Source organism: Pseudoalteromonas luteoviolacea S2607, from assembly GCF_001625575.1.
GTDB lineage: Bacteria > Pseudomonadota > Gammaproteobacteria > Enterobacterales > Alteromonadaceae > Pseudoalteromonas > Pseudoalteromonas luteoviolacea_E.
This window is the reverse complement of sequence record NZ_AUXV01000073.1, coordinates 288,358-333,289: the sequence shown is the minus strand read 5'-3', so window position 1 is coordinate 333,289 and position 44,932 is coordinate 288,358. Positions and strand designations below refer to the sequence as shown.

The following is a 44,932-nucleotide window of genomic DNA, read 5'->3' as shown; positions in this document are numbered from 1 at the left end:
CCCTAACCTCTTCACCCTAACTTTATGATTCTTAATTAAAGAAAGTACATATGGGTAGCACTTTTAATAAAAGTAATCGACTCTATACTCCATTGTTAACTTGGCTTGCTTCTTAAATTCCCGCTTTCATAGAGTTCATTCGTTTTGGTCATGGAGCTGTCACTATACTTTAAGCCAGTTTGCATCTTGGCCTATCTATGTAGCACTATTTGTTTTACTTTTAGAGTCAATTAAATTTATAAAGTTAAAATTGGAAGTAGGAAATGCCTAACAAAGTAATCAATATGGGGTTGCGCTTCGGTTCACGTTTTAAAAAACAGTCACTCACGCCTAACGCGGCATTACATCAATAACCAACAACGAAGTTTTATGAAATATTTTAGAAAAATGATTGAGCACCATATCCCTGTCAATGACGATGAATGGGCAAGTGCTTGTGAAATATTTGACATAAAACATGTCAAAAAAGGAACTATAGTACATCGTGCTGGCGAAGTGTTTAGTGAAATATGGTTTATTAAGAGTGGCTTAGCCCGTTCATATTTTAGTGATATGAATGGCAAAGAACATACTTGGCAGCTCTATTTTCGCGGTAAAAGTAAACATGGTTTAAACCACTTTATGGACGATAGTGTCAGCTTCTACGAAAAATCAGGGTCGATGCTTCACTTTGAAACGCTTGAAGATTCCACTTTTTATGTCACCTCTTTGGACGCGCTTGATAAGTTTATATCGCGTGATAAAAAATGGGCACTTTTAGCGAGTAAATGGATACATAACACATATTATTCAGCCACATACAAACGTGTTCTTTCTCTCATGTCAGAAACTGCAGCCCAAAGATATGCCCGTTTACTTGATGAATATCCTTTAATACTTAAACAAGTTAAGTCATATCATATTGCCTCTTACCTTGGTGTCGCTCCCCAAACATTGAGTAAATTGAAAAATGAATCTAGGTGAATGAATTTACGTATTCCGTTATCTACCATGTGTTTTTTCAATGGAGACTAACTATGAAAACGTTATACAAGTTTAAACACCAACAACAACAAAATGCCCCGTTGTACTTTGATATCGTTAGAAATTTAAGTAACGCTGCTCAGCTCAGCGTTATGCACACAGGGGTAAAGCCATGATTGAACTTACCCAGATAGGTGCACAACTCATCGTTATTGGTATTGTCTTTTTCCTTGCCGGATTAATTCAAGGCGCTCTGATCCCAACTGTAAAAAATGCGCGAATGGCGCTTTCTGGTCACTTGACCGCCGTACAGTGCGCAATGGCCCTAGCCATCTTTGGTGTTATTTGGTCTCTGGTTGAGCTGCCCTTATCTTTAGAGGTTTTTGTAGCCTATGGCTGTGCATTGGGGTTCATACTGATTTGGCTGGGCATAACGATTGCTTCTGTCACAGGTGCAAGTAAAGCGTTGCCAATCGCTGGCGCTGGATTTTCAGCAAGCGACATTAGTGAATTTATGGTTAAAGTGATGGTACGTACTGGGTCCCTACTTTCACTAGCCACATGCGCTTTGTTGGCAGTTGGGTTACTGCCATTACTCTCATCGCCTTAATAGTGCACAACAAAGCTATCCATTCGCCTTGATAGGTCTCGCTTTTTGGGTTTGGCTCACATGCCTGTTTAGCCCAGAAAGCGCGCGGGCTGTGTTAATAATCGTCTGCAATTTACAGATAATTTACTGGTCAAAAGCCAAGCCTGGCTTATATGCAAACGTCAGATTTAAACCCCCTCCTTTATCTATGTATTTTCCTCATATTTACTCCCGTAGCTCATTATGTTTCTGATTTTTCTGCCAGTCTCTTTATCAATTATCCCTTGTTTAGCGACAAACATTGGATTAACTTAGATTTTTACCAGTATCTAGCACAAGGAAGATATTTATGAAGTATGGTTCCATTTTAACCTTCTTATCTTGTCTCACATTTGTATGCTCTGGCCAAAGTTACGCTATGCAGCAAAAACTGTTACCCAGCGATGGCAAAGCCGAAGACCAATTTAGTTTTAGTGTCGCGATAGATGGCACAACGGCATTGGTAGGTGCGCATAAGGCAGATATCAAAAACACTCAGGACGCAGGTGCTGCCTATGTATATTCACTAGGTTCAAATGGTTGGCAACAACAGGCAAAGCTCATCGCTACGCCCGCTTTTTCTGGTGACACACTGGGTGGCAATGTGGCACTTAAAAATAACATCGCCATGTTAGGTGTCATCAAGCGAGATGACAAAGGTGACAACGCAGGCGCTGTGTTTGCTTTTGAAAAAAATGCAAACACATGGTCACAAAAGCAAATTTTAACCGCTAAAGATGCCAAAGCGGGTGATGCTTTTGGGCAAAGTATTGCACTAACAGAGCGATTTTTAGTCATCGGCGCCCCCCACAGCGATGCACCCTATGAAGATTCGGGTTCTGCCTATGTCTTTGTACGTGAGAATAATACTTGGCAATTTCAAACTAAGCTCACAGCAAGTGATGGTGCTAAGGATGACTTATTCGGGATCAGTGCCGCTATTGAAGGAAATACAATACTCATAGGCGCTGACTTGCATGATGAAAAAGCAAAAGAAGCCGGTGCAGTTTATGCTTTTGAGTTTGATGGTAAACAATGGCAACAACAAGCTAAACTCATGGCCAATGATGGTGCAGATACCGATATTTTTGGCGTGCGTGTGGCGTTATCGGGTAATACTGCTTTGATCTCTGCGAGGCGTGATGACATCGAGGGTGTTGGCACCGATGCCGGATCTGCCTATATATTTGAGCGAAAAAACGGGAAATGGACTCAAGTGCAAAAATTAGTCGCACCTGATGGCCAAGCCGATGACAGGTTTGCGCGTGGTGTTGCGCTTAGCAAAGACACTGCTTTGGTAACGGCGATGCATCACGATGCCAAAGGCAACAATGCAGGTGCTTTGTATGTGTTTAAAAAGCATCTTGGGCAATGGCGTTTCACGTCAAAATTAATGGCCAAGGACGCACTACCTGAAGACAGGTTTGGTTGGAATATCGCCATCAGCAATCAGAAAGCAATCGTTGCATCGCCCCACCGTGATGATAATGGTAATTCGTCTGGCGCGGCTTACGTTTTAGATTTATTGAATTAAGTACAATCGTTTAAACTTGTTAGTTCAATAAAATTAGTACACAAAAAAAGAGCGCACTCTGCGCTCTTTTACCTTGCTTAACACGCTAACTTCCGTTAGCTGCCAGATCCTGAGCCACCATTCATTTGGCTCTGAATATAATTTTGTATGCCAATCAAATCGATCAAGCCTAAGTGTTGCTCTAGCCAGTAGATGTGGTCCATCTCTGTGTCATCAAGCAACGTTTCGAGCATCTCTCTCGTAACGTAGTCTTGCTCTTCTTCACACACCGCAATCACTTTTTTCAAATGATCTTTTACCACAACTTCAGCGGCTAGGTCATTTTCAAGCATTTCTTTGACGTTGCTGCCGACATTGATGGGAGCACGCGACGCTGTATCTGGCGTGCCTTCTAAAAAGAGAATCCGCTCAGTGATACGCTTTGCATGATCCAGCTCTTCTTCATATTCATGGGAAAGTTTTTCATGTAGTCGGTCCATCCCCCAATCTTCATACATTTTAGAATGTGCGAGATATTGATCCATTGAACTGAGTTCAAGCGTAAGTTGCTTGTTAAGTAGATCGATAACTTTTTGTACACCTTGCATAATTTAGTCCTCCATCTGCGATTGAAGATAGTTTTCAATGCCAGTGTTTTTGATCAAGAAGTCTTGTGTTTCTAACCAATCCACATACTCTTCTTCGTATTCTAAGATGTCTTCAAGCAGCTCTCTGCTTACATAGTCTTGCTCTTTTTCACACAAGTCTATTGCTTCTCGAAGTGCTGGTAACTGCTCATGTTCAAACGCAAGATCACAACTCAGCATTTCTTCGGTGTGCTCACCAATACGCAGTTTTTCAAGGTGTTGTAAATTAGGTAGGCCTTCAAGAAATAAAATGCGTTCGATTAAGTCATCGGCTTGCTTCATATCCTTAATCGATTTCTTGTAGGCTTTTTCGTTTAACTCTTCTAACCCCCAATTTTTATACATGCGTGCATGTAAAAAGTACTGATTGATCGACGTGAGTTCGAGTGTCAAAATTTTATTCAATGTGACGATTACTTGCTTGCTACCCTTCATAGGGCCCCCTAAGTGGCAAATTCAGTTAGACGCCATATAACAGTAGTTCAAACACAGGGCTTCGCAAGAATAAATAAAAATAACAAACAAGTTTATATATTCTTTTAAAATAAATAACTTATAAAAGAATTAAGAACAATTTTCATTGCCAATAACAGTTAAATTTCGGTCTCTATTACCACTCTAAATTGCCACTTTTGATTACCCATCTTGACTACTTAACTTTCTTGATAGTTTCGATCCCTAAGCGTTTTGCTAAACGCACTAAATTCGCGCGGTCGACGTCAAGTGCGCGGGCAGTTGCAGACCAATTTAAGTCTTCATTATTGAGTTTTTGTAAAATAAGCTGCTTTTGAAATTGCTCGGTCGCAACTTTTAACGAGTTCAACGCGGCACTTTCAGCCATCGTAATTTCATTTTTTTGCTCAGCGGCCGCTGCCTCAACATATGTTAGCTCACAGTGCAGAGGTGTAATTTTTATAATGTCTTTTTGCCAGTCTGCGTGTTTTGCTTTTAGCGCTGCGCGGCTAAGGACATGTTCCAACTCCCTAACGTTGCCTGGCCAATCGTGGGCTTTTAGTAGTTCAAGTAAAGACTGATCGATTACTAGCTGTGATACACCTAACTTTTTACGCAGCTGTTCAACAAAGTACCCAGCTAATGGCACGATATCCGTCACCCGCTCTCTAAGCGGTGGCACTTGTAACGGAAACACACGCAACCTATGGTATAAATCGGCCCTAAAGCGCCCTTCTTCCACTTCCTTTTGAAGATCTCGATTGGTCGCAGCCACAATTCGTACATTTACGTGATGCGGCTTATCACTACCAACAGGTTGAATTTCTCCACTTTGCAAAGCCCGCAATAGCTTGCTTTGTATATGCAGCGGCAATTCTCCAATTTCATCTAAAAACAAAGTCCCCTGATCGGCCACCAAAAATTTACCTTCACGATGGCTATCAGCACCGGTAAATGCGCCTTTGCGGTGACCGAAAAACTCACTCTCTGCGAGGTTCTCAGGTAAAGATGCACAGTTCACTTGCACAAATGGCGCACTACAGCGACTAGAGTTGCTGTGTACTTGCCTTGCTACAAGTTCTTTACCGGTTCCCGTTTCGCCTTGGATCAGAACACTCAAGTCGGAATTAGCAACCAAATTAATATCTGATTTTAATCGCTCCATGGGGGGCGACTCACCAATCATGGTTTGCGCTTGATGGCTGAGCTCATGCAACATCGCAAGCCCCGACTGCGCCCGCTTTGCCAATTTATGCGTATTTAATACAGCGCTGTAATGCGCGCTCACTGTTGACTGGATCATGGTTAATAAAGAGCGGCTGTATGCATCAAAAGCATTTGGGGTCAGGCTGTCGAAGGTAATTGCCCCTAGTAGTTGCCCTTGTTCATACAACGAAAATCCCATACAGGCATGCACGGGTAATTCTCCATCTTCGGCGAGTAGCATACCGTCATACGGATCGCTCAAGGCGCAATCTGAAGAAAAAACAACAGGCTGCTCAGGTGTTTTGGCAATATTGGCGAGCCTGGGGTGCTCCGTCAGCTTAAAGCGCCTCCCCATCACTTCGGGTGCAAGCCCCGTAAAAGCCTGAGGTATTAAAACATCACCTTGCGCTTGCAATACCACTATGGCATCTGCACTGATGCATGCTTGCAACGCACTCACGACAGACTGACTGTAAGTACCTAATTCTACTTGGTTAGATTTTGGCAATGCCATTGCCAACTCATGATTCAAGGCAAGCAATTGTGATAAGCGCCTTTGCTCCATGTCATTTTGACCTATATATGTATTATAAACACATATAAGAATAGGTCTTTTTGACTCAAAAGATCAAGTGTAAAAATATAACCAATTGTTTTACAACAACTAAAAAGTTGGCATGACTCATGCGATTAATAAACTACCTTATATCGACAGTGAGTTTAATTATGATATCTGTGCACCGCTTAGATTATTCACCCATGCTGCGCAAGTTTCTCACCATTGCCAATTATAGTCTCGTGATTAGCGTGATAGGTTTTGGTTTTGCCATACTCGCAAGCTATCCACTTGCAGCTGCACTCTCACTGCCCGCACAAATTACGGCACACATCAGCAGCCTGCTGTTTGCGACGTTACTCAAGATAAGTTACGTCGTGCGTTGTCTGTGCCAATACAACTTAGGCATGGAGGTGCGCTAAATGTCACTTATCCAATTGGAACAACCATTACCTGACGTTAAGCTACTAAAGCCTTCTACCTGGCCCTGCCTTATGCTCGGCTTTAGACCTCTGTTTTTGCTCGCTGGTATTTGGGCCGTAATCAGCATGCTAGTTTGGACATTAGTGCTTTCTGGAACAATTCCTTGGCACTTATCGGTCTCTCCAACACTTTGGCATGCCCATGAAATGCTATTTGGATTTGCCAGCGCAGTGGCCATTGGCTTTTTGTTTACGGCTTCACAAAATTGGACGGGCATTCCAACCCTCAACGGGGTTGGCTTGCTTTTGCTCTCATGCGTTTGGCTAGCTGCTCGCATTGTATTTCTATTTGCAGACGATGCATTCATTTTTCTAGCAGGGCTGCAAGCGGCATTTTGGTTGATCGCGATTTGTCATCTCGCACAGACATTAGTACAAGCAAAAAGCCGTAAAAACTATCAATTTGTTGCCATCTTATGTGTGATGGCAAGCTTCAATTTATTGTTTATTTGGCTACTCAACAACAACGCTCTCGCGCTGGCCCAAATTTTTTCTCATTTAGCAATTTTAGGCTTTACCCTATTGATAAGCGTGATTGCTGGGCGCGTTATGCCCTTTTTTATCGCAAGAGGGCTTGGTCTGAATGAGCAGGTGAAGACACCGAGATTAGATAAGCTCCTATTTTGGTCGGCCATTATTGGGATCACGGGGTTTTTCTCCCACCATATTTTGTCTAGCCCCCTCAATCCGGGTTTTATCTTAGTCTTTACAGCCTTTTTGCATGTATTGCGCTGCATGTATTGGTTTAACACCGGCATTTTTACTCGTCCACTGCTTTGGTCTTTATATTTGGCTTACCTATTTATGGCTATAGGCCTTTTAGGCTTTGGGGGCGGATACCTTGGTTTTCCTTGGTATAGCAAAGATGCATTGCACCTGATTACGATTGGCGCCATGGGCCTGATGATATTGTCGATTATGGCAAGAGTCTCCCTCGGCCATACCGCGAGACCATTGCAACCTCACCCGTTAATGAACCTTGCTTTTGCGCTATGCGTACTCGCTGCAATCACGCGCAGTATTTTACCGATTTTTATCAACCCTCATCACAGCTGGCTTGCAAGTGCCCTACTTTGGATTGGCGCATTTGTCATCTTTGTCGCTGTGTACACCCCTATTTTAATGAAAAAACGCCTTGATGGGCGTCGTGGTTAACTTGGAGAATTTATATGCTATCAACACAAACAATAAAACTGGTTAAGGACACCATTCCTCTGCTTGCAAACGCCGGAACACAAGTGACAGACCACTTTTACAAACGCATGTTTAGTCACAACCCAGAGTTGCTTAATGTCTTCAATGTCAGCAACCAAAAATCAGGCAAGCAACAGTTTGCATTGTTTAGCGCTTTGGCAGCTTATGCTACGCACATCGACAACCCTTCAGTACTTTCAGAGGCCATTAACCGTATTAACCACAAGCATGCGAGCTTAAACATATTGCCTGAACATTACCCGATTGTTGGCACCCATTTACTGGCAACTTTGGAAGAGATGTTCCCAAATGAATGCACGCCTGAAATCATCGCCGCATGGGCTGAAGCGTACGGCTTTTTGGCAGACTTATTTATTACTCAAGAGGAAGGGATTTATCAACAAAATGAAACCAAAGCTGGAGGATGGCGAGGCAAGCGACGCTTTACGATTTCGAAAATTGTGCAGGAGTCTGATGTAATAAAAAGCTTTTATCTAAAGCCTGTTGATTGTCGCCCAGTTGCCCAATACCAACCAGGACAGTATCTCGCTGTTGAATGTCAAGCTGAGGACCAAGCATATCGCCAAATCAGACAGTACTCTCTTTCTCAAAGCGCTAAATCAGATCATTATCGCATTTCGGTTAAAACGGACGGGCTTGTCTCTGGTCACCTGCACACATTAACTGAAGGTGATGAAATTGATGCTTACCCACCAGCTGGCGACTTTGTGCTTCAAATAAACCAAGCGCCAAAAGTACTGATCAGTGCAGGTGTTGGTATTACGCCTATGATGGCAATGTTAGAAACCTTAGTTGAGCAGAAGACTGAAGGACCATGTATGTTCTTACATGCATGTCGCAACATTGAAGAGCGCGCGTTTTCGAGCAGTGTAGAAAGCTTTAAATCACAGCTTCCTCAATTGCAAACACATACTTGGGTAGAATCAGGGGCAGAAGGGGCATACAGCGGTCTTATGCACCTTGCAGCACTAAAAGAGCTGCTGCCTTTGTTCGATGGTGAGTTCTATCTTTGTGGGCCGAGTGGTTTTATGGCATTTATCAAGGCTCAATTAATCGAACTTGGCGTAGACGAAGCGCGTATTATGTACGAAGTATTTGGCCCACACGAAAGTCTATAAACTCAATCTTAATCAGACGAGTTCAGCAACCTGAACTCGTCTACATCATTCTCTATTTGCAATGAAACGTCTACTACTGCTCAATGAGCTGGATCGTGACGCTATCTGTACGTGGTCGGCAGTCGAATTTCGCATTGCGCTCACCGCCTATCAAATCAGCGTCCCACTCTAATCCACATTCCTTACCATAGGCTATGGCGCTCACTTTGCTAGCATGTGCGTCATTAAGTAAGGTAAACGTCAAGTAGTCCCCACCAGTGCCCTCATCAAATTTAGCGTTACGCTCATTCAAGACAAGATCCGCGTCCCACTCCAATGCCCCCTTTCCATGTTTTGCAACAAGATAGCCAGAAACTCGTTTAGTACCGTTAGACGACTCAACTTTATTGACTTGAAGTGTTAACGGATCGGCACGTCCCGCACAGTCCCATTTAGCGTTACGTTCTCTATTTCGTAAAGTAGCGTCCCACTCAAGACCGCAAGTTTGCCCATTTACTCTGGTAGTAATAATGACTGGATAAGTTTGCCCAGCAACAATGTTTGACTCAGCGGTTAAATATTGCGTCGATGTATTACCCAATATGCTGTTGATTTCCTTGCCTGCTCCTCCATTATATAGCGTGCGAACTTCATCCAAGGTTAACGCACGACCCCATACAGCAAAATCATCCAAATCGGCTTTTAAATTGTATTTGTATCGGCCGGTCCCATCCTGTCCGATATTCCAATCAAGTGAAGAAGTAATGTCTCCAACATCTGCGATACTCCCCGAGATGATATTCAACTCCCCTGTCGGGCTGCCAGCATATAATGTCGCGCTGCCGTCACGATCAAATGTCGCGACCAAAAGCCACCAGCCATTAAAAGTATAATCAATTGGGTCGATGTCTTTTCGATCTGCCGAAGTAGATGCGATGTTGATACCGACATCATCGCCATTGCCTTCGTTAGCTAAAAGTAATGTGCCACGGTTGCTGCCGCTGTCCCAATTTTTATTGCCGACAATTACTGGGTCGCCATGTTGATCACCACTGACGCGATACCATGTCATTAAGGTAAAATCTCTTGCATGAGCAAAGTCCAGCTCAGCAGGATTGCCTAAGGTCAAAAACTCTTTGTCGCCATTTATGGCAACAAAACGACCAAATTTCCCCCCAGAATTCACTTCTGGATTTCCCCCGCCAACCTCTGCGTGTAGGTGATTGCCCGATTTATCTTGAAAGTCGCCTTCAAACGGCAAGTAAGTAATGAGATCGGTTTCAATGGCATCAGGAGCCTTTTGCTGCACGCTGTCACCTCTGGCGACGCCATCCATATTGCTAGGCACAGCTACGCCGTGATGTGCAAGCACAGTCGGTGCGGCATCATAATTTTTTGGAATGCCCGTTAAATAACCCTGCTTTGCGGACTTAGATGCCACTAAAAATGGAATGGTATAGTTGTCGGCTGAGTGAATACCATGCGTTGAACCTCGACCACCATGATCAGAGGTCACTACAATTTGCCAATTCTCATTAGCAAAATTTGGGCGCGCTTTAATCGCATCGATAATACTGCCAATTTGCCTGTCGACATCAGCGATTTCATCAACATAACCGGTGTCAGAAGCTGTAAAACAGCAGCTGTGACCTGCTGCATCAACGTCATCTAAAAACAAAAAAACTGAATCAGGTGTAGTACCACGAGGCCATTTTGCGGCTTGATACGTCCCGTTAATAATGGCCAATGTATTAGCAACATTGCCAGCATCATTAGAGTCAATTTTTACATCCGCTTCGTTGTCAATCTGCATATCGGTTGACCACGTTACTAAATAAGCAGTATTGAGTTTACTGTTGTGTCGCTCTAACAAAGTTTGATAATGAGGGTACTGATCATACCTTCCCGTATGCACGTCTGAATTCCCAGTTACGCCGCTTTTGTCAGAAGTAACACCGGTCATGATCCCGACATGATTAGGCCCACTGTTTGGCGCTGCGTCTTTCATTGTCTGCGCGTAGAATGCAAACGCACCTTGATAACCCTCAGCCCAAGTACCTTGAATTAACCTATCAAAGTTAGGCGTTTTCGCATTTTCAATACCGTCGCCGCGCAAACCATCGACAGCAATTAGTAAAGAGTGGTTGCTTGCATCAGCCGCATTTACAAATGACAAACCGAGTGAGACTAGTAATGCAGAACAAAAAATGTTCTGACGTTTCTTTCTTGAGTTGTTTACTTTAAACATTTTCACATGATGCCCTTGTTGTTGGTCTAGTCCAATTATTCGGTGCCATCTTGATAAAAAAATACTCAAAAAATGAATTTATTATTAAACTTTTATGAATGAAAAATCTGAGGAGACATCATAAAACGCACTTTGAAAAATGAATTATTTTATGTCTTTTACAAAACTTTACAAAATCTTACATCTATAATTGCAATGAATTACCGATGTGCCTAGAATTCCGCCTTTATTTCAAAAGGTGAAACAATGAAAGCGATAAAATTAATTTTTGCAGCTGCACTTACTGTGTTCTTGGCTGCGTGTGGATCAACCCCTCAACCCACTGTTCAACTACAAAAACAACTGCTCAATGCAGAGAAACGTGTGGGAATTTATGTTGACGTAATTAATGAGCCAACAACAAATATCTACGGTGCTGGTTGTTTGCTTTGTTACGGTGTTGCCGTAGCGGCAAACTCGTCTTTATCTAAACACCTTGAATCTCTACCAACTAGCGATATTGAGTCAAGCAAGCAAATCCTACTTGAAGGCTATAAAGCGAAGACTGGTTCTGTAGAGTTTATCGAACTAACAGAGCAAGAATTTAAAAAGCTTAAAAAGTTCAAAGGTGAACTGGGCTATGCGAAAAAAGATTTTCGCTCTTTAAAAGAATCAAAAAATATTGATGTACTGGTTGTATTAGACATTGCAACTCACGGTGCCTATAGAGGTTATACCAACTACGTTCCAAATACAGACCCTCAGGGTTATGTGCGCGGCTTAGTGTACTCAGTAGATTTGGAAACAAACCAATACCTTCAATACCTTGAGCTTGACAAAAAAGTCGTTGTTGATGGTGAGTGGGATGAGCCAAAGCAGCAATTCCCTGGCGTAACGAATGCTTACTATCAAGCGGTTGAACAAGTTAAAGAGACAATCAATAAGATTTTCTTATGATAAGCGTAAAGAAACTATTAGTCTCTTTAGTGACGATTGCAGCCTTAGCGGGCTGCAAATCTCCAAAAAGAGATGACTATGTTGTAGCTAAGTCACTCAATAAAGACGACGTTATTGAGCAAAGCGAGTTTAAGTTTTATCTAGATACCAGTGCCCCAGTTGAGATTCGAGGTGAGTATTCTCACGATCGTTCTATCGATGGCAGTCAGGTTATGTATTACGGCACCCCCGGCGCTGCTTTAGTACAGGTATTTTCTCATGCTGCGATAAACAGTTCTTTAAAAGAGCAAAAACTAAAAGAACAGCAAGAAGAGGCAAACCGCTATATACAGCCACTTATTGAAGCTTCAAAACAAGTTACTCATGTTACTTTAACTCAAGGTATGAGTGATTACCTAGTGAAGCAGCTTCCTGTTGCTGGTGACAAAACGGTACATGTGAGGCCCATCTTCTTTTCTAATCAGGACATGAACAAGTTGTCTTTAAAGCTCATAGCCTGGATAGAAAAACCTAAGTCAAGCAAAACTAAAAGCCGTAAAAAGCTTAATAACTTGATGTACCAGAACATAATTGAGGTTCATGGTTCAACTTGGGGTGATGAATTGGCAACTCAGCTGATGGAAGGACAAGCAGATATCTCAGAGCAATATGAGGCACTTTTTGTTCGCGCTGTCGACAGTTTAAAAAAGGACTTATCAGGCACGTACGTTCAGACACCACCGCAACAAACACTACACATTAAGAAGAAAAACAATAAACAATTCTTAAGAGCCAGTGTAATCGAACAGTCATGTGAATACGTTGTCATAAAAAATCTGAGAAACTGGATCCTTCACTATCCAGCTAGCTATGTCACTAATATCCAAAACCAATGTTAGTCACATTAAGTGAGTGTTGCTACAACTGATTTGTGCGTGCAACACTCTCTTTTCCTCTCAAAAATTCGGTCTCTTAAAATATTTTGGCACTGAGCTGTTTTGGCGTCAGGACAAACCTTTGCTTTAAGCCTAAGCGCTTATATTTGGCAGTCATCGTCAGTTTTTGCTCGCCTCTTTGACCATATAAACCATTATGAAATAACAACTTCTGTTTATAGTTTAAGGCCATAAACTTGCCCATTACCACGATTTGGTCAATGACTTTTCCATCACCCCCATGTGCGGCCTGAGGCGAAACCATGATACCTTGCAGTGTTTTCTTGGTTTCATTTTGATCCATAAATATCTGTTCCTGAATGGCCTCAATAATATTGCTTTTCGCGCCTTTAAACTCGGCGAGCGACAACTGCCCATTCTTATCTCCGTCAGCTTCCCTAAAACTGGATGCACTTAACGACACCACCATATACGCACCAGAGTCGTCAAAGTTTAATGTGCCGTGCTCCGAAACCATTAAATGTGCTTTCGATGTGGCGCAAAAAACCAGACTCACGGCAACAATTACGCTAAATAAATGTCTCATTTCGACTTGCTCCAAACGGTAAACATTAAAGTTGGCCTTTTACGCAACGCTGAAAGTATGGATAACTATCAGTCGCGTAATAATGATAAATGCCTTCTGGAAATTCGGGCGTCACACCAAAGCGTCCATTGCATTCATCCAAGTCACCGCTTCCTGCCACATACTCCCAATCTTGAGCAAAGGTGCCCAGCGCATAAACCGCTGTAGAGGGGCGATTGCTACTGACATTTTCAACTAACTGATAACTGCCCTGCATCGCTTTCAATGCAGATTGCGCATTGTCAGCCTCGCTATAGCCATATCTGGCGTAAATTGGAAATCCATCAGCGGCCCAGCCAATCAAAGTCATCACGCTTTGAGAACCACTTCTTAGTGCTATAAACCCCTCTGGCATGCCATGGTAATGATAAGACCCATCTGGCTGAACATGTGCGTTGTTATCATCAGTGCCAAAATCAAAGCTGGTTTGCCCAAGTGCCTCAATACTCCAATTACCCGTGTTGCCAACAAGGCTGCAACTGTTACCAGAGTCGTCACACGATCCCGCTGTATTTGCATCAATCTTAACGCCATTTAACACATAGCCCGTCGCGCCCCTTGGACCCCCTAAGGTACTAGTGGTGTCGGTTTTTGTGGGTGTTAGGGTGTAAGCTATCGAGACATTCACTTCGCTGATCGTATTGGGATTACCTTGATTAGGAAAAGTGCCTGTCACGTGGTCAGGTATGCCATTTGCGACCAGTTGACGTGCAGTGCCACTGCAACTCCAATCGGCGCTGCTGGTAGCCTGCACGGACGCAGAGTCATTAAACTCATTGTAGACGTAGTCACATAGCACCCCGTCAGTTGAGCCTGCAGTTTGTGCTGTTCCGTTAGAGCCGTCGTCGTTGTTTTGTGAACTTGTGTCTCCAGCATTTGGATCTGTGCTTGCGTCTGAGCTATCTGACGAAGAGGCGCTACCAGATGTAGCAGCGCCGCTATTTGTTGCACTTGCACTATTGTCAGACTGAACGCTTTGGGCAACTTGATCAGCATTGTTATCACCTGAACTTGAACCGCATCCTGTAAATACCAAAACAGACGCGCTCAAAGTCATCGCAATAACTCGGTTAAAATAGATGTTGTCGCATTTCATTTTTCACTCCTACAGCCGTTGAAAACAGTGGTCGTGTCGCTCGACCTATTCTTGCATTTTCGTTAACTATAAGAGTTGATTGTGCAAATACTGTGCAGTCAGATAATTTGTTTCGACTTACTCTCGATGTTGGCAATAAAGTTTATCTAATTCAATATACTAGCACTAAACTCTACGCCATCTTGTAATAAGTTTTGCATTGATAAAAACAGGGGTTGCGGCAATTGATCCACAGGAAACCATTGCCATGATTTACATTTGTTAGGCTCCATTATGCTTGCTTCACCAGTTTCACACTGAGCTTGAACAAATAAGGTAATATAATGTTTTCCTTCTGCAAAGATGTCATTAGTAAAGCCAACTTTAGTTGGGTTGGAAATCTTCAAGCCAGTTTCTTCTAGCACTTCTCTTATCGCACACGCTTCAACACTCTCGCCAACCTCCAAATGGCCTCCTGGCGTTGCCCATGTATTTTCACCATGAGAGCCAATTCGTTCACCTAATAAAATCTTGTTATCACGTACCAGAATTACACCCACACCCACTCTGACAGTTTTTTCCATGATTGTTCCTTTTGTAATATTCAAATTGCACTCAAGCTAGGGGCAAGCATCTGCTCCAAAATTTATCACTTAACTGCATATCGCCATTTTAACATGGAGCAATTCATGAAATATATTTCAATTAATGCTCAAGGCAGCACAAATGTCTGCCTTGATGATCAATAGCTTAGATTACAAGCAAATCCATAAAGCGATTTACGGGCATCGATGTCAGCTTGTTAGCATCTTTACATACATCATAAATAGCCTGGCATTGTGCATCTGGAAAACGTGTGGCTAAACTTTGTCTGAACTTTTCTTCTAATACAGGTATGCCCTCTTTTCGACGCCTTCTATGACCTATAGGATATTCAACTTCTACTTTTTCAGTGCAGCTACCATCATTAAAAAATATCTGAATGGCATTCGCAATGGCGCGTTTTTCTGGGTCATGATAGTCCGCGCTGTATCGTTTATCTTCCACTACCACCATTTTGTCGCGTAGAATATCTATTTGTGGATTATTATGATGGAAGGGGTCCTCATAGTGTTCAGCCACCAAGTTACCGAATAGCAAAGGAACAGCAACCATATATTGCAAACAGTGATCTCTATCTGCAGGGTTCGCCAATTCACCCGCCTTAGAGATAATACGAATTGCTGATTCATGCGTAGTAATTTCGATTCGTTTAATCTCATCTAGTCGTTGTTTTACTTGTGGGTGAAGGATAACCGCAGCCTCACATGCTGTTTGTGAATGGAATTCAGCGGGGAAGCTAAGCTTAAATAAAATGTTTTCCATTACGTAACTACCATATTCACGCTGGAAGCTAAACGTACGTTGCTTCTGTGGCTTTAACGCCAAATCCTTATTCGTCTGGCTGAAAGACACATCATAAAAGCCCCATTGCGGTGCGCTTAATACGCCGGGGATCCCCATTTCTCCGCGCATTGAAATATCTGCTAACCGCACACCTCGAGACGTCGCATCCCCCGCGGCCCAAGACTTACGCGACCCCGCATTCGGAGCATGACGATATGTGCGCAGCGCAGAGCCATCAACCCAAGCTTGAGAAATGGCTGCCATAATTTGCGCACGCGTCCCCCCCATCAAATGAGTTACGACAGCTGTGGTCGCTAACCTCACCAACAAAACATGGCAAAGCCCAACACGATTAAAACTGTTGTCTAGTGCCATAACGCCCTGTATTTCGTGAGCTTTGACCATGGCTTCTAACACATCCTGCATCGTCAATGGCAATCGTCCAACTGCAATATTTTGCATCGATATGTAGTCAGTTACAGCAAGAATGCCACCTAAGTTATCTGACGGGTGGCCCCACTCTGCTGCAAGCCAAGTATCATTGAAATCCAGCCAACGTATCATACAACCAATATCCCAAGCCGCCTTCACTGGATCTAAGACAAATTGTGTGCCCGGCACCCGTGCCCCATTAGGCACAACAGTTCCTTTTACTATCGGGCCTAAATGTTTCGTACACTCTGGAAACCTGAGTGCCAAAAAACCACACCCTAAGCTATCCATTAAACAGTTTCTTGCTGTGTCTAAGGCTTCTTGTGACTCAACCTTATAATTAATGACGTAATCGGCTATGTCTTGAATTTCCTGATCATAATCCGGACGATTTGCCAAATCGACATTCGCGCTCATACTTAAAACTCCTGTTTTTCGCTGTTAGATGATTCTCATCCTGTCGAGCTTCGTTTTGCATGACTCGCTTAGAATGAAAAAGATTGGCACAAAATCTAAGTAAATAGTCATTCAATCACGCACAACCTTTGCAAATGATATTTATTTTCATTATCATTTGCAAATAAACAATTGACAGGTCGTCAATCTAAAAAATGCTATAGGTGAATACTCTAAATTAGTTAGGGAAAATGTATGGTCGCTCGAAAACTCACTTTAGTTTCCTCCTCAGACTCAGGGTCTTTGGTAATTAAATACAATCAACTTATTGAACGCGCTGAAAAAGCATATTTTTTTGGTTTACAAGAGAAAGCTAGTAATACCTACAAACAAGCTTTTGACTTAAGCATTGAGTTACTTTGCTCTGCGAACGCAAATATCTTGTCGGTTCGCCGTGTTGCTGAGGCCAGTAGCTATCGGTTTGATCACTGCCCTGTTTTTGAAGATGCAGAAGATGAGTTTTATTTGGAAGTGGCTGCTAACGCATTGGAAGATGTCGTGCGGGCAGATACAGATATCGCAACAAGGAAAGCTGCATTGCAAGCATACAAATCAGTAGCCTGCCTTGCCTGTGAACTCGTTCGATTTAATCAAAGTATTCGCTGTCAGGTTTTAATCGATCAATATGTTCAAACGGAAATGAGCCACTCCAAATTCCTAGCAAATTGATTTACATATGTGGAGAATGTCCTGGCAGCAAAGTGCACCAGTTAAAAGTGTATGTGTTTGCCCTCAAATGAAATGATTATTTGAAGGTTTTTGCCAGTTCCACGGCTTTTTTCTCCACCAATGCTTGCGAATGAGTTTGCTCAAAAACAGCCACTGTAACAGGTACTTCTTGATCAAAATAATACGCGGCAAAACAACTTTGCGGGCCCTGCCCAGTATGACCCATGGTATTTAATGTCTCGCTATGGTTTAGCATCAACCCTAGTCCAATCGCTGGGTTCTGCCATGGCCTATCTCCCACATCAAAATCAAGATTATAAGGTGTGCACATCTCTTCAAGTAATGGTTTAGATAATACCTGGCCACTCATGAGTGCGTGCAAAAATGTCACCGCATCTCGCGTCGTTCCGCCAATCAAGCCATGATAGCACCATCTTGGGTCATAGCTGTTGTTAGACACATTAAGTTGGTCAAACGCATGCATCGTTTCAATAGTCCGTGCATTTTTTATCCCAAGCGGTAAAAACAAGTGCTTTTGTAATGTACCGTTGAATGACCCCCCATAGCGGTGTTCAATCTCTTTTTTTAGCAACAAGTAGCCGACGTTAGAATAACGCCACCCCTTACCGGGTGGGAACAACAATTTATCGACTTCAATACGTGCCAGCATTTCTGATCTGGACCAAGGCTCTGCGCCGCTCGCTACGGCCTTATGGTAATCATGCAGCATGGCGTAATCTGCCACTCCAGATGTATGCTGCAGCAATTGTCTGTACGTATAAGGTTGACCATTAAATTGGGAGTCTAACTCGAATTCACCTTGCTCTATAAGCCTCAGAATTAATGTTGCAATGGCCGTTTTTGTAAAACTCCACCAAGGAACAACTTTGTCTTGCTCTGGGTAAACACTGCGCGTATTACTATGAACACTATAAATCAAAAATACCTCCTACCAATCATGATCCATTAGACTCGTTTCACCGAGACAAATTAAGTAAATATCTGGGGTATCTAACAACTACTCAAAGTTGCATTATCAAAACAGGTTTGCAACGCCGACACCATCAATGTATGAAAAAGCTTATAAATTTCTAAAAAGCGAGCGATTAACTTTTCTTGGTTAGTCGAGAATGTTAGTTTTTAGCCTCTAAAAAATAAACTTATCATTAGTAGGTCAAAACATGGCAGCTACCACATCAGTCACAAAAATACTGGTCGTTTGTATGGGTAATATTTGCCGCTCCCCGACTATGGAAGCGGTTATGAAAGCCAAAGCGCAAGCACAAGGGCTCACGCTAACGGTAGACTCAGCAGGAACCATTAATTACCACGAAGGCAATTCACCTGACAAGCGCAGTGCTAAAGCAGGCCAAAAAAGAGGCTACAGCTTCTCGGGAATCACTTCGCGACAAGTTGTTAAAAAAGACTTTGAAGAGTTCGATTTAATACTCTGTGCCGATAATAACAATCTGGCTGACTTGCAAGCTAACTGTCCTCCAGTCTATCTACATAAACTACATTTGTTTTTGACTTATGCAGGCATGGACGTTGCTGAAGTACCTGATCCGTATTACGGAGATGGCGATGGGTTTGAGTTAGTGTTAGATCTTGTTGAGACAGCGTCAGATCGCATCATTAAAGCACTGAACTCTTCCTCCTAATTAACAACTGGAACAATTCTTCACAAATCTGTTCTCAACTTGATGGACCTATAGTATGTTTTTACCCATAATGAAAACATACTAAGAACAACCGAACACTTAAGGAAAAGAGATGAAAAACATATCAATCGCCTTAGTTGGAGACTACGATGACTCAGTCCCAGCTCACCAAGGTATTCCTCTTTCTTTGGATATTGCGGCAAGTGACTTAAGACTCAACCTTAAGGCCACATGGCTAGCGACAGACAATGTCAAAGATACAGACTTAAGTCTCTTCGATGGGATTTGGTGTGTACCAAAAACTCCTTACGTTGATGCTGATGGCGCATTAAATGCGATTAGATACGCACGCGAGAACCTCATCCCTTTTATAGGCACCTGTGGTGGTTTTCAACATGCGATATTAGAATATGCCCAGAATGTAATTGGTTGGAACGATGCGGTACACGCTGAGTCTGTACCTCAAGGTTATCGCCCTGTCATTTCAGAGCTAGCTTGCGCATTAATCGAGACAACAGAAGCGGTAAATATCTTTGCACACTCTCAGTTGGCTGCAATATATGGCACCACAACAATTCGCGAAGGTTATCGTTGCAAGTATGGCTTAAACGACGAGTTTCGCCACGCACTCTTACAAGGACCACTGGTTGCATCGGCAGATGATGACACCAAGGAGGTCAGAGCGATAGAACTCACTGTGCATCCTTTTTTCATCGCAACACTGTTTCAACCAGAACGCGCTGTACTCAGCCAAAAGCGCTCACCTCTGATAGCGGCATTTGTTAACGCGTGTGCGCAAAATCAAGGTTTATAGCATTGCAAAGGCCTGCCCAGAAGTATCGCTTGCCTTTTCTTCACTGATTAGGTAAAAAGCCTCCACACTATCTGGAGGTATACTTTGTCTAACTTTGACTCTCAAAACGTATATATGCAAATTGCGGATGATTTGCGTGCAACAGGTCTTAGCATTATTGAAAATGCGATAGATCCACACATCATACAAAGTCTCAACAAACGAATTGCAACGTTAGAAGAAGACAAGTTCCAAACGGCTGGGATAGGTAGACAGAGTGATCATGAAAAAAACGTCAAGATCCGCCGAGACAAAATCTTATGGTTAGACCAAAACAATGAATTGGAGTTAGGTTATATCCAAGCCATGGATGAGCTTAAAGACTTTTTAAATCGGCGCTTATTTATGGGCCTATTTAGCTACGAGAGCCACTTTGCACACTACCAAGAAGGCGCGTTTTATAAAAAACACTTAGATGCGTTCAAGGGCAGAGCAAACAGAGTACTAACAACCGTGTTTTACCTCAATGACCAATGGCAAACGGAGCATGGCGGAGAGCTCGTAATTTATGACCCGAATGATCATGAAAAAGAATTGTGCCGCGTGTTACCAAACCAAGGAACATTGGTCACATTTTTGAGTGATGAGTTTCCACATGAAGTACTACCCGCGCATAAATCCAGATATTCTATTGCAGGCTGGTTCAGAATAAATGCGAGTACCGCAGGTCACATAGACCCACCGCGCTAGACCTCAAAATACTGCTTACTAGCTCCGCATGCCTGTGGAGCTAACCACTTTCGATTACATTTTTTTACTTTAAATTTACGTGTTAAGCCGATAGTGTAGCGAAAAAGATAGGAAATCTTCATGCGTATTTTTACACTGACAGCCTTAATTTTATGCGTACTTTCAGGTTGTATATTTGTACCAAAGGAAGTGCAATACTTTGACGAGCAGTGCCAAATCACAAAACGAAAGCACGTCTTATCGCAAGAAGAAATGGGCCATTTGGGCGGTTGCTCAGACAAAGCGTGTGCTGTACTGATGGCAGGTGCTGGCTTTGTTTCGGCTGCAAGTTTAGTTGTCTCAGGTACCATCGTAATAACGCACAATACCCTAACGTGGCTTGAGCAACGAGGTGATTGTGGGAATTCATAAAAACGACTGGTTGAGTGAGGCTCCCCTACCTAATTCGGTAAACCTACTTCTACGCATAGGCCACCTGATGCGCGGTTGCTTAAGTTAATATAGCCGTTGTGCGCTTCCACGATTTCTCTGCAAAGGGCTAGACCTAAGCCCGTTCCACTATTTTTAGTAGAGTAAAATGGCACCAGCGCACTCGTTAATACCGCCTCAGACATCCCCTGCCCAGCATCTTCAAAGAGAAACTTAGTTATCCCGTTGCTTGACTGAACGCTAAGAGAGATAGCATCTGGCTCTGAACCTGACTCATGGGCATTTTTTAATAGATTAATTATGAGTTGTTCAAGCTGCCCTTTATCAGCTTGCAATGTGTCTACATCACATTGAATTCGGCTTGGCCACTGTAGTTGAATCGACTCAAGTAAAGGGCGAATTTCGATTGTGCTCAAAATCGGCATCGGTAACTTTGCAAATGTGCCATACCCTTGTACAAACTCAGTCAGGTGGGAAATACGTTCGTCAATGGTGCTAAATACACGATGTAACCTCGTATCATCCAATTTAGTGGCAATGATTTTTCCGCTATGTGACATCGACGAAATTGGCCCTAGCGAGTTGTTTAATTCATGGCTAATAACTCGAATAACTTTTTTCCATACAGCGACTTCTTGACGGTTTAATTCACGGGTAAGCTGTTTAAAGATATACAAATTGTGGTGTTGATTATTCAATAAAATTTCACCAACAGAAGCGTGCCAAACTTGCTCATCTACATCACCTTGGCAAATACTGATTAGGCCATCTTGTGCTGTGCTAATGGCTGTCGTTATTTCTTGCGGTGCCGTATCCTCTAGTTGTGAAATTGATAAGCCTTCAAGCGCTTGCACACTACCCACCAAGTTTTGAGCACTTTGGTTCGCAAACACCACCACACCATTATCATTAATTAACAGCAATGCCTGCGGCGCGCTTTGCAACATTTTGTCTAGCATCATTTCCCTTTGATACAGCCATTGCTTTTCTTTTCTCAGCTGTTGTGCAGTTTCGTTATAAAGTTGGCATAATTCGCCAAACTCATCATCACTTTGATACGCCAATTGGTTTGAAAAGTCACCATCTTTAAAGTTTAACAATCCGACATTCAACGCCTCAACCGCTTTAATAAGCTTATGAAATACTAACTTTAACAACAGACAACAGCTCAAGCTGGCAACCACACTCAATATAAGCCAGTTCTGCCAAGTAGAAAGTAAAGTCACGGGTGAGCAAGATATAAAAATACTGACAAAGATTAATAAAATAACTTTGCGCTTTAATTTACTTAATGGGCCACTCATTAATACTCAATTCCGTGTTTTTGTAGTCTGCGATAGAGGGCTTGACGACTCATCCCAAACTGACGCGCAACCTTAGCGATGACGCCTTGGCATTGATGCATCGCTTGTTGTAATTCTAGCTTTGTCGGCTCTGTGGCTTGTAGTTTATTCGATGTTGGGATCGCGTTATCCAGCAAGCCAAAATCTTGCGCGATGAGCTCTCCTTGCGGTTTCAACACGCCAGCTCGTTTGCAGGCATTTTCAAGTTCTCGCACATTGCCAGGCCAACTGTGTGCACACAATGCTCTCTCGGCCTCCAGGCTTATTTGGCGACCGGGCAAAAAATGTCTCACCAGCGGTAAAATATCGTCTGTACGCTGAGCCAAACTTGGCAAGTTTATTTCTATCACATTGAGACGGTAAAAAAGGTCTTCTCTAAATTTCCCCGTCGCAACATCATTCAGTAAATTCGCATTTGTCGCAGAAATCACTCTAACATTTACTTTTTGTGTTTCAACAGAACCTAGGCGTTCAAACTCTCCTGTTTGTAACACTCTGAGTAATTTCATTTGCCCAGATAATGGGAGATTACCGATTTCATCCAAAAACAGTGTGCCGCCATCTGCCGCCTCGAACCGCCCTACGCGCTTTTTGTTTGCCCCAGTGTAGGCGCCGGCCTCTGCACCAAACAACTCTGCCTCGATTAGATTATCAGGCAATGCACCTGCATTGACCTTAATAAACGGTCGATTAGCGAGCTTAGAATTTGCCTGAATGATCTGCGCTATTTTTTCTTTGCCGCTACCGTTTGCACCAGTGATCAAAACAGATACATCTGACTTTGCGACCTGTAGTGCCATTTCTACAGCTCGCTGCATCGCAACACTCTCATAAATGAGGCCAGCCAGTTCGGCATCTGCGTGATAGTTTTCTCGCTCTACTTGCTGCCTGTGTAGTTGCTGGCTATCCGAACTAGCCTTACCGAGCGCAATTAAGTTAGCAACAGATACTAAAAGTTTGTCATCATCCCAAGGTTTTGCTAAATAATCAGCGGCTCCAGCCTTAACCAAAGAAATAGCCATTTCAAGCTCAGTCCAAGCCGTGAGCAAAATGATTGGTAAATTTGGCGACAATTCACGTAGTTTGTGGAATAAAACTTTGCCCTCTTCACCGGAGGTGGTATCTGCCGTAAAGTTCATATCCTGAATTACTAATTCAACGCGCTGATATCGCACCACCTGCTCGGCTTCAAACGGGCTGCTCGCGACTACGACTTCATAGTCATGCAATTCAAAAAGAAGAGATAATGATTGTAGAACTGCCTGATTGTCGTCGACAATAAGTATTTTATCCATGTGTTTATTATTCATTATGTTACACCCACTCGAGTGTAACATAATCTTGTTTCCTCTGATTAAATACTGCGAGTAGCTATACTGGGTGAAATATTGGCGGCCCGCTTAGCTGGTTGATATACAGACACTAAGCTCATACCTAACATCGCAACGCCGGTATAAAGTACGATTGACCAATCCAATGCTGGGATGTTGTATAAGGCCATCAATTGCCCACCTAAATACAACGCTGCGATAGAACCTGCCATGACACCAAATAACGTCACCAAGGTGTTTTCGACTAGAAAGTAGCTGAAGATGGCTGACTTTCTTGCCCCTAAGGCACGACGTGTACCAATCTGCTTAGTCCGCTTGCTAATGTTGAAATGGGTTAACCCAAAAATGCCCAAAGCAGTAATAATCACTAAGAATACAATCAGCGCCACCAGCATTCTTATCATCAGCGTATCGCGTTGATAGGTTTGTGCCTTTGCTTCATCAAGCCCTTTGATATCAATAATTACGCGTTGGCGCTCATTTTCTAACAGTAAAGGCTCAATCAACTTCATGACTCTTGCTCGTTGATTTGGCTCTGTTTTTACAATAACACGCTGATACATGCTGCTTCTTTCTCTTGGAATGAGCATGACATTGTCACCCATTTTAGAGTCAGGCCACTGGCTTTTCATGGTTTCTACAATGCCAACAATCTTCATCATATTATCGCCACTATAAACAAACTCATTGAGGCCCCGACCTTCACCAAACAGTTTGTTTGCCACCGCACGACTTACAATTGTCACAGAAGGAAATTGGCTATCGGTTCCATCACTTTCGTCCTGAGGCTCAAAATCTCTCCCCTCACTCACTTTGAGGCCAAACGCATTTACCACTCTATGATTTGCTTGAATATAACCGCTGTCCACGCGCTTCCCTTGCATTTCATCCGGTTCATCACTGATGATCCAAGACCCACCACTACTCGACAATGGAATTGAACTCACAGTCATGGCCTCGATGACTCCATCAATTTCTTTTAACTTGGCCATGTCTTCTTTAAATTGCTTCGCCCGGTCAATATTTCTATTGTAAGTCAGCACTGTAAAAGCAATGATCCCTTGCTCATCATAACCGGTATCTTCACTAAGCTTATCAACTCTGTCTGACACAATAGATATCGCATTGCTTACAATGGCCAAAGTAATGGCAATTTGTAAAATCAGCAGTAAAGCACCCGCTTTAGAGCGCATCAAGGTATTGATAATAGGTTTAATTTCTAACATTCTCAGCACTCCCTTATTGAACTTTTAAATGGGTTGCAGGTGAGGTTTTGCAGACCACCCAAGCTGGAAACAAACCCGCCAGCATGCATGCAAAGATGGCTATGACAGGAGAGATGAGTAGCATCATCCAATCCATTTTCGCAATCCCCACGTAAATCGACATGGTTTCTCGGATCCCAATAAGACCTAGTTGCGCAAGTAAGATCCCCACTAAGCTGCCCAAAAACCCGAGGAGTGCAACTTCAACTAAATGTTGATAAAAAATCTGCCTTTTACTTGCCCCTAGCGCACGTCGAACACCTGCATCTGGTGCACGTTTCAAAAATTTAGCCAACAACATACCTAATATATTCGCCAAACATACCGCTAAAAACATAAAACTTAGGCCAACCAAAATCTTATTATCTGGATCAACGACTTGATTGTAGCCAAGCCACTCACTAACATTTTTAAGATTGTAATCTAGTTGCTTGCGATTGAAGCGCCCCAGCTTTTGCTGTTCAAGCATGTGATCCATTAAAAATTGTTGGTAGTTTTTTAGTTGCGATGGGGAATTTATCTCTACCCAAAACTGCAGCCAAATCATTTCAGAATTAAGGAATTGTGCATACGAGCGCGTTTCTTCATTTTTCCACGCATTGGTGTTACCCCAGCTATGAAGTTGATAGGCTTCAATATGGCTAAACGGAATGAATATGTGTTCTGCTCGTTGAAACGGACCATTGTTTACATCATAAAACTTCAGTGAGGGCTGCCAAAATTGGGTTACACCAATCACTTCATAGCTACGTTCATCTAAGTAAATTGACTCTCCAAGTACGTCCGTGCGTTGGAATAACCGCTCAGCCAAATCTTCGCTAATGACAGCAACTGGCGCGGCTTGTTCACTTTGTGCTTGAGTCCAAACTTCTCCGTGTAAAAACGACAAACCAAACAAGGAGAAGAAATCTCGACCTGTGATGCGCACATCTTGAATAAACGGCGTACTGTCTGGCTTACCTAAATGAACGGCGGCACCTGATTTCATCATGGCCGCCCGCTTGGCCACAGGGGAGTTTTCCATCAAATACTTAGCATCTACATAGGTCAGCTGAGTAGGTACATCGTCAGATGTATTCCAAGTTTGTCCGTCATCCATGGTCTGTAATTGCACCGCAAATAACTGCTTACTTTTTTGCGGGATCGGATCTGCACTCATCATGTGATACACAGACAACGACGTCATCGTAACCCCAATACCAATTCCGATTGCAATAATCATCAGCAGACTGATAAAAGGTGTGAGCTTGATGTTTCTCCATGCTAGATCAAAATAGTGCCACAACATGCTAAACCTCCACAGATTTTTGTGAATTAACATGAGGCGTTTGAGTCCCTTGATACAAAGTAAAGTCAGCAACTTGGCCATCAACGATTTGAATATTACGCGGCGTTCTTCTGGCCAGTTCAGGGTCATGCGTCACCATCACGATGGTTGTGCCAGCGCGGTTTAGCTCTTCAAGCAGTGTCATGACTTGCCTTGCCATTAAACTGTCGAGGTTACCAGTTGGTTCATCAGCAAGCAGAAACCTGGGCTCTCCTGCCAAAGCGCGTGCAATCGCAACACGTTGCTGCTGGCCACCAGATAACTGCTGCGGCAAGTGTCTGGCTCGCCCAGCTAACCCAACCTGCTCAAGGCAGTGCTCAACACGTCTTTTTCGTTCCTTGGCTTTTATACCTCGATATCGCAGCGGTACCTCTATGTTTTCGAATAAGTTTAAGTCTGGTATCAGGTTGAAGCCTTGAAATATAAATCCAATTTTTTGATTACGCAGATCCGAACGCTGATTGTCGTTGAGCTTTCCCACATCGATACCATCTAACATATACTGGCCTGACGAATATGGCTCTAACAACCCTGCAATATTTAAAAACGTCGTTTTACCAGAGCCTGATGGCCCAGTTACAGCAATAAACTCACCTTCATTGACGGTTAAATTAAACTCTCTCAGTGCTTGTGTTTGCACCATTTCTGTTTGGTACAATTTGCCAATATTTTGCATGTTCAACATAATGATTGTCCTTTTTTATTATCTAATGAGCACTGAATCTGCTTGGGTAAACGCATCATATCCAGAGACGATGATTTCGTCACCCTCTCTTAACCCAGCTTTTACTTCAATGTCTTTTAAACTGCTTGAGCCCACTTTAATCGACACTCTTTGTGCCATATTGTCTTGAATTCGATAGGCGAAGTGCCCACCTACATTCAAAAATGGTCCGCGCTTAACTTTTAATACGTTTTCTTTGTTTTCTAATTGAATACGTGCGAGCACACGTTGGTTTTGACGAATACCAGAGATATCTTGACGCCTGAACTTAACGCGGGTCGTAACCTCTCGATTATTTACTTCAGGTGAAATCGCACTGAGCTCACCAATCAATTCTTGCGCCCCCACTCTCATAACAACTTGCATCGCAAGTCCCAGTTCATTGGCGTAACTTTCTGGAACTTGCAGCTCAACTTCATACGCGGATAAATCAACGAGACGCATTAAGGCTTCATTTTGAGAAACTGCGGCCTTGTTTTGCACCAATAAGTTGCCAACAATCCCATCAACCGATGCTCTAATTTCAAGGTTGTTTACTCGGCGTTGAATTTCTTCGACTACAAGTATTTGTCTTTCATAACGGTTTTTAGCAGAGGATAACTCAAATTTTAAAGTGTCCCGTCCAAGCGCTGCTTCTTGTTGAGCATGAGCGTAGTTTAGCTTTGCACGCGCATACTCATCCTCCGCTTGTTCAAGATCTATTTGGCTGATCAAACTAGCTTTGATGGACAGCTGAGCACGGCGGTTTTCACGTTCAGCGGCTTGTAAAGAAACATTCGCTAAGTCCAGTGATTTGGTCAGGGCTAAGTCTTGACGACGGGACTCTAACTTTTGCCTCTGCCACTCCCCTTCTAGTCGAGTCAGCTCTGATTGTTGCTGTTTGAGTTCATTACTCAGCTCTGGAGAGCTGAGTTCAACAATTAACTGGCCAACTTCAACTTGGTCACCAGCTTTAACATGTAAAGTTGCAACACCTATTTCCGGGCTGTATATCGTTGGCGCGTGAGCAGCGACTATTTTGCCATTTGCACTGACTTCTCGTGTAAGCGTGCCTAGTTCAACTCTCGCAATATCTAAATCTTGCTTAGCCACCGACAACTGCGCGGTTGCCCGTGTCATTGCGCCATATCCAAGCGCGACCAGTAACATGCCTACGCCCAAGCCTAAAGCTTTTTTGCGCCGCCAAATAGGACGTCGAGTCTCAACCACAACGTCTTGTCCGCGAGTATCCTTTATCATGGTATTTCCTGTAATTGGGTATATTGAAATAAAGGAATACCAGTACTGTGCCAACTTTATCTAGTTGTTTTTAATGCATTTTATTATTTCATTGAGTCATATTTCTGTCCGCGGACAGAAAATGTGTCCGCTGCGGACAGGTGAAAGGACACGCGTGATTTTGAGTGCGTGAAAACGTATAAGACGCTATAGTGAGGTAAAATTACAACGAGATAAATTTATGCGTACCCTAATTTTTATTGCCCTATGCGTACTATCGATGCCTGTGCTGGCTACGCCAGACAACATTGTGTTAATACGCCACGCCGAAAAACAAAAGGGAATAGATCCCTCGTTAACTGCTAAGGGCATAGAGCGAGCCGAACGTTTTGCGCAAATGATGTTACCACTAGAGCCAAACAAGCTCTACGCGACGAACTATAATCGTACCAAGGCAACCTTGGCACCCTTGGCTGATATGATAGACACGCATGTTTCTATTTATGACGCCAGAAACTTGGATGGTTTTGCCAGAGAATTAAAGCAAAAAACTGGCACTGTTGTTGTTGCAGGTCACAGTAATACAACGCCTGTACTTGTAAAGCTACTGACTAACCGAGATGTCGAAATTGACGAAGATGAATTTCATAAAGTGTATATTGTGACCTTTGTGGATGATGAACCTCGACTCGAGATAAAAAGCTCCGATAAATAGTACCTCGAGAACAGTACATTACACTTTATTGGTGTAATAAAGTGTAATACACCTCGACCGCTTTTGACCCTATAGTGGACTCTATCAGGTTCATATAATTTGAGCGCATATCTAGCGAAGCACAGCAATTTATTGTTGCACTTGACCAAAAAGAAGATGGTAGCTAGGTAGAAGGCAAATAAAAGTACAACACCGCGAATCTAGATGGCAAACTCGCATGGTGCCCTGACTCAAAGTAATTCCCTTTTAAAACATGCAATCAATACGTCGATAATGGGCCTAGGCATGGGCCTTTTTTCTTTTGTTTTTCTACAACAAGTCAAATAAAGCCGCTAACCCATTTTCAATATCGTGTTCTGCTTGGCCCGCAAACCCCAAACGAATATGCGTATAACGCGCTTTTGAGCTGTGACAAAAATTTTGCTCAGGATGTGCATTAATCCCCGCTTGTAATAGTTTTTTAGGTAACTGAGAGACGTCTTGCTTTAAATCGACCCAATAAGCCATGCCACCTTGAGGTTTAGTATATTCAATAGCGAACCCTTGCTTTTGATAGTACTGAAGCAATTGATCCATCACATCACAACGCTGTCTGTATAATTTTGTCATTCGCCTCAAGTGTCGCTCGAAATTCCCAGCGGCCATCCAATCAGCTACTGCCAACTGCATTAGCGCATCATTTTTGTGATTTACGATTTGCTTTAATGCTGTGAGATGCTTAAGCACCGCTTCAGACGCAGTGACGTACCCCATACGCGCACCAGCAAACATGATCTTGGAGAAGGTGGCGAGGTAAATGACGATTTGTGCTGGATCATTGGCAGCCATGGGCTGCAATGGTGGGCAGCTGTAATGAAACTCATGGTCGTAATCATCTTCAATAATGAAAACCCCGTGCTGTACACATAACCGATAAATTTCCATACGCCGCGACACAGGCATAGTGACTGTTGTTGGGTATTGATGTAGCGGTGTTAAATACAACAGTTTCACGCTGTTTGTTGAGAGGCAACGTGCTAATGAGTCAACACAAAGCCCATGTTTATCTTGCTTGAGATCAAAAATTTGCGCACCAGCTGCTTGAAATGCTTTTCTTGCTGGCGGATAGCCCAATGCTTCCATTGCAACGCCCTGCCCCGCTTGAATAAAAGCCTGACCGATAAGAAATAGTGCTTCTTGAGAGCCATTACAGACTAAAATATCGTCGCATGTTAGGCCTCGTGCAGTGCGTAAGTAATGCTGCAATTGAGTCCTCAAAGACCGTTCTCCGGCAACATTTTGATAGTGTAATGATGCTGCACTGGCATTTCGACAGACTCGGTTCATGCTGCGGCGGAACTCGTCGAAGGGGAAAAGCGCAACATCAGGTAACCCTCCTGCGAAGTTATATTTGTATTTTGTTGGAAGGGTTAGATCTTCGTGCCCCACCGTATATGCAAACTGCGGTTTAATTGGGCCAGTCTCGTCCGTTTTCTGCAAAGTTCCCACACTGTCAACAATCGGGAGCTGCGTATTTACCTGATAGCCTTTTCTAACCCGAGAAAGCAGCCAACCTTCAGCCACAAGATTTTGCATTGCGGTCATCACAGTGTGTCGATTAACTTCGAAAAGTAGCCCCAATTGACGCGCGGAAGGTAATTCATCACCGGGTTTTAACTGACCGGCCTGAATCGCTTCGCGAATTTGGCTTGCAAGTTGAACATATTTAGCTTGTTGAGTGTTACTGTCTAAAGGCCTACCTGAAAACATAATACCTGCTACTAAGTATAAAGCTTTTAATACACTACAAAACTCTGTTTCCCAGCACAAGCTGGTATAGCTAACTTTTAAAATCTGGTTGTTTTAACCAACCCAGAAGTAGATATGCTAGTAGCCATACCTAGTGGGGTATACCTCAAATTACATATCAAAGGTACATGCGAAAGGAGTTTTTTATGTTTGAAACAACAGTACTATACACAGATAAAGTGCGCCTAGAACCTTTATCAGAAAAACATTTAGACCAGTTGCAACAAGTCGGAAAAGCTGAAGCTATATGGCGCTGGGTGCCAAGTAAATACTGCGCAACACCCGAAGTATTAAAAGATTGGTTTGAACAAACGGCACAATTTAACGCCAAAGAACAAATTGTGTTTGCTATTATTGATGTAGCAACAGGCGCCGTGACTGGCAATACGCGTATTTTTCGCCTAGATGAAGTAAACCTACAAGCTGAAATTGGCCACACATTTATTGGCCTAGAATGGCAGCGCAGCCATATCAATACACATGCAAAGTACTTACTGCTGCAACATGCTTTCGATCAATTAGGGCTAGTGAGGATTGAGTTTCAAACCCATGAGCAAAATCATAAATCTCGCAGCGCAATTGCCAGATTAGGAGCTCACTTTGAAGGCGTGCATCTAAAAAACAGAAAGTTACCAGATGGCAGTTTTCGTAACACCGCGCGTTTTAGCATCACAGATGACATGTGGCCAGAGGTAAAATCACGTTTGGAGAGCTGGTTATGAGTTATCCGCCCAAAGATTATGTTGAATCAAACCAAGTTAAATTATTTGACCTCATTGAGCGATACCCTTTAGCAACGTTGTTTTGCCAATCTCCTAGCGTGAACCATGATATGGGCTTTGGCACAGAAACAAACACCTATAGCTGCCATATGCCCCTGACCTTATGCAAACAATCGCTTACGCTATACGGCCACGCTAACCCAACAAATCCATTAAAAAAGTTTAAAGGTAAACAAATACACGGCGTTTTTCATGGCCCAGATACATACCTTTCACCCGCTCAAGTTCAAGGCATTAAGTTGCCAACTTGGGATTACGCAACTGTGCACTTCCAAGCAACGCTGCACGAAATTGAAGAGTTTGATAAACAAATAGAGGTTTTACATTGTATGCTCTCGGCTTTTGAAGCAAAGTCTCAACCATGGCAATTGAATACAGTGCCAGAAAAACAGCTCATTGCCATGTGCAAAAGCTTACTGTTCTTTGAACTCAAAGTGACACACATCACGGGTCAATTTAAGCTGAGCCAAAACAAACCAGCTGAAACACGAAGTGAAATAGCCAACCTGTTAAGCGCCTCTAAATCCGAAATGAGCGCGTATTACCAATAATTTAAGGGGCGCAAGCTGCGTCTCTTTCGTCCCTTAAATTGAACCTAATTAATGACACTTCAATAATATTTATGGTAATTTAAGCGCAAATATTCGAGTCTAATGCACATGGTGAACACAAATGGAAGTCGTAGCTCAAAAGCCCTATTGCTGGACACTTCTTCGTGATGGAAGTAAGTATCTCTTTTCAGCCGTTCAAGGTGGTCATGCAATGACGAGCCGAGAAATTACTCTAATCACGAGAGAAATTCAGTTATACGAAACCTTTGGCGAAGCAATATTGGATGACTTAGCAAAACAAGTTAATCAAAACCCGCATGCCTTCAATGCTAGAACCATATCGAACTTTCGTAATGATGATAGAGTCAGTGAGGCGTTTGCAGCGTGGCACAGAAAAAAGTCGACTGACTAAATATCAATGCAAAAAAGCCGCCCAAAGGCGGCTGGTTGGAAATTCAACAACAAGTCACAAGGAGAATTTTTAATTACTGTTCAATTAATTTGCTTGAGCCAATCTCGATTTTTCTTGGCTTCATCGCTTCAGGCACTTCTCTTTCAAGGTCAATGACCAGTAGGCCATTTTCTAGTTCCGCACCTAACACTTTAATATGGTCACCTAGTTGGAACTTTCTCTCGAAGTTACGCTCTGCAATACCTTGATGAATAAACTTTCTTTCTTTTTGTGCATCTTTATTGCTTTTTTCACCGGTTACGATGAGCGTATTGTTTTCTGACTGCAACGACAGCTCTTGTTCTGAAAAGCCGGCCACTGCCATGGTAATTTGGTACTTATCTTCATTCAAAGCTTCGATGTTGTAAGGAGGAAACCCAGATTGTTTTTCGGAACTTCTTTGTGCAGAGTCCATTAATGAAGCCAGGTGGTCTAGGCCAATAAATGAACGATAAAGTGGTGATAAATCTACTGTACGCATAATAATATCCTCGTTAAGCGATAACACGCTATCCACCCTCTAAAATGAGCAATAAATAGCTTTAAAAACATATGGTTATTTAAAATTCAGGCCCCTATTGGCGACCTCATAAACATATCTATGGACACATCACTTTCTTTTCAAGGAATATTTTAGAAAAAATTTAAAAATTACTGTTAAGCCTATGAATTTAAATAATTAAATAAATTATAAATTTTGGATTTTCGCTACTAGCGTCGGCATTTGCTAGTAGCGAATTAAAGAGGCATTGCAAACCTAAAATAAGGTGGTATCAGATTTTGGTGCGTGTTCTTTAAATAAAAACCTCAACTCTTGGGGCGGTTTTTTTAAGCTTCCAAGAATTGCACTTATTTTTTCGGCATTATCACCAAACTCCTCAATCAATCCCACCAAACTATCACTGGAACTGGCAATAAGCTCGTCTAAGTCATTTTCATCTTGAAGGTCGAATTGCGAAATTAACCCTGAATCAAACAATTGCGTCTTTAGTTTGCTGCTTGATTTAGACTTTGCGTCTTTTAGATTTGCCAAAATTTCTTTATTGGTTTTCTCTATGGAAAGGATTTGAGCTACCATGTCAGCCCGCCGACTAAGATTGCTAAGGGCAAGCTCCAATGCATCCATAACATGAGAGCAAATATCGGTTAACTCACCGACATTTTTTACCAGTAAAATACTGCTACTCCAATTAAATACCATGGGACCATGCTCGAACTGGTGGATGCGCTCAAAATCTTCATGGTGTAATAACAACTCTCTCTCTAGCTTAGCGACGTTACCCGATGTACTCCCGATCTGCTCTCGCCCTTTAAAATGCACAACAGCACGCATGTCTAGATTCGACATTGTGTTTATAAAAACCCTTTGCAGCGCATCAAAGTCACTACAAAAATGTGTCGCTTGCATAAACAGGCTTATAGATTTCATACACGCATTTTGCCGTTGTAGATCAAGTAACAGTGACTCTTTTTCAGCTATATCTGCGTGTGCTTCAAAGTAGTCGTGATCTGCCTCTAATATGTCTACCACTTTAGTTTTGAGTTGATCAGGGTGAGTGGTTTTACAAACGTACTCATTGGCACCAATTTCAAAAGCTTTTAAACGACAATCTGACGAAGACAAATTTGATATAAAAACAATAGGCGTGTGACTCAGGTGCTCAATTTTCCTAAGCTCCGAACAGGTTGCGTATCCATCAATACCTTCCATGATAATATCGAGCAAAATTACATGAGGCTTGATTTGAGTAGCAATACGAATGCCCTCTTCACCACTACAAGCAACTGACACATCATACTCACAGAACGTTTGCTGTAGAAGTGCTCGATATGTCTTGTCATCATCAATTACTAAAACACGAGTTGTCATTTTAGGTCCTTTTCATTAAGTAGCCTAATCACAATATAGACGGAAAATTAAAAAGCAGGCGATTCACCCTGCGATTTATTACTCTACATCTGTGCTTTATTTTTCAGTACCTCTGAAATTTGTACTTTGCGATAGGGTTTAGCGATCACTCCGTCAAATGCGATTCTCAGCTCCCGCTCTCGAAAAATATCGGCAGTGACTGCAAATACGGGCTTAGATGGGCACTTGGTTTTTAGGTGTTGCTGCGCTTCTATGCCCGACATACCAGGCAAATTTATGTCCATTAAAAAAATATCATATTCACTTAAGTGCGGACTGCTCAACATACTCTCTGCACAGTCAAAAATCTCAAATCGGCATTTTAATTGTTTTAAAATCGTCTGCATCAATACTTGATTCAACGGATTATCTTCAACTACACAAACGTACTGATGACAATGTACATGTGCGCCAGTATTTTTAGTTTGCATTTTTGCCTGTGCATTGACTATAGGCAAAGTAATACGCACCGTCGTTCCTATTGCAAGTTCACTACTTAAATGAATATGTCCGCCCATTAATGTAACCAGACCCTTACATATACACAGCCCAAGACCGGTTCCCTCTTTTCTTACCGCCCCCACTTGGCGGTACTTGTCGAACAGTACTCGTTGATCCTCTTCACTAATACCAGCTCCTTGGTCTATCACTTCTATCAAAAGTTTGTCATTCACTTTTTTGGCAACTAACTTCACCGTGAGGTTTGCCTGAGTGTGCTTAATTGCGTTACTCAATATATTGGTCAAGACTTGGGTCAACTTGGTTTTATCAAAGTTATAGACAGCGTCACTTAACTCAGTGGAAATCGATGACGTCAATTTTATCTGTGCTTTTTTAGCATCGACTACCATCATCTCCAAAACATTATTGATCAAGCCTGATATCTCTGTCGGCTCAGGCTGAAGTTCCATCTTTCCCGCATCAATTTTCTCAAGATCTAATACCGAATTGACGATACTCAACAATTGCTGAGATCCAAAGTCGATATTTTTTACATAGGTGGTTTGTGCCGCACTTAGGCTTGTTTGCTCTGATGATTGTAACAGTTCACTAAATCCGCAAATTGCATTGAGCGGCGTTCTAAGTTCATGACTAATATTGGATAAAAACTCATCTTTGGCCTGATTCGCCTCGGAGATTTCTTTAATTCTTTTTCTAAGTTCTAACTGGGCAACAACTTGTCTGCCTAAGATAGTCAACGCATTTCGCTGCTGTGCGTTTAATTGCATTGGCTTAGGGTTGATAACGCACAAAGTACCAATGGCTTGGCCTGAAAATGACCGTAAAGGTGCGCCCGCATAGTAACGGATTTTTGGCCCTCCAGTTACTAGGGGGTTATCAAAAAATCTAACGTCTGCCGACGCATCACACACTTCGAACACTTCGTCTTGTAAAATAGCGTGTGCACAAAGTGCGAACTCTCTGGGTGTCTCAGAAGCATCTAGCCCAACTTTAGATTTAAACCACTGTCTATGACTATCAATCAGGCTGACCAAAGCAATGGGCGTTCCACAAAGTTGTGACGCCAACTCCGTAATTTCATCGAAACAATGCTCGGCCTCAGTGTCCAGTACTTCATATTCACGTAATGACTTAAGTCTTTCACTTTCATCAACGGGTAATTTGGCTGCTTTCACAAATGATCCACCTTGTTGTACTTCGCTTCCACCTATAAAGCTAGCAGCGACTAACATAACTGCCTAACTTATCAGCTACGAATATAAAAATTTTTGTTTTAGCACAACATAAAGTAAAAAAGGGCCACATAATAATGTGTGCCCTTTGGGTTTCTCTAAAGAGATTGTGAACAATTAAAGTGCGTGTTTATTGAACGTATTGTTTCAATTTTAAAACTTAATATTCATACCCGCATAAACATAGCGCCCCAGCGTGTCATATGTGTATGGGTCAGTATTAGAGTCATTATTCCCTGTATAGTAAGGTGGCTGCTTATCAAATAAGTTGTTGATGCCGGCCGTTAATTTCATGCTGTCGTTAACAAAGTAACTACCTGATATATCATGGTATACAATGCTTGGGACACTTGGTGCATAGCAGCTACTTGGGTTATCTATGCATGCAAAGCTATCCATAGACGACAAATATCTCACTTTGTAGTTTGCGCTCCAAGCATCCGATTTCACAGCTAGGTTGAGACTTGACTTGATATCTGCATAACTACCCAAACCAGACGTTATTAGCCCTGTGTAGTCGATAGTTTCACCTGCCATTGTGACTGTTCGCTCATTCAGAATCGACGTATCTAGGCCTGCTTGCCAATTAAGCCCCATCGCTTCGAAGTTGTAAGCAATATTAATGTCATAACCTTGTGTTGTTTCATCACCAATATTTTGCAATTGATTGTTGAATGTTGCTTTGCCATTCGCAATTTGGATATTTGCCGACTGGCATACCGCCGAGCCTTGATTGATTAAGTTGCCCGAACTGTCAACACAACTATCAACGATATACTGATTGTTCACTTCGCTGATCGCGTTGGTAATCGCAATATCGTAGTAATCAACCGTCAATGAAAGACCTTCAATAAAGCTGGGCTCATAGACCAATCCGAAAGTCAGCGTATCCGCTTCTTCAGGCGTCAAATTCGCATTACCACCGACAATGACTTCCGCTTGACTATCTAACAATGGGTGAGAGATCTGTTCAAATGACGGCGACTTACCACCATATAACTCATCAACAGTTGGTGCTCTAAATGCCGTTGATTTCACCCCTCTAAACATAAGTTGGTCATTAAGTTTCCACGTAAAACCCAATTTCCACGTAGAATCGCTGCCAAAGCTAGAATAGTCGAATGCGCGTACTGCTGCACTCAAGTCTAAATTTTGCGCAAAAGGGACATCTGCCAATACAGGAATCGCAAATTCTACAAAGGCTTCATTGACATCATACGAACCGCTAGTAGGTTCAACTTTCGGGTCGTTCGCCAGCCCTTGTGAAGTCAATGAGTCAGGCGTATACCAAGCTTTTTCGGTACGCTTTTCAATACCCGTCGCAAAACCAAGATAACCCGCAGGGAGTTCAAGTATTTCTCCCGCAAGAGAAGCACTTAGGTTTAGCATCTGACTGCCACCGGTATTTTGTTCGGTATAGATGTAATCAGTCATGTTATTCGCCGACCAAGAACTCTGATCTAGCGGGTTGAAATTGCCAAGCTCTATGTCTTCTGTGAGGCTGCCAATGTTGTGCAAATTTGAAAGCTTGTCTATCGAATCATTACGGCCAAAGTTAACCGCAACATCCCAACTCCAATCGTTTGATAACAGGCCCTCAACGCCAACAACTGTTCTCACCGTGTCGACGACCTGCGCAAAATCTCGGGTCCCAGTGTCCGTCATACGACGGCGATAGTGAATCGAGTCTCCATATTCAGCACCATGCTCCAGCAAGTCATCACCCATGGCTTCGGTGTAGGTAAAATCAAACCACACTGGCTGCGCTGCCATTTGTTGTTCAGACCAACGTTTCGAATACATCGCCTCCGTAAATAGTGTCGTGCTATCGTTTAGTTCGTAATTCAGGTTACCCGTGATATTCAATCGCTGCATTGGCGTGTACAAGTAACTTTCAGCTGCATAGTTATAGGGATCTGTTGCAGGGTTATACTCTGCGTAATTACCGTCTTTATCCCCTTGCAACTCTTTTCCGTTTTCTAAGTATAAATGACCATTAGGCGTGATAGTCGAGCCGCCACAAGTCAGAGCACTGCCATCATCAATTTCGGTGATTGGGCACTTAGAAAAATCTCTATCTGCTTGGCTTGCAGATCCCCTTTCCATGTACTGAATGCCAAACACCATATTACCTCGGTCGAAGCTAGTTCCCACAGTTAGGTCTATGTTGTGTTGTTCAGCATCGCCTTCGCCGGACACACCGGTTTGCGCGTTTAGTTCAGCACCCTCAAAATCATCTTTTAAAATAATGTTGACGACCCCAGCGACAGCATCGGTGCCATATACCGCAGACGCACCATCTTTGAGTACTTCTATATGCTTAATCATCGCAACTGGAATCGTATTTAAATCCACCGTCGACGCAGCGCCCGTGCCCGAATTGATCATTCGCCTACCGTTGACCAAAACTAGCGTGCGCTGAGCCCCTAAGCCGCGTAAATTGATGCTGGCGTTGCCGCCTGAACCATTGTTTACACCGGGGTTGGTCATAGCCCCCGCGGCAGCTGTGATATCCTGTAAAACATCATCGATTGTCACTGCACCACTGGCTTGGATAGCGTCTGCACCTATGAAGGTGACTGGGCTCGCTGTTTCCATATCAGCGCGCTTAATACGAGATCCTGTCACCTCAATCTTTTCAATTTTCGCGGCCGAGTCTTGTGCAAAGACGGGCGCTGCGGTGGCCGTGGTAGACACTGCAATTGCGATACTTAACGCAGTTTTTCTCATAGATACTTTCCTAAATTGGTGTTGTTTTTACTTGCCATGGCGCTTGCCCAAGACATTAGGGCCGGAAAAATGAATGAAAAATTAACTAAAGCGCAATAAAAAACCAAGTTTTAAAAAGTGCGTTTAAAATGTCATCAAAATCGCCCTGAAAAATATAAAAGACATTAAAAATCATAAGGATAGACAAATTGAAAAGATAGGAAAAGGTAGGTAAAGAAGCGTTTTTGAGTGTAAAGCCATGTTACCCAAAGCGATGAATGTTGATAAAACCACTCTCAATATAAACTTTTTAACAACAGTAAGATGAGTTTAATGATTTTACAAATACTGACTCCCTTCAAAAAAATAAATATATTTATAAACGTTTAATTATCATAACCTTAATCAAAAAATTAATATAGTTAAAAAATATTTGATAAATTGTGAAATAAAAGAAACTCAATCATGGTCTTGCTTATTGTCATTTAATTAAGGAGAAATAAATCATGACAACTTTAAGCAAACCAGCAACTTATTATCCTAACTATGAAGTAAACGCTGACGACATCATGACTGTCATTGAAGTTTGCCATCCAGACAGCCCCTATAAAAAACGCGCATTTGAAATGATCCAAAACTCTCAAGTAAAAAAGCGACACTTGATCATGCCACTCACAGATGTTGTTAAACAAGGAGATTTCGGGGAGCGTGCTCAAATATATCAAGACGCGGCCATAGAAATGGCAGAAAAAGTTGCCCGTGAAGCGATCCATAATGCGGGGTTAGATGTAGATGACATTGACATGATCATTGCCACTTCCTGTACTGGGTTTATGATGCCCTCTCTTACAGCACATTTGATTAACCGCCTGTCATTGCGACCAGACACAAAACAGATTCCCATTGCACAACTTGGCTGTGTTGCTGGCGCGTCAGCGATTGGTCGAGCATTTGAGTTCTGTGAGCACCGCCCTGACAGAAATGTGTTGATTGTGTGTGTTGAAACATCGTCTCTGTGTTTTCACAAAGAAGCCGGGCGACTTCAAGACTTCATTAGCAATTCTTTGTTCGCCGATGGTGCTGCGGCCGTTGTCATGCGCGGTGACAATCAAACATGGGGACTGAAGCTAACTCACAATCAAAGCGTAACGATTGAAGACACCATGCCTTATATCGAATATCAACTAACAGATAAGGGCTTTAAGTTTTCTTTAGATAAAGATGTTATGCATTCTATTCCTCATGTAGCGCCCTTCCTTCAGTCATTTTGTCAGGACAAACTGCAAATTAATGCGAACAACGTCGATAACACCATATTTCATACCGGCGGCAAACGTATTTTAGATGAATTAGAAAGGTGCCTAGAACTGGCGCCTGACAAAGTTAGGCACTCAAGAGCATGTCTAGCAGAAACGGGAAATACTTCAAGTGTGGCTGTAATTGACGTACTGCGGCGGACATTCGACAATGCGCAATCAGGAGAAACAAGTTTATTGGCCGCTTTTGGGCCTGGCTTTACATCCGAAATGAGTGTGGGTGTCTGGCAGTAATGAATTAACCCATTACTTTTAAACAATAGGATAAAAGCCATTTCACTCTTTTCGCCGAGCAAAATGGCTTGCCTGATTACTAAGCTTCTTCTTCCAGCCTCAGTAATAGCGCTTTAATATCTTCTTTGGCCCCTTTAATATGCTTTTGTAAGTACACACAGGCACCTTCAGTGTCCTTATCACGACATAATTGAAGCAGCGTTCTATGTTCTTCTGGTGCAGTCACAATACCGCCTGCCAGCAAGATATGCATACGTACATACCTTTCAGAGTTTTTACTATAAACAGCAACCAGCTCTTTAGTTTGTGGTCGTTCTGCGCGGCTATACAGCTTATCGTGAAATTCCGCATTGAGTTTACCTGTCGCCAATTGTGCGTCGCCGGCATTCATTGCTTCTTCAAGATCGGCCAAGATCGCTTCTGCTTCTAATAAATCTCGATTACTTAACTTTTCAATGGAATGGCGCAATAGCTCAGCTTCTAGTAAAGCCCGTAAATCGAAAATTTCGTCGATTTGTTCAGCGCTCAATCGGGTTACGGTCGCACCTTTATGTGCTTCAAAATTAACCAGACCTTCAGCTTCCAGTTGTAGCAATGCCTCACGGACAGGAATTCGACTCACATTGAGTTCATCTGCAAGTGCTGCTTGGCGCAGAGGCTCACCAGCTTTGATTTCGCCACTTAGGATTTTGTCTCGAATTGCTTCGGCTACAAGTTGAGTTCTAGTTTTATGTACGATCGCCATATGGTTAATCAAAAGTTTACAGTGGCTTACATTATACGTAGCAAAATAAAAAATGCACGTCAGGCAAGACAACTTTCAAACCTGAATAATGTAAAAAAGCCTCTTCACTGCAAGTGAACAGGCTTTACTCCACTGACAAATAAAAACACGCAACATACTATTTCGCACCAAACACAGGCTTGAAATGATTTGCTCTCTTTCATTTTTAAGATTAGCTTTGAATACACAAAGGTCTTAAAAAACGGGTCATGGCTTGCAATCCAACGGATGTTGACCTGACATCAGTTGACGATGGGAATGGCCCACCATGATTCATCGATGCGCATATTTCAACACCAGTCGGCATTTGCCCAATCGTAATACGGCCAACTTTGTAGTGTAAATCAGAGATAAGCGCTGCGTTTTGCGAAAGCTCTTGCTCTGTGCCATGTACACTTGCAGTTAATTGGCCTGCGAGAGAGTCTATCGCCTGAATAAGCGACTCTTCACTGTTATATCTCACAATTAGAGCGCAAGGCCCAAACACCTCTTCTTGCAGGTGCTTATCTGCTAGGAAAGTCTCCACATCACATGCAAATAAATGTGCATCCGCATGGTACGGCTTTTCTAACTGGCCTTTACCAAGCTTTGTGACACCGGCATTACTTTCAAATCCAGCAATGGCAGAAATAAATGACTTCAGAATGCCAGGCGTTAACAGAGTGTCAGAATTTGCGGCTTTAATCGCTTCGATAGCAGCGCTCTCAAACTCTTTTTGTCCAGATGGCACGAACCAAACACCGGGGCTGGTACAAAACTGACCGTTGCCCATCAGCATAGACGCTACCAATTGCTGGGCTAACGTAGCTCCGTCTTGCGACGCCTTGTCTTTGAAAATGACTTGAGGATTGACACTGCCAAGTTCACCGTAAAATGGAATGGCCTCTTCGCGCTTATTTATCGTCTCTATTAGTGCATTTGCGACATTAAAAGACCCGGTAAAACCAACCGCTTTAATTACTGGATGAGCCACTAGCTGGTGAGAGATACTATATGCTTTGCCTTGCAACATTGAGAAGACACCGCTTGGCATATCACACTGCTTAATTGCGCTGTCCATTGCCTTTGTCATTAACTCGCTGGTTGCTGGATGCGCGTTGTGTGTTTTGACAATCACCGGGCAACCCGCAGCGAGTGCGGCTGCTGTGTCACCACCTAACGTCGAAAATGCATATGGGAAATTAGATGCACCAAATACGGCAACTACCCCGACTGGAATATAGTTTAACTCAGTGCGTGGTTTAGGCAGCGGCGCTCGGTTTGCATCGGCTTCGTCCACATAGTTTAAATTGAGAGGGGCGAGATCCTGTTCAAGTGCATTAGCAAAAGCACGCAACTGAGAAACGGTGCGCATGCGCTCGCCTTCGAGTCGTTGACGTGGCAAATTGGTTTCTTGCATTGTGGTTTCGATAAGAATATCACCGAGGTTCATTATCTCTTGTGCAATTGCATTTAAAAATTCAGCACGTTGTTGGTTACTCAAGTTACGATAAGGTTTAAATGCTGCTTGAGCCGCTTCTGCAGCTTGCTCAAGCTGTGCCTCGGTCGCATCATAAAATGTAGTTGGTAACTGCTCATTTGTGCCTGGGCAAAAACTTTGAAACGTTTTGCCTTCTTGGTTGCCAAGCCACTGCCCAGCAATATAACTTAATCCTGTGATTGCCATCTTCGTCTCCTATAAACGATGATACCGATGTCGTTAATCTATTTAGATCACTTGAAAGCCGTATGCATATGGATCGTCATCGTCCACGGTAATACAGTTTGCGCCAGTGCGTCTTGCCCAACCTTGGACGCTGGGTAAAATGGCGACTTTGCCCGCAACTTCCGTGACACCTTCAACACGCCCGATAAACTGACTGCCAATATAACTTTCATGAACAAAGTCTTCCCCTTGCTGCAATCGGCCTTGGGTAAAGAGTTGTGCCATTCGAGCACTGGTGCCGGTTCCGCAAGGCGAGCGGTCAATTGCTTTATCTCCGTAAAACACCGCGTTTGCGGCACTAGAGTCTGAGTTCTTTGGATCGCCTGTCCATAGAACATGCGTTGCCCCGCGCACAGTCGAGTCTTCGGGGTGTACGCATTCAATTTGCTTATTCACCGCTTCACGTAATTTGCGACTCATAGCCACCAATTGATCAGCCGTGGTATTTTGTGTGCCGTTAAATAAAGCTTGAGGTTCTACAATGATGTAAAAATTGCCGCCGTAGGCGATGTCCACGGTGAACTCGCCCAGTTCAGGCACATTAATGACTTGCTTTTCGTAGGCTAAAAACGCTGGTACATTAAAAAGCTTTACCCAATTTACTTTGCCATTAAGCATTTCATAGTGCGCGTTAACACGCCCAGCAGGCGTATCGAGTTTGGCGAGCCCTGGTTGCTTTGGCTGCAATAAGCCCCGCTCTAACGCGAAGGTTACTGTACCAATCGTACCGTGCCCACACATTGGCAAACAGCCTGAAGTTTCAATAAACAAAATACTGATATCGCCATCTTCAGTACAAGGTGGGTACAAAAAAGATCCCGACATCATGTCATGGCCTCGCGGCTCAAACATCAATGCTTGACGGATCCAATCATAGTCTTTTAAAAAATGCTGTCGCTTTTCACTCATTGTGGCCCCCTCAAGATGAGGGTGGCCGCTGGTGACTAAGCGCACAGGGTTGCCACATGTGTGGCCATCTATACAAAAGAAAGTGCCCCTGTTCATCGCGTCTTATCCTTAGTCGAGGTTGTACTTACTTAAATCAATACGGTTGTTAAGCGCTTCATCATACAAGCGACTTACATAACTCTTTTCATCTTCAGTCAAAGCTAAACGAGGTGAGCGCGTTTTTTCACTTCCACGACCCGCCAGCTGCTCCGCATATTTGATGCATTGCACCAAAGTTGGAACCGTGTCTAAACGTAATAATGGTAAGAACCAACGCCATAATTCGCGTGCTTCTTCGTAACGCCCTTGCTGAGCAAGCTTATAAATAGCCACTGATTCGCGTGGGAATACATTTGTCAGGCCAGAAATCCAACCCGTTGCACCCAACATTAAGCTTTCTAGCGCGATATCATCTACACCACCAAATACGACAAAGCGGTCGCCGAATGCAGAAAATAGTTCACTGATACGACGTGTATCTTCTGTCGCTTCTTTCACAGAAACAATGTTGTCTTCTTGTGCAAGTACACCCATACCTTCGATTGAAACATCAACGCCATATGTAATTGGGTTGTTGTAAATCATAATAGGTAGAGATGTAGCGCGCGCTACTTGCTGATAGTGGTGAATAGCTTCTCTCTCTGTTGAGCGATACACCATGCCAGGCAATACCATAAACCCATCAATACCAATAGCTTGTGCATCTTTTACAAATTCAACAGCCAGTGCAGTTGTTGTTTCAGCAACACCTGACAACACAGGTACACGACCAGCAACTACTTCTTTTGCAGCTTCTAGTACCTGTCTTTTTTCTTCGGCACGCAGTGAACAATTTTCACCGACTGTACCTAACACGATAATGCCATGAACACCTTCCTCAACGAGTGAGTTGATCATCGTTTTTGTAGTTTCAAAATTAATGCTTTCGTCGTCGTTGAACTGTGTTGTTACTGCTGGGTAAACACCCTGCCAATTTACCTTCATGATTATTCCTCTGTGATAATTCTTGCTTTTCATCATAGGTATATTGTATACAATAATCA

43 protein-coding genes are annotated in these 44,932 nt (G+C 42.9%); 19 read left to right on the top strand and 24 right to left on the bottom strand.

Annotated features, from left to right (window positions below; all coding sequences use genetic code 11):
- The first annotated feature begins 369 nt into the window (after positions 1 to 369).
- The 4 genes from N480_RS24890 (at position 370) to N480_RS24880 (ending at position 3,125) form a co-directional block, all read left to right on the top strand.
- Entirely contained in the window at positions 370 to 963 is a 594-nt protein-coding gene (locus N480_RS24890; RefSeq protein WP_063375126.1) for a Crp/Fnr family transcriptional regulator, read from the top strand.
- A gap of 53 nt (positions 964 to 1,016) precedes the next feature.
- Positions 1,017 to 1,139, top strand: coding sequence for a hypothetical protein (locus N480_RS25965; RefSeq protein WP_269201085.1), 123 nt, complete (start codon positions 1,017 to 1,019; stop codon positions 1,137 to 1,139).
- Positions 1,136 to 1,573 (top strand): hypothetical protein, encoded by a 438-nt coding sequence (locus N480_RS24885; protein ID WP_063375125.1) that lies wholly within the window; start codon positions 1,136 to 1,138, stop codon positions 1,571 to 1,573. Before N480_RS25965 ends, N480_RS24885 begins: the two co-directional genes overlap by 4 nt.
- A 328-nt stretch (positions 1,574 to 1,901) precedes the next feature.
- Positions 1,902 to 3,125 (top strand): FG-GAP repeat protein, encoded by a 1,224-nt coding sequence (locus N480_RS24880; protein ID WP_063375124.1) that lies wholly within the window; start codon positions 1,902 to 1,904, stop codon positions 3,123 to 3,125.
- A gap of 95 nt (positions 3,126 to 3,220) precedes the next feature.
- Here the strand turns inward: N480_RS24880 and bfr (N480_RS24875) are convergent, their stop codons facing one another.
- The 3 genes from bfr (N480_RS24875) to norR all read right to left on the bottom strand — a co-directional run bounded on the left by bfr (N480_RS24875) (position 3,221) and on the right by norR (position 5,975).
- Positions 3,221 to 3,712: a bacterioferritin gene (bfr, locus tag N480_RS24875; protein ID WP_063375123.1), complete on the bottom strand. Its 492-nt coding sequence runs from the start codon at positions 3,710 to 3,712 to the stop codon at positions 3,221 to 3,223.
- 3 nt (positions 3,713 to 3,715) lie between these two features.
- Entirely contained in the window at positions 3,716 to 4,186 is a 471-nt protein-coding gene (gene bfr, locus N480_RS24870) for a bacterioferritin (RefSeq protein ID WP_023402135.1), read from the bottom strand.
- A gap of 214 nt (positions 4,187 to 4,400) precedes the next feature.
- Positions 4,401 to 5,975, bottom strand: a complete 1,575-nt coding sequence (norR, locus tag N480_RS24865; RefSeq protein ID WP_063375122.1) for a nitric oxide reductase transcriptional regulator NorR — start codon at positions 5,973 to 5,975, stop codon at positions 4,401 to 4,403.
- A 119-nt stretch (positions 5,976 to 6,094) separates the two neighbouring features.
- Here norR and N480_RS24860 point away from each other — a divergent pair, with 119 nt between their 5' ends.
- Genes N480_RS24860 through hmpA form a run of 3 tightly spaced genes read left to right on the top strand, consistent with a single transcriptional unit; the run spans position 6,095 to position 8,781 of the window.
- On the top strand, positions 6,095 to 6,388 hold the full coding sequence (locus N480_RS24860; protein ID WP_231102319.1) for a hypothetical protein: 294 nt from the start codon (positions 6,095 to 6,097) through the stop codon (positions 6,386 to 6,388).
- Positions 6,389 to 7,603: an NnrS family protein gene (locus tag N480_RS24855; protein ID WP_063375121.1), complete on the top strand. Its 1,215-nt coding sequence runs from the start codon at positions 6,389 to 6,391 to the stop codon at positions 7,601 to 7,603.
- Between the two features lie 14 nt (positions 7,604 to 7,617).
- A complete protein-coding gene (hmpA, locus tag N480_RS24850) occupies positions 7,618 to 8,781 on the top strand; it encodes an NO-inducible flavohemoprotein (protein ID WP_063375120.1) in 1,164 nt (387 codons plus the stop codon).
- Between the two features lie 73 nt (positions 8,782 to 8,854).
- Here the strand turns inward: hmpA and N480_RS24845 are convergent, their stop codons facing one another.
- On the bottom strand, positions 8,855 to 11,008 hold the full coding sequence (locus N480_RS24845; protein ID WP_063375119.1) for an alkaline phosphatase family protein: 2,154 nt from the start codon (positions 11,006 to 11,008) through the stop codon (positions 8,855 to 8,857).
- A 246-nt stretch (positions 11,009 to 11,254) separates the two neighbouring features.
- Here N480_RS24845 and N480_RS24840 point away from each other — a divergent pair, with 246 nt between their 5' ends.
- On the top strand, positions 11,255 to 11,944 hold the full coding sequence (locus N480_RS24840; protein WP_063375118.1) for a hypothetical protein: 690 nt from the start codon (positions 11,255 to 11,257) through the stop codon (positions 11,942 to 11,944).
- The gene (locus N480_RS24835) at positions 11,941 to 12,822 is read left to right on the top strand and encodes a hypothetical protein (protein ID WP_063375117.1); all 882 of its coding nucleotides are present in this window, start codon (positions 11,941 to 11,943) and stop codon (positions 12,820 to 12,822) included. Before N480_RS24840 ends, N480_RS24835 begins: the two co-directional genes overlap by 4 nt.
- Before the next feature lie 73 nt (positions 12,823 to 12,895).
- Here the strand turns inward: N480_RS24835 and N480_RS24830 are convergent, their stop codons facing one another.
- The 4 genes from N480_RS24830 to N480_RS24815 all read right to left on the bottom strand — a co-directional run bounded on the left by N480_RS24830 (position 12,896) and on the right by N480_RS24815 (position 16,754).
- A complete protein-coding gene (locus N480_RS24830) occupies positions 12,896 to 13,405 on the bottom strand; it encodes a hypothetical protein (RefSeq protein ID WP_063375116.1) in 510 nt (169 codons plus the stop codon).
- A gap of 25 nt (positions 13,406 to 13,430) precedes the next feature.
- Entirely contained in the window at positions 13,431 to 14,540 is a 1,110-nt protein-coding gene (locus N480_RS24825; protein WP_063375115.1) for a YHYH protein, read from the bottom strand.
- Between the two features lie 146 nt (positions 14,541 to 14,686).
- Positions 14,687 to 15,103: a nucleotide triphosphate diphosphatase NUDT15 gene (locus tag N480_RS24820; RefSeq protein ID WP_063375114.1), complete on the bottom strand. Its 417-nt coding sequence runs from the start codon at positions 15,101 to 15,103 to the stop codon at positions 14,687 to 14,689.
- A gap of 166 nt (positions 15,104 to 15,269) precedes the next feature.
- On the bottom strand, positions 15,270 to 16,754 hold the full coding sequence (locus N480_RS24815; RefSeq protein WP_063375113.1) for a bifunctional 2-methylcitrate dehydratase/aconitate hydratase: 1,485 nt from the start codon (positions 16,752 to 16,754) through the stop codon (positions 15,270 to 15,272).
- Between the two features lie 234 nt (positions 16,755 to 16,988).
- Between N480_RS24815 and N480_RS24810 the strand changes: the two genes are divergently transcribed.
- A complete protein-coding gene (locus N480_RS24810; RefSeq protein ID WP_063375112.1) occupies positions 16,989 to 17,462 on the top strand; it encodes a hypothetical protein in 474 nt (157 codons plus the stop codon).
- Positions 17,463 to 17,538: 76 nt separating this feature from the next.
- Here the strand turns inward: N480_RS24810 and N480_RS24805 are convergent, their stop codons facing one another.
- The gene (locus N480_RS24805) at positions 17,539 to 18,402 is read right to left on the bottom strand and encodes a serine hydrolase domain-containing protein (RefSeq protein ID WP_063375111.1); all 864 of its coding nucleotides are present in this window, start codon (positions 18,400 to 18,402) and stop codon (positions 17,539 to 17,541) included.
- A gap of 241 nt (positions 18,403 to 18,643) precedes the next feature.
- Between N480_RS24805 and N480_RS24800 the strand changes: the two genes are divergently transcribed.
- The 4 genes from N480_RS24800 to N480_RS24785 all read left to right on the top strand — a co-directional run bounded on the left by N480_RS24800 (position 18,644) and on the right by N480_RS24785 (position 21,077).
- Positions 18,644 to 19,123: a low molecular weight protein-tyrosine-phosphatase gene (locus N480_RS24800; protein ID WP_081231995.1), complete on the top strand. Its 480-nt coding sequence runs from the start codon at positions 18,644 to 18,646 to the stop codon at positions 19,121 to 19,123.
- Between the two features lie 112 nt (positions 19,124 to 19,235).
- Positions 19,236 to 19,937, top strand: coding sequence for a glutamine amidotransferase-related protein (locus N480_RS24795; protein ID WP_063375110.1), 702 nt, complete (start codon positions 19,236 to 19,238; stop codon positions 19,935 to 19,937).
- Between the two features lie 84 nt (positions 19,938 to 20,021).
- Positions 20,022 to 20,666 carry a 2OG-Fe(II) oxygenase gene (locus N480_RS24790; protein WP_063375109.1) on the top strand — a complete coding sequence of 215 codons (645 nt, stop codon included), beginning with the start codon at positions 20,022 to 20,024 and terminating at the stop codon, positions 20,664 to 20,666.
- Between the two features lie 120 nt (positions 20,667 to 20,786).
- Entirely contained in the window at positions 20,787 to 21,077 is a 291-nt protein-coding gene (locus N480_RS24785) for a hypothetical protein (protein WP_063375108.1), read from the top strand.
- A 29-nt stretch (positions 21,078 to 21,106) separates the two neighbouring features.
- Here the strand turns inward: N480_RS24785 and N480_RS24780 are convergent, their stop codons facing one another.
- The 6 genes from N480_RS24780 to N480_RS24755 are packed head-to-tail and all read right to left on the bottom strand — an operon-like array spanning position 21,107 to position 28,324.
- The gene (locus N480_RS24780; protein ID WP_063375107.1) at positions 21,107 to 22,399 is read right to left on the bottom strand and encodes a sensor histidine kinase; all 1,293 of its coding nucleotides are present in this window, start codon (positions 22,397 to 22,399) and stop codon (positions 21,107 to 21,109) included.
- Positions 22,399 to 23,733 carry a sigma-54-dependent transcriptional regulator gene (locus tag N480_RS24775; RefSeq protein ID WP_063375141.1) on the bottom strand — a complete coding sequence of 445 codons (1,335 nt, stop codon included), beginning with the start codon at positions 23,731 to 23,733 and terminating at the stop codon, positions 22,399 to 22,401. The genes N480_RS24780 and N480_RS24775 overlap by 1 nt, the downstream gene beginning before the upstream one ends.
- A gap of 59 nt (positions 23,734 to 23,792) precedes the next feature.
- A complete protein-coding gene (locus N480_RS24770; RefSeq protein ID WP_063375106.1) occupies positions 23,793 to 24,995 on the bottom strand; it encodes an ABC transporter permease in 1,203 nt (400 codons plus the stop codon).
- Positions 24,996 to 25,008: 13 nt separating this feature from the next.
- Positions 25,009 to 26,322, bottom strand: a complete 1,314-nt coding sequence (locus N480_RS24765) for an ABC transporter permease (protein WP_063375105.1) — start codon at positions 26,320 to 26,322, stop codon at positions 25,009 to 25,011.
- Position 26,323: 1 nt separating this feature from the next.
- Positions 26,324 to 27,046 (bottom strand): ABC transporter ATP-binding protein, encoded by a 723-nt coding sequence (locus tag N480_RS24760; protein WP_063375104.1) that lies wholly within the window; start codon positions 27,044 to 27,046, stop codon positions 26,324 to 26,326.
- Between the two features lie 18 nt (positions 27,047 to 27,064).
- A complete protein-coding gene (locus N480_RS24755) occupies positions 27,065 to 28,324 on the bottom strand; it encodes an efflux RND transporter periplasmic adaptor subunit (RefSeq protein ID WP_063375103.1) in 1,260 nt (419 codons plus the stop codon).
- A gap of 220 nt (positions 28,325 to 28,544) precedes the next feature.
- Here N480_RS24755 and N480_RS24750 point away from each other — a divergent pair, with 220 nt between their 5' ends.
- Positions 28,545 to 29,018: a SixA phosphatase family protein gene (locus N480_RS24750; RefSeq protein WP_063375102.1), complete on the top strand. Its 474-nt coding sequence runs from the start codon at positions 28,545 to 28,547 to the stop codon at positions 29,016 to 29,018.
- A gap of 309 nt (positions 29,019 to 29,327) precedes the next feature.
- On the opposite strand, the gene N480_RS24745 is transcribed toward N480_RS24750, so the two are convergent.
- Entirely contained in the window at positions 29,328 to 30,767 is a 1,440-nt protein-coding gene (locus tag N480_RS24745) for a PLP-dependent aminotransferase family protein (RefSeq protein ID WP_063375101.1), read from the bottom strand.
- Between the two features lie 185 nt (positions 30,768 to 30,952).
- Between N480_RS24745 and N480_RS24740 the strand changes: the two genes are divergently transcribed.
- The 3 genes from N480_RS24740 to N480_RS24730 all read left to right on the top strand — a co-directional run bounded on the left by N480_RS24740 (position 30,953) and on the right by N480_RS24730 (position 32,551).
- The gene (locus tag N480_RS24740) at positions 30,953 to 31,528 is read left to right on the top strand and encodes a GNAT family N-acetyltransferase (protein ID WP_063375100.1); all 576 of its coding nucleotides are present in this window, start codon (positions 30,953 to 30,955) and stop codon (positions 31,526 to 31,528) included.
- Positions 31,525 to 32,139: an FMN-binding negative transcriptional regulator gene (locus N480_RS24735; protein WP_063375099.1), complete on the top strand. Its 615-nt coding sequence runs from the start codon at positions 31,525 to 31,527 to the stop codon at positions 32,137 to 32,139. Before N480_RS24740 ends, N480_RS24735 begins: the two co-directional genes overlap by 4 nt.
- 121 nt (positions 32,140 to 32,260) lie before the next feature.
- Positions 32,261 to 32,551 carry a hypothetical protein gene (locus N480_RS24730; protein ID WP_063375098.1) on the top strand — a complete coding sequence of 97 codons (291 nt, stop codon included), beginning with the start codon at positions 32,261 to 32,263 and terminating at the stop codon, positions 32,549 to 32,551.
- A 73-nt stretch (positions 32,552 to 32,624) separates the two neighbouring features.
- Here the strand turns inward: N480_RS24730 and N480_RS24725 are convergent, their stop codons facing one another.
- The 4 genes from N480_RS24725 to N480_RS24710 all read right to left on the bottom strand — a co-directional run bounded on the left by N480_RS24725 (position 32,625) and on the right by N480_RS24710 (position 38,923).
- Entirely contained in the window at positions 32,625 to 33,071 is a 447-nt protein-coding gene (locus N480_RS24725; RefSeq protein ID WP_063375097.1) for an Hsp20 family protein, read from the bottom strand.
- A gap of 276 nt (positions 33,072 to 33,347) precedes the next feature.
- Positions 33,348 to 34,460: a response regulator gene (locus N480_RS24720; RefSeq protein ID WP_063375096.1), complete on the bottom strand. Its 1,113-nt coding sequence runs from the start codon at positions 34,458 to 34,460 to the stop codon at positions 33,348 to 33,350.
- An 83-nt stretch (positions 34,461 to 34,543) separates the two neighbouring features.
- Positions 34,544 to 36,136, bottom strand: a complete 1,593-nt coding sequence (locus N480_RS24715; RefSeq protein ID WP_063375140.1) for a GAF domain-containing hybrid sensor histidine kinase/response regulator — start codon at positions 36,134 to 36,136, stop codon at positions 34,544 to 34,546.
- Positions 36,137 to 36,346: 210 nt separating this feature from the next.
- Positions 36,347 to 38,923 carry a TonB-dependent receptor gene (locus N480_RS24710; RefSeq protein ID WP_063375095.1) on the bottom strand — a complete coding sequence of 859 codons (2,577 nt, stop codon included), beginning with the start codon at positions 38,921 to 38,923 and terminating at the stop codon, positions 36,347 to 36,349.
- 485 nt (positions 38,924 to 39,408) lie between these two features.
- On the opposite strand from N480_RS24710, the gene N480_RS24705 reads away from it, so the two are divergent.
- A complete protein-coding gene (locus N480_RS24705) occupies positions 39,409 to 40,452 on the top strand; it encodes a type III polyketide synthase (RefSeq protein ID WP_063375094.1) in 1,044 nt (347 codons plus the stop codon).
- Between the two features lie 79 nt (positions 40,453 to 40,531).
- On the opposite strand, the gene N480_RS24700 is transcribed toward N480_RS24705, so the two are convergent.
- The 4 genes from N480_RS24700 to dapA all read right to left on the bottom strand — a co-directional run bounded on the left by N480_RS24700 (position 40,532) and on the right by dapA (position 44,873).
- Entirely contained in the window at positions 40,532 to 41,197 is a 666-nt protein-coding gene (locus N480_RS24700) for a GntR family transcriptional regulator (RefSeq protein ID WP_063375093.1), read from the bottom strand.
- A 211-nt stretch (positions 41,198 to 41,408) separates the two neighbouring features.
- Complete coding sequence (locus N480_RS24695; RefSeq protein WP_063375092.1) at positions 41,409 to 42,902, bottom strand: aldehyde dehydrogenase (NADP(+)); 1,494 nt, start codon at positions 42,900 to 42,902, stop codon at positions 41,409 to 41,411.
- Between the two features lie 42 nt (positions 42,903 to 42,944).
- Positions 42,945 to 43,946 (bottom strand): 4-hydroxyproline epimerase, encoded by a 1,002-nt coding sequence (locus N480_RS24690; RefSeq protein ID WP_063375091.1) that lies wholly within the window; start codon positions 43,944 to 43,946, stop codon positions 42,945 to 42,947.
- A gap of 12 nt (positions 43,947 to 43,958) precedes the next feature.
- Complete coding sequence (gene dapA, locus N480_RS24685) at positions 43,959 to 44,873, bottom strand: 4-hydroxy-tetrahydrodipicolinate synthase (protein ID WP_063375090.1); 915 nt, start codon at positions 44,871 to 44,873, stop codon at positions 43,959 to 43,961.
- Positions 44,874 to 44,932 lie beyond the last annotated feature (59 nt).

What these genes read in the sequence shown, in the direction of transcription:
- N480_RS24890 (WP_063375126.1), top strand. Translation starts at nt 370, where the DNA reads ATGAAATATTTTAGAAAAATGATTGAGCACCATATCCCTGTCAATGAC.
- N480_RS25965 (WP_269201085.1), top strand. Translation starts at nt 1,017, where the DNA reads ATGAAAACGTTATACAAGTTTAAACACCAACAACAACAAAATGCCCCG.
- N480_RS24885 (WP_063375125.1), top strand. Translation starts at nt 1,136, where the DNA reads ATGATTGAACTTACCCAGATAGGTGCACAACTCATCGTTATTGGTATT.
- N480_RS24880 (WP_063375124.1), top strand. Translation starts at nt 1,902, where the DNA reads ATGAAGTATGGTTCCATTTTAACCTTCTTATCTTGTCTCACATTTGTA.
- bfr (WP_063375123.1), bottom strand. Translation starts at nt 3,712, where the DNA reads ATGCAAGGTGTACAAAAAGTTATCGATCTACTTAACAAGCAACTTACG.
- bfr (WP_023402135.1), bottom strand. Translation starts at nt 4,186, where the DNA reads ATGAAGGGTAGCAAGCAAGTAATCGTCACATTGAATAAAATTTTGACA.
- norR (WP_063375122.1), bottom strand. Translation starts at nt 5,975, where the DNA reads ATGGAGCAAAGGCGCTTATCACAATTGCTTGCCTTGAATCATGAGTTG.
- N480_RS24860 (WP_231102319.1), top strand. Translation starts at nt 6,095, where the DNA reads ATGCGATTAATAAACTACCTTATATCGACAGTGAGTTTAATTATGATA.
- N480_RS24855 (WP_063375121.1), top strand. Translation starts at nt 6,389, where the DNA reads ATGTCACTTATCCAATTGGAACAACCATTACCTGACGTTAAGCTACTA.
- hmpA (WP_063375120.1), top strand. Translation starts at nt 7,618, where the DNA reads ATGCTATCAACACAAACAATAAAACTGGTTAAGGACACCATTCCTCTG.
- N480_RS24845 (WP_063375119.1), bottom strand. Translation starts at nt 11,008, where the DNA reads ATGTTTAAAGTAAACAACTCAAGAAAGAAACGTCAGAACATTTTTTGT.
- N480_RS24840 (WP_063375118.1), top strand. Translation starts at nt 11,255, where the DNA reads ATGAAAGCGATAAAATTAATTTTTGCAGCTGCACTTACTGTGTTCTTG.
- N480_RS24835 (WP_063375117.1), top strand. Translation starts at nt 11,941, where the DNA reads ATGATAAGCGTAAAGAAACTATTAGTCTCTTTAGTGACGATTGCAGCC.
- N480_RS24830 (WP_063375116.1), bottom strand. Translation starts at nt 13,405, where the DNA reads ATGAGACATTTATTTAGCGTAATTGTTGCCGTGAGTCTGGTTTTTTGC.
- N480_RS24825 (WP_063375115.1), bottom strand. Translation starts at nt 14,540, where the DNA reads ATGAAATGCGACAACATCTATTTTAACCGAGTTATTGCGATGACTTTG.
- N480_RS24820 (WP_063375114.1), bottom strand. Translation starts at nt 15,103, where the DNA reads ATGGAAAAAACTGTCAGAGTGGGTGTGGGTGTAATTCTGGTACGTGAT.
- N480_RS24815 (WP_063375113.1), bottom strand. Translation starts at nt 16,754, where the DNA reads ATGAGCGCGAATGTCGATTTGGCAAATCGTCCGGATTATGATCAGGAA.
- N480_RS24810 (WP_063375112.1), top strand. Translation starts at nt 16,989, where the DNA reads ATGGTCGCTCGAAAACTCACTTTAGTTTCCTCCTCAGACTCAGGGTCT.
- N480_RS24800 (WP_081231995.1), top strand. Translation starts at nt 18,644, where the DNA reads ATGGCAGCTACCACATCAGTCACAAAAATACTGGTCGTTTGTATGGGT.
- N480_RS24795 (WP_063375110.1), top strand. Translation starts at nt 19,236, where the DNA reads ATGAAAAACATATCAATCGCCTTAGTTGGAGACTACGATGACTCAGTC.
- N480_RS24785 (WP_063375108.1), top strand. Translation starts at nt 20,787, where the DNA reads ATGCGTATTTTTACACTGACAGCCTTAATTTTATGCGTACTTTCAGGT.
- N480_RS24780 (WP_063375107.1), bottom strand. Translation starts at nt 22,399, where the DNA reads ATGAGTGGCCCATTAAGTAAATTAAAGCGCAAAGTTATTTTATTAATC.
- N480_RS24775 (WP_063375141.1), bottom strand. Translation starts at nt 23,733, where the DNA reads ATGGATAAAATACTTATTGTCGACGACAATCAGGCAGTTCTACAATCA.
- N480_RS24770 (WP_063375106.1), bottom strand. Translation starts at nt 24,995, where the DNA reads ATGTTAGAAATTAAACCTATTATCAATACCTTGATGCGCTCTAAAGCG.
- N480_RS24765 (WP_063375105.1), bottom strand. Translation starts at nt 26,322, where the DNA reads ATGTTGTGGCACTATTTTGATCTAGCATGGAGAAACATCAAGCTCACA.
- N480_RS24760 (WP_063375104.1), bottom strand. Translation starts at nt 27,046, where the DNA reads ATGTTGAACATGCAAAATATTGGCAAATTGTACCAAACAGAAATGGTG.
- N480_RS24755 (WP_063375103.1), bottom strand. Translation starts at nt 28,324, where the DNA reads ATGATAAAGGATACTCGCGGACAAGACGTTGTGGTTGAGACTCGACGT.
- N480_RS24750 (WP_063375102.1), top strand. Translation starts at nt 28,545, where the DNA reads ATGCGTACCCTAATTTTTATTGCCCTATGCGTACTATCGATGCCTGTG.
- N480_RS24745 (WP_063375101.1), bottom strand. Translation starts at nt 30,767, where the DNA reads ATGTTTTCAGGTAGGCCTTTAGACAGTAACACTCAACAAGCTAAATAT.
- N480_RS24740 (WP_063375100.1), top strand. Translation starts at nt 30,953, where the DNA reads ATGTTTGAAACAACAGTACTATACACAGATAAAGTGCGCCTAGAACCT.
- N480_RS24735 (WP_063375099.1), top strand. Translation starts at nt 31,525, where the DNA reads ATGAGTTATCCGCCCAAAGATTATGTTGAATCAAACCAAGTTAAATTA.
- N480_RS24730 (WP_063375098.1), top strand. Translation starts at nt 32,261, where the DNA reads ATGGAAGTCGTAGCTCAAAAGCCCTATTGCTGGACACTTCTTCGTGAT.
- N480_RS24725 (WP_063375097.1), bottom strand. Translation starts at nt 33,071, where the DNA reads ATGCGTACAGTAGATTTATCACCACTTTATCGTTCATTTATTGGCCTA.
- N480_RS24720 (WP_063375096.1), bottom strand. Translation starts at nt 34,460, where the DNA reads ATGACAACTCGTGTTTTAGTAATTGATGATGACAAGACATATCGAGCA.
- N480_RS24710 (WP_063375095.1), bottom strand. Translation starts at nt 38,923, where the DNA reads ATGAGAAAAACTGCGTTAAGTATCGCAATTGCAGTGTCTACCACGGCC.
- N480_RS24705 (WP_063375094.1), top strand. Translation starts at nt 39,409, where the DNA reads ATGACAACTTTAAGCAAACCAGCAACTTATTATCCTAACTATGAAGTA.
- N480_RS24700 (WP_063375093.1), bottom strand. Translation starts at nt 41,197, where the DNA reads ATGGCGATCGTACATAAAACTAGAACTCAACTTGTAGCCGAAGCAATT.
- N480_RS24695 (WP_063375092.1), bottom strand. Translation starts at nt 42,902, where the DNA reads ATGGCAATCACAGGATTAAGTTATATTGCTGGGCAGTGGCTTGGCAAC.
- N480_RS24690 (WP_063375091.1), bottom strand. Translation starts at nt 43,946, where the DNA reads ATGAACAGGGGCACTTTCTTTTGTATAGATGGCCACACATGTGGCAAC.
- dapA (WP_063375090.1), bottom strand. Translation starts at nt 44,873, where the DNA reads ATGAAGGTAAATTGGCAGGGTGTTTACCCAGCAGTAACAACACAGTTC.